The organism is Mucilaginibacter sp., assembly GCF_025362475.1.
Classification (GTDB): domain Bacteria; phylum Bacteroidota; class Bacteroidia; order Sphingobacteriales; family Sphingobacteriaceae; genus Mucilaginibacter.
In genome coordinates this window covers 1-57,671 of the sequence record NZ_JANYGH010000051.1, presented here as the reverse complement: position 1 = coordinate 57,671, position 57,671 = coordinate 1, and the positions used below count along the sequence as shown (strand labels likewise).

The following is a 57,671-nucleotide window of genomic DNA, read 5'->3' as shown; positions in this document are numbered from 1 at the left end:
CCTAATTTATTTTCGGTTAAAAACTCAATACGCTTTATCCATTTGGAGCCTTTCCAGGCATAAAGCTGTGGGGTGATCATGCGTACCGGGCCGCCGTGCTCTATTGGTAGTGGTTGGCCTTCAAAAGTATGCACCAATAATACGTCGGGCTTTAAAGCTTCCTCCAGCGATATATTGGTGGTGTAAGTATCATATCCATAACACATCACGTGGGTAGCATTTTCATGAGGATGTACCAGGGCGGCAAGATCAAGCAGGCTTACACCCTTCCAGGGCATATTAAGTTTTGACCATGTGGTAACACAATGAAAATCGGAGGTGTCTTTTGTTTGTGGCAGATCCATAAACTGTTTCCAGGAGAGTTTTACCGGGTTTTCAACAGCGCCATCAATAGTTAGTCGCCAGCGATCAATAGGTATATTGGGCTGATAGCCCAGATCAAGCACCGGCCATTTTACAGTTATAGTTTGCCCTATTGGCACAGACGGCATACCATGCCGGTTTATTCCGCCCGATCCGCGTGGCGCATCATCCGCAACAGAAGGCGTAAGCTTCATCTTTTCCTCAAACCGGGCCTTCAACTTCATACGGGCCTCAATAATACGATTCAGTTTTTCTGGCTCTTCCATAGTATTAAAGTTACGAAAAAGCTTAAAGCTCAAAGCGGAAGGCCGAAAGCTTTTTTTGGGGAAAAGAAAAGGCTTCGAGCATTATGCTAAAAGCCTTTAATATAAATACGAAAAAGCTTAAGGCAGAAGGCTTAGAGCGGAAGGCTGAAAGCTTTTTTTGGGAAAAGGAAAAGGCTTAAAGCATAATGCTAAAAGCCTTTAATGTAAATTTTCAATGAAAAGCTTTCGGCCTTTAGCTTTAAGCTTTTTGCTCTCTTAAGCTACAGTTCCTTCTTTAAGTTTTTCGGCATTTTCTGCAAACTGTAAGGCTTCCATTATCTCCTGCAAGTCGCCGTTTAATACACCGGGCAGGTTGTATATGGTAAGGCCAATACGGTGCTCTGTTAAGCGGCCTTGTGGGTAGTTATAGGTACGCACCTTGGCCGATCTGTCACCGGTTGAAACCATGGTTTTACGCTTTTTAGAGGTTATTTCCAGGTGCTTTTGAAGCTCCATTTCATAAACCCTTGAGCGAAGTACCTGTAATGCTTTATCGTAATTTTTTAACTGCGATTTTTGATCCTGGCATTGTGCCACAATACCCGTAGGAATGTGGGTTAACCTTACGGCCGAATAAGTGGTATTCACTGACTGTCCGCCCGGGCCAGATGCGCAGAAAAGGTCCTTACGGATATCGCTCACCTGCAAATCAATATCAAACTCATCTACCTCTGGCAATACCACAACCGATGCAGCCGATGTATGCACGCGGCCCTGTGTTTCAGTATCCGGTACCCGTTGCACGCGGTGCACGCCCGATTCATATTTTAATGTACCGTAAGCATCCTCGGCATTTACGTTGAATACAATTTCTTTGTAGCCACCACTGGTACCTTCGGTATAATCAACCAATTCGGTTTTCCAGCCGCGTTTTTCGCAATAGCGCATATACATGCGGTAAAGATCGCCGGCAAACAAAGCAGCTTCATCGCCACCAGTTCCGCCACGGATCTCCACAAGCGCATTTTTAGAATCCTCGGGATCTTTAGGGATCAGCATCAAACGGATCTGCTCTTCTTTTTCTTCCTGTTGAGTTAACAGCTCGTCCAATTCGGATTTGGCCATATCGCGAAACTCTTCGTCCTTTTCAGTAGCCAGAATTTCCTTATTGCTGTCAATATTGCTCATGATGTTGCGGTAAATGTTATACTCGTCAACAATCTTGGCCAGGTCTTTATATTCTTTATTCAGCTGGGCATAGCGTTTCATGTCCTGCATTACTTCAGGATTGCTCAGTTCGCCTTCAACGTTTTTCCAGCGTTGATATATCAGTTCTAATTTCTCTAACATAATCTGTTTTCAATAGCTATTTGAAGCCGCTATATGGATGATGGTCCGGCTAAGAAATGCGTTACGTTTCGGTCGGTTTACAGGCTTGCTTCAAAAAACGCACAAAAATACGCATTTTAGTGCATATATTTTTTCAGGCGATTGTAAGTTCTGCTGAAATAGTAAGGCTATAGCAAATGCCCGGCTTTATATGGCCAATTGCTCCAGAAATCTACCGATTTTGGCCCTCAGACACAGGTTTTTCAAAATATTCCAGCTTTAACTCATGCCCGTCAAATACGGCATAGGTATAATAATTTACCCATTCGCCCAGGTTAATGTAGCGGCTATCGGCGTTAAGCGGTATATCCAGGGGTAAATGGCGGTGACCGAAAATGAGAAAATCGTAATAGTTGGTTTTTAGTTCTTCCCGGCAAAAGCTAACCAGCCATTCCTGTTCACCAGGTTTGGGTATTTCTTTTTTCTGATTACTTAAGCGGCTATTGGTTGACCAGTAATTGGCTATGCCCACGCCTAAATTAGGGTGCACCCTGGCAAATAGCCATTGGCAAAACCCGCTGCGAAAAAAGTTTTTTAACAGTTTATAAAAGTTGTCGCCCGGCCCAAGGCCATCGCCATGATGAAGGAAAAGCTTTTTGCCATGCCGCTCAATTGTTAATTCATCGCTGATTATAGTTGCGCCAAGTTCATTTTTAAAATAATCAAACATCCACATATCGTGGTTGCCCTTAAATAAATAAAGCTTTACACCGGCATCGGTAAGCTCGGCCAGCTTGCCCAAAAAACGAATGTATCCTTTGGGTACTACCGCTTTATATTCATACCAGAAATCAAAAACATCGCCCATCAAAAAAAGTTCGGCGGCATCGGCTTTTATGCTGTCAAGCCAGCGTACTATCCTGTCTTCGCGTTCGCGGCTGGCAGCGTATCCGCCGGTGCCTAAATGAAAATCAGAAGCAAAATAAAGTTTGTTACGGGTTGGCATACCTGGCAAAAATACATTTAAAGGCTGAAAGGAAAAAATGAGTATTTCCCCTGGAAACGCGCTGCTTTTGTGAAGAATATAGATGCATATATGCAAACAACAGGTTATCTTTAGGGTTATAAAAGATATATTAAAACAATAGAAATTATGCCACTTCCAGAAAATCCAAATCTTGACGATAACCAGGATGAAAAAGATACCGGTAATGATTATGAACAGAATGAAGGCCAGGACACCGGTAACCAACGGCTGGATAATGATGTAGCCGATACTGCCGGCATTGAAGCCGCTACCCGTGCCTCGGAGGCTGCCTTTACATTAAACCTTGATGATGACATCCCCCCGGTTCAGGACGATAAAAACGAGAAAAAAAAGTAAACATGAATATTTGCGGGTTTGCCGCAATTGAATTTAATAACACTAATTTTTAATGGATAAATTAAACTTATCCATTAAAAATTAGTGTTACTCGCAGTTTTTCGTGTAATTAATACTCCTTATGAAAAAACTCATACTGCTTTCTTTTTTGGTAGTTGCTGTTGCAGGCACAGCCCGTGCTCAAAATAAGTTTAACACGGCTGATTTTAAAGCCAAGCTGGGTAAAACCGGCACCTTGTGCGATACTGTTTACTCCTTAAAAATAGTAAGCGATACGCTTACCCTGCTTAATATGGGTGCCGCTTATCCCCGCCAAAAATATACTGTTGCAGTAAAAGGCAATAAAGTAACGCTCGATTTGGCAAATATTAAAGGTAAAGCCATGTGCGTTACAGGCGTTTTGAGCTTTTTAAAGATCAACCCGAGGTAGTGGTCAGTCGGCCAGATCAATTTGAAATGCATTAAAATAAAAAAAGGCAACCCGTTAGCAGGTTGCCTTTTCCATGTTTATATAGGTAGATTAAAATTCTTTGTACAAGCCAAATAATAATTGACCTTCTGTAATTGCCTGGTTAGCAACAGTACGGCCAACCACAAGCGTACGAGCGGTATAAGTAATTTTGGGCCCTGTTGAGTTAACGTAATTGCCTTTAAGAAATAAACCCCAACCTGCACCTGTATTTAAACGGATAGCAGCGCTGCCGCCATAGGCAAAGGCAAATTTATTGGAGCTTTGCTGAATAAACTCCCCGGTTTGCGCATCTACGCCTTGTATCTGCACGGCAACCTGTGGCGTTGCAAAGCTTTTTATCGCTCCGGCTGATGCCCTGAAATCAAAAGCGAATGAATGCCATACCAAAGTGTACTGTGGCCCTAATAAAATGTTAAGGCTTTTGTAGCGTTTGTTGGCTGTAACTACTGATCCATCGGCTTTGTAGTCATCAGTATAACCCTGTGAAAGTTTCAGGTCATCATCATAGGTTAAGTTACCTTGATCCTGGTAGCTTACGGTGTAACCTAAAGCGGCACGTTTGAAAAAATAATGTGCACCATCAATAGAATAAACGATGCCCTTTTTTGCAAAACCAGCTTTAGGGTTGCTGTAATCAGCTACTTTAAATGCGCCAAATGGTTTTGATATACCTGCACCTAAACTTATGTAGCTTTTTGATTTTTCGGGGGCCGCGTCATCATCCTCTTTAACATCCTGAGCTTTTGAGTTAAGCGCAATCAGCATACAAAAAGCTGCAGCAAAAAGTGTAAAAGTTTGTTTCATGTTGTAATAGTCCTAATAATAAATAAGGCTTGCTTTTACCCTTCTTATTTGGTTTAGCAAACGTGTAAAAAAATGCATTATTATCATTAACCATACTGATCATCAAAAAATCAGTTGCCGGTAAATAATAATGTATGCCCAAACGGCAAAAGCATCAGCAGATGCCCCATTTTAATTACGGCTGCTAATATAGCTTGCCCTGCTCAATTAAATGGCAGCAAAGGCCAAAATTAACAACTTTTAACCTTTATTAGCCCACTCTTTTGCGGGCATCTGGCTCAAATCCCTATCTTTAGTTCCCTGTAATTTAATTTGAGATGAAAAAAACAACCTGTTTATTTGCATTAGCTGTTTTATTTTGCAGCTACACCTACGCGCAACAAATGAATAATAAAGCACTCCAATACCCCCAAACGAAAAAGGTTGATACCGTTGATACTTACTTTGGCACCCAGGTGCCCGATCCTTACCGCTGGCTGGAGAACGACCAGGCCACTGATACCAAGGCATGGGTTAAGGAAGAAAACAAAGTAACCCAAAGCTACCTTAAACAGATTCCTTATCGTGAAGAGATGCGCAAGCGGCTTGAACTTTTGTGGAATTATGAAAAGTACAGCGCCCCGTTTAAAGAGGGCAAATACACTTATTTTTATAAAAATGATGGACTGCAAAGCCAGGCAGTATTATACCGCCAGGTAGGTGATAACGGGACACCCGAAATGTTTTTAGATCCTAACCACTTCTCGGCCGAGGGTACCACTTCACTACAGGGGATTGATTTTACAAAAAACGGAGATCTGGCGGCATATCAGATCTCGGAGGGCGGATCTGACTGGCGCAAGGTGATCGTCATAAAAACAAGTGATAAAAGTGTTGTAGGCGATACGCTTATTGATGTAAAATTTAGCGGACTGGCCTGGAAGGGTACCGACGGATTTTACTACAGCAGTTATGATAAGCCAAAGGCCGGCAGCCAGCTTTCGGGATTAACGCAGTATCATAAACTATTTTACCATAAACTGGGCACGCCGCAAAGCACCGATAAGCTTATTTTTGGTGGCGATAAAACCCCGCGACGTTATATTGGCGCGTACCTTACCGAGGATGAACGCTTTTTGGTGATCACCGCGGCCACATCAACCACAGGCAACGAACTCTATATTCAGGATTTGAGTAAACCCGGCAGCCAGATTGTGAACGTGGTTGATAATTTTGATAACCAGCATTCTGTATTGGATAATGTGGGTAGTAAGCTTTACATTATCACCAATATATATTCGCCAAACTTTAAAATTGTAACGGTTGATGCTGAAAAACCAACCATTACTCATTGGAAAAACCTGATCGCCGAGACTAAAAATGTACTGAGCGCCAGCACAGCCGGCGGAAAAATTTTTGCGGAATACTTAAAAGATGCCACCTCGTTTGTACAGCAATATGATATGAGCGGAAAGCTGGAGCGCACCATAACCCTGCCGTCGGTAGGTACTGCCACAGGTTTTGGCGCTAAAAAAGAAGAGAAGGAAACCTACTATACTTTTACCAGCTACGTGTACCCATCAACTATTTTTAAGCTGGATATAGCAAGCGGACAATCAACGGTATATAAAAAATCGGGGGTTAAGTTTGATCCCGAACTGTATGAATCCAAACAGGTGTTTTATACATCGAAGGATAAAACCAAGATACCGATGATCATCACCTATAAAAAGGGCACTGTACTTAACGGCGAAAATCCATTGATGCTTTATGCTTATGGTGGCTTTGGGGTGAGTTTAACCCCGGCATTCAGTACATCAAATATTATCCTGCTGGAGCATGGCGGTATTTACGCTGTGCCCAACTTACGCGGCGGTGGCGAGTATGGCGAAACCTGGCACCGCAAGGGCATTAAAATGAAAAAACAAAACGTGTTTGATGATTTTATTGCCGCTGCCGAATATCTTATCAAAAACAAATACACCTCAAAAGAGCACCTGGCAGTTTCGGGAGGATCAAACGGCGGATTATTGATTGGCGCCATGCTTACCCAGCGCCCAGATCTTTTTAAGGTGGCCTTCCCGGCAGTAGGTGTTATGGATATGCTGCGCTATAACAAGTTTACCGCGGGTGCAGGATGGAGCTATGATTATGGCACAGCCGAGGATTCAAAAGAAATGTTTGAATATCTGTATAAATATTCGCCATACCACGCGCTAAAACCACTGGAATACCCGGCAACAATGGTTACCACTGCCGATCATGACGACCGTGTGGTGCCTGCACACTCCTTTAAGTTTGGCTCACGCCTGCAGGAGTATCAAAAGGGAACAGAGCCGGTATTAATCCGTATTGAAACAAATGCCGGGCACGGTGCAGGCCAGTCAACCGCGCAGGTAATAAGCGGTCAGGTTGATAAATGGGCCTTTATGTTTTGGAATATGGGCATGAAGTGGTAGTGGGGTTAAAAAGGTGATGGAGTTGCGATTCTGTATGTCCGCAAGTTGGTTAGCATGACTTTGATTTGGCTAAAGCCCCTTGGTTCTTAATTCATTGCCGTTGGTTTTAACCAACGGATAGAAAGTATATACAAGGATGGCTTTAGCCTAAATATATAGAATGACGGATGGAGACTGTTACAGCGAAGAACACACCCCTGCTGTCACACTACCCAACGCGATTTATGTTATTATGGGCTACCAATCTGCACGAGCCTAAGCTGATAGTATCACTACCTTTTCCCTTTCGCCTTTATCCTTTCACCTGCTATCTCCCTTCCCTCAATTGTTAACAATCTTTTTTTGAATTGTAAAGGCATTCTTCTCAACTTCGCAGTCCGAAATTTGATGTATGATATCTCATTCTAAAAAAATAGCTGCAGAGCTTTCTATTTCAGAAAAACAAGTAAGCGCAACATTAGCGTTGCTTGATGAAGGCGCAACCGTTCCGTTTATTTCCCGGTACCGTAAAGAGGTTACCGGTACGCTTGATGAAGTACAGGTTGCGGAGATCCGTGACCGTGCACAGCAACTGCGCGATCTGGACAAACGCCGCGAGGCCATCCTGAAATCGCTTACCGATATGGGCAAATTAACGCCCGAGCTGGAAAAACAGATCAACGAAGCCGAAACTATGGTTACGCTGGAGGATATTTACCTGCCTTATCGCCCTAAGCGGAAAACCCGCGCTACCGCCGCCCGCGAGAAAGGTCTGCAACCATTGGCCGACCTGCTGCTGGACCAACGGAAAGCCGACCTGCAAACCGAAGCCGCAACTTTTATTGATGCCGAAAAAGGGGTTAATAGTATCGAAGAAGCATTGGCAGGGGCAAGGGATATTATTGCCGAAACAGTAAGTGAAAATGCCGAAGTGCGTACCCGTATCCGTGAACTGTTTGTTGAGAAAGGAACTTTTCAGTCAAAAGTTATTGACGGCAAGGAGCAGGAGGGCATTAAATATAAAGACTATTTTGATTGGACCGAGCCTGTAAAATCGGCCCCATCGCATCGCATCCTTGCTATGCGCCGTGGTGAAAAGGAGGAAATTCTTTGGCTGGATATAAAACCTGCCGAAGAAGAAGCCATTGCAGCATTGGAGGACAGCTTTGTTAAAGCTAACAATCCATCGGCCGATCAGGTAAAACAAGCCATTGCCGATGGCTATAAACGCCTGTTGAAACCATCTATGGAAACAGAGGTGCGCCTGCTTACCAAAAAGAAAGCAGATGAAGAAGCCATCCGTGTGTTTGCCGAAAACGCCCGTCAGCTTTTGTTGGGTGCGCCGCTTGGTCAAAAACGGGTAATGGCTATTGACCCCGGCTTCCGTACCGGCTGTAAGCTGGTTTGTTTGGATGAACAGGGTAAGTTGTTGGAGAATACAGCCATCTATCCGCATACCGGCGCAGGACAGGCAAGGGAAGCCGAAAAAACAGTGCAACACCTTTTTGAAAAATATAACATCGAAGCTATTGCTATAGGTAATGGTACGGCCGGTCGCGAAACAGAATTGTTTGTGCGCAACCTTAACTTGCCGGGTGTAGCTATTGTAATGGTGAATGAAAGCGGGGCATCTATCTATTCCGCATCGGATGTGGCAAGAGAGGAGTTTCCGGATAAGGATATTACGGTGAGAGGCGCGGTTTCTATCGGCAGAAGGCTGATGGATCCATTGGCCGAACTGGTGAAGATTGATCCAAAATCTATCGGCGTGGGCCAGTACCAGCACGATGTGGATCAAAATAAACTGCAGACTTCACTGGATGATACTGTAATGAGCTGCGTAAATGCCGTTGGTGTTGAGCTGAATACGGCATCTAAGCAAATTTTAGCCTATGTATCGGGACTTGGTCCGCAACTGGCGCAAAATATTGTGGAGTACCGCGATCAGAACGGGGCATTTAAACAAAGATCTCAGCTTAAAAAAGTTCCCCGCCTTGGCGAAAAAGCTTTTGAACAGGCAGCAGGTTTCCTGCGTATTCATCATGCAGAAAATCCGCTTGATTCCAGTGCGGTACACCCTGAGCGGTATAGTTTGTTGGAGCAGATAGCGAAAGACATGAAATGCACGGTGAAAGACCTGATGGGTGATGCAACCTTACGCAGAAGTATTCCCTTGCAAAAATACACCTCCGAAACGGTGGGTTTACCTACCCTGAACGATATCATGGCCGAGCTTGCCAAACCAGGCCGCGACCCTCGTGAGCAGTTCGAAGCTTTCAGTTTTACTGATGGCGTAAACGCCATTGGCGATTTAAAGGTGGGCATGAAACTACCGGGTATAGTAACCAACATTACCAATTTTGGTGCTTTTGTTGATATCGGTGTACACCAGGATGGGCTGGTACATTTAAGCCAGATCACCAATCGTTTTATCAAAGATCCTAACGAGGTGCTTAAGGTTCATCAAAAGGTGGAGGTTACTGTTACCGAGGTTGATGTAAACCGCAAGCGTATCGCGCTATCCATGAAAGAAAATGATAAAAGCAATCCATCCGAAAGAAGAAATGAAGATAGGAGACCTGCAGGGAATAAACCACAATTTAATAAAAGACCTGAGCCTGCACCGGAAACGGATATTGCCATAAAATTGGCGGCTTTGAAGAATAAATTTAAATAGGGGGAGGGCTACTCTCTATGATGTTTTTTGAAAAAAAAACTTTTTTGTCATCCTGAACGATAGTGAAGGATCTATTCGCAGATTTACAGGGCGAAGAAGCATGGCGGATAATAGATCCTTCACTATCGTTCAGGATGACAAATTTTTTAAATCGTTTTTCCCCCTTAGTATTGGCGAAAGTTTATTAGGAACAATTACGTTTTTTATATCGGATCACTTCCCCTCAATATGCTGCAATGCAAAATTGATGAAATTGCTTGTTAACCCATAATCTTCTGTACCCTTACGGCGGATGAAGAAGAAATCGCGGGTGATCTTGAGGCCCTCTACAGGCACTTCCACCAGGTCGCCTTCGGCAAGCTGGCGTATAATAGAGGGGCGGGGCATAAAGCCCAGGCACTGATCGGCCAGCAGGAAATTTTTCAATGCTTCGGTACCGCCAAGGCGGATCTTTACCGATAGATCGGCCGGTTTTATATGTAATGCGGATAGCGATTTCAATACCGCGTTCAATGTGCCGGAGCCGCGTTCCCTTACGGCCAACGGCGTTTTCACAAACTGCTTTAAGGTTAATGATTTACCCGCCAGCGGACTTTTAGCCGAGCATACCGGGATCACCTCGTCGCTCATGAATGGTTTGTAAGATACCGTGGTGAGTTTATTGTCCACTTCGATCATGCCAATATCCACCTCATGATTAAGCAGCGCGTTCAGGATATATTCGGAATTGCGGTTAACCAGCTGTACATCCACATTGGCGTACTCCCGCTGAAAGCCGGATAATATCGACGGTAAAATATAAAGTGCGATAGTGGTACTGGCCCCTAAGCGCAAATGCCCGGCCGCTTGCGACAGGTTACTCAATACAGATAGGTCATATTCTATTTTACGCTCAATCTCGGTAGCTTGCTGCAGATATTCGTTGAGTTTGTTACCGGCTTCGGTAAGCAGGATGCTATTGCCCTTGCGCTCGAAAAGAGGTACTTTATATTGATCTTCCAGCGCTTTAATGTGCTTGCTGATGGCTGGCTGGGTCACAAACAGTACTTGTGCTGCTTTTGAGAAACTCAAATTGGCGGCAACTTCCATAAAAACCCGGTGAGCGAAAGAGATCATGGGCGAAGTTAACTTTTTACTTTCTCAAAAAACCTACCCGTAAATTTATAGGTAATCAGTTTATGGGTCATTTTTCCACTATAATCAACTAATGGGGTATGAATAGTTTTGGTGCCATTATCAAAATAGATACTTGGGAAGGCTTTCCAGTCGGCTACCGAAAGCAGGCTGTATTCATAATATAGCCTGCTCAATACAGCGGTGGGCGTTTTTACCATGGGCACACGGCCATTCAATACGCCTTTTTCAATGGCATAGGCCCTGATGCCCTGCCCTGCTTTATTGGCCGACATTACAGAATTGTACACTGCTAAATAAATGGTTTTGTTGTTGGCCATAAAGGTGTAAATCTTCGGGAACCAATAGGCCTCTTTTCCGGGTTGGTCCATTTTTAATAATGATAGCGTTTGCCCGTCAACCCTGTATTGCAGTATATTGTTAAAATCGTATCCTACAGTGCCTAATTTGGTATCCCAGGAATAGGCGCGGAACATGCCATCTGCAGAAGTTGCGATAACCAGGCGTTCCTTTACCAACGAGGTAAATTTAAAGCCAATAGTAAATGGATATTTGGAGGTATAGTACTTAAGTTTATATGCAAAAATACTATTCATTTTTTTGAGCGAATCAATAGCTTTCCACTCTTTTTTGTGCGCCCCGTAATAATTTATCCTTTGAAAAATGCGCAGCAGGTCGTTCTCAATATCCTGCGGGTTACTGCCTGTTTGCGCAAAAGAATTTGCAGAGATGGTGCAGCAACAGAAAACAACAAATAGCTTAAAGGCTTTCATTGGGAAACAAGTTAGCAAAAAATGGCGATATTGATAAGCAATAGTTATAATTAATAACTATTACTTGCTTTTTTATTGCGCTAATAAGTGTGGAATGAAATAAAACAGCAATAAAAGGAAAGGATTCAGCAGGCTTCCATCACAAATATTTATAAAAACAGAATAGGGATAATCGTTTGATCATCCCTATTCTGTTTTTAGGTTTTTGATTGATTAAGTTAACAGCTGTTAAAACCAATTAACCATTCACCTAATCAACCATTCACGTAAATAGCTTACGCTTCAACCGGCTGGCCGATCAAATGTTTGGCGGCCAAATATTCTGCAATTTGTACAGCATTGGTAGCCGCGCCTTTACGCAGGTTATCAGATACTATCCAGCAGTTTAAAGTATTGTCCTGGCTCTCATCACGACGCAAACGGCCAACAAAAACCTCGTCTTTATCATGCGCGTCAAGCGGCATTGGGTATTTGAGGTTTGCAGGATCATCAACTACGATGATGCCCGGCGAATTAGCCAGTAATTCCCGTACTTCACCCAAATCGAAATCATTTTCAAACTCAATATTCACCGACTCTGAGTGACCACCCATAACCGGGATACGAACGGTAGTAGCAGTTACTTTAATGCTGTCATCGCCCATGATCTTTTTGGTTTCCAGGATCATTTTCATTTCCTCTTTGGTGTAACCATTTTCGGTGAAAACATCAATCTGCGGAATAACATTCAGATCGATAGTGTAAGGATATACCTTTGGCCCATCAACACCATTACGTTCGTTAAATAACTGATCAACAGCTTTTACGCCGGTACCGGTTACCGATTGGTAGGTTGAAACAACCACCCTTTTTATTTTATATTTATCGTGCAGTGGCTTTAAGGTGACTACCATTTGTATGGTTGAGCAATTGGGGTTGGCGATGATCTTATCGTCAGCGGTCAATACATCAGCATTAACTTCGGGCACAACCAGTTTTTTGGTTGGGTCCATACGCCAGGCCGATGAGTTATCAATAACGGTTGTACCAGCCGCCGCAAATAACGGAGCCTGCTGTAATGAAGTGCTTCCGCCGGCGCTGAAAATAGCTACATCCGGCTTCATCTTAATCGCATCCTCAACAGAAACCACCTTAAACTGCTTACCCTTAAAAGTAATTTCTTTACCAATACTTTTCTCTGAAGCTACGGGAATTAATTCTGTAACGGGGAAGTTGCGTTCTGCAAGAACCTGCAACATTTTGGTGCCTACTAATCCTGTAGCACCTACTACTGCGACTTTCATTGTGTTAATTTGTTTTTAAATGTAATGAAGCTCCCTTCTGGGGTTCATTGATTGTTAATTTGTTATATAATAAAACATTAAACTTCAAAGATGCATAATTTTTTGGATAATCTACTTAGTTGGTAGTTAATTAGTGAATAGTTAGTGGTTGATATTGAATTAGGTTGGTTATAAATATACACACTTGATTGGCAATATGGGGTTTCCCACACCGTCAACATTTCACCCAAATTCCTACCTTTGCCTAAACTCAAAAACTGAATGAGCGAAAAGATTTTAGTGATCGGGGCCAATGGCCAGATAGGAACCGAACTGGTAATGGCTTTGCGAGGTATTCACGGAGCAGAAAACGTAATAGCATCTGATATTAATGATCCAACCTACGCTATACGCAACAGCGGACCCTATGAAATTGTAAATGTGCTGGACAAAGATAACCTGCACCATATTTTTGATAAACATCGCCCAACCCAGGTTTATCTGCTGGCAGCCATACTATCTGCAGTAGGCGAGCAGAAGCCTAAAATGGCCTGGGATCTGAATATGACCGGTCTGCTGCATGTACTTGATTTTGCTGTTGAGTTTAAAACAGGCAAGGTTTTCTGGCCAAGTTCTATAGCTGTTTTTGGTCCGCATTCGCCGCAGTTTAATACGCCGCAGTATTGTGTAATGGACCCCAATACCGTATATGGTTTTAGCAAACTGGCCGGCGAACGCTGGTGCGAATATTATTATACCAAATACGGTGTTGATGTGCGCAGCATCCGTTATCCTGGCTTAATTGGCTGGAAGGCATCACCCGGTGGCGGTACTACCGATTACGCCGTACATATATTTCATGAGGCATTAAAAAAAGGCAAGTATGAGAGTTTTCTTTCTGCGGATACCGCGCTGCCAATGATGTATATGGAAGATGCCATACGGGCAACCATCAGTTTGATGGATGCACCGGCAGAAGACGTTAAGATAAGGTCATCATACAACCTGGCGGGTATAAGCTTTACCCCGGCGCAACTGGCCGACGAGATCAAAAAACATATTCCTGCCTTTGAGATGGGTTATGTAGAAAGCGACCCACGCCAGGCCATTGCCGATAGCTGGCCAAAATCAATTGATGATATCAGCGCGCAGCAGGACTGGGGCTGGAAACTGGAATACGATCTGGGAAAAATGACGGCTGATATGCTGGAGAATTTAAAAAGGGTTATATAGTTATATATAGAGGCAAAAGTATAAAGGCGAAAGGATAAAGGTTTTACCTTTGTTGTTTTACAAAATTTATATAAAAACAAATTATATTCGCTGAGTTTATGGTCTGTAGAACATAGATGATGGATAAATAAAAAGTTATGGGAAGAGCATTTGAATTCCGCAAAGAGAGAAAGTTTAAGCGCTGGGCTAAAATGGCAGTGCAGTTTACCCGTTTAGGTAAAGAAATTGTAATGGCTGTGAAAGCCGGTGGTGGTGATATTAATACCAACTCGCGTTTAAGAACTGCTGTTCAAAACTCCAAGGCTGTTAACATGCCCAAAGATAGGGTTGAAGCCGCTATAAAAAGGGCGACCAGCCGCGATGAAAAGGATTACGAAGAACTGGTTTATGAGGGATATGCGCCCTACGGCGTGGCCGTTTTAGTAGAAACCGCTACAGATAATACCAACCGTACCGTTGCAAATGTGCGTAGCTACTTTACAAAATATGGAGGCTCGTTGGGTAAAACGGGATCGCTTGATTTTATTTTCACCCGTAAATCTGTTTTTACTTTTGAACCCGGCGACCGCGACCTGGAAGAACTGGAATTTGAACTGATTGATGCCGGACTGGAAGATTTGTTTGTGGAAGCAGATGAAGAAGGTAACGATATTGGCGTTATACATACAGCCTTTGAAGATTTTGGAAAAATGCAAAAAGCACTTGAAGAGTTAGGTGTTGAAGTAAAATCGGCCAAGCTGGAGCGTGTTCCTCAATCATTCCATGAAGTAACCGAAGAACAGGTTACCGATATTATGAAATTGATTGACCGCTTAGAGGAAGACGACGATGTGCAGGCGGTGTACCATAATATGGCAGAGTAAACGGATTTCGAATTTCTTCACCACTCGTCATTGCGAGGAACGAAGCAATCCCCGATCGGCAGGTCAGCTGTTCAAGTTCGCTCTGTATATTAGGGATTGCTTCGTGCCTCGCAATGACGGTTTTATAGATATATAATATGCCACTATTCAGCTCACGTAAGGAAGAAAAGAAAGTTAAGGTAACCTTTGCTAACGGCTTGCTTTTTGTCGAAAAAGCTGATGGCAAGCAGCAGGCTTTCCCGCTGGAGTGGTTTCCCAAGCTGATGAACGCTACCGACGAGGAGCGGAACGACTGGAAACAAACCGATAAGGGCATCCATTTTAATCAGTTGGATGTGGACGTGAATTTCAATTGATTTGAAAATTTGAATATGTGCCAATTTGAAAATTAAAAAGGTATTTTCAAATATTCAAATTACCAAATCTTCAAATTAATCAAATGGTTTTCGAAGAGTTTTTTAAAAAGAAAAAGATTGACCTGGCAGCTTTGCAAGCCGCGGAGGGATCGCTGTTTTCTGAATTTAAAGAGCACTTTGAACAAATGGGCGAAAAGAGTTTCGATCATACCAAAAAATATTGGTTCAATAAGCTCAGGCGCAGGTTTCCTGCTCCACAGGAAATAAAAACGGAGAAGTTTAACACACCAAATCCTATTGCCGAGCAAACTATAGTAGAAAGCTTGACGGAACCTGTAACGCCTTCGCCTAAAATTGGTTTTACACCCAAATTCAGGGCAGCTGTTACACCCAAACCTGTGGAAGAAAAGCAGGAGGAAGTTAAGTCTGCAGAGGAAACAACACCAGCTGAAAGCGGCGCCGCAAAACCTGCCTTCAAACCCCGTTTTAACCCGGGGATGGTGAAGCCTAAACCTATAGAAAGCACGGATATTAATGAGGAAAAGCCGGAAGTAAAGGAAGAGCCGGTTGCTCCACAGGCAGAAGCACCCACAGCCAAACCTGGCTTTAAACCACGCTTTAACGCAGGGATGGTGAAATCCAAACCTGTGGAAAGTGCGGAAAAGCCGGAAGTAAAAGAAGAGCCGGTTGCCCCGCAAGCGGAAACACCCACTGCCAAGCCTGGCTTTAAACCACGCTTTAACGCGGCGATGATGAAACCAAAGCCAGTTGTTGAGGAAGCAGCTACAGAAGAAAAACAGGACCCGACTCCTGAGCAGGCAACCGATAAAACCGAAGAGAACCCAGCCCCCAAGCCTGCTTTTAAACCGCGCTTTAATGCCGCGATGATGAAGCCCAAAACTGTTGAGACAGAGGAAAAGCCAGCGGAAAAAGAAGAAACAGCTTCACCGTCGGTTGATGGGGATGAAACAAAGCCTGCCGAGGAAGCTCCAGCCGCCAAACCGGCTTACAAGCCAAAGTTTAATATGAAAACCCTGCCTAAAAAACCGGAGCAGGAATAGCATGTAATCAAAAAGGCCACGATTTCGTGGCCTTTTTGATTACATAAATCTATGCCATTGCACACTTCGGGATTGTAAATGAAGTATTTGCAAAAAAAACTTTGTCATCCTGAACGCAGTGAAGGATCTACTCTCCACCATGCTTCTTCACCCAGTAAGGTTTGCGAATAGATCCTTCGTTCCTCAGGATGACAAACCTTTTAAAACATCATTTTTCACCTTCAACGTTTTGAAAAATTTTATCACTCGGCGATAGCATGACTCATTTTATTTCTTTGCAATTGCCGGGCTTTCAAAGCCAAGCTTAATCAAGCCGTGCTGCACTTCGGGGCTGCTCATGAAAAGTTTCCAGAGCAGGCCGGTGCGGTAATTTTCTATCATCACTACAATTGGACCCTGATCAATGGCCAGGTATGATTTTGCATACCAGTTATGCGATTCGCTGAAGGCATCGGTGAAGCCATATTCGCCCCAGATTTTATCGCCCAGGTCATAATAAAAATGGCGTAGTGCTTTCATGGATTGCTCCGGTGTGTACGGAAATGCAGAGAGGGCGGCCGTTGGCGTTATTACCCCCAGATCATTAGTGGGAGAGTGCGCATTGTAGCCCTCAAAGTTATCACTTGCAGTAAGGCCCCAGCAGTTTTCGCCGTAACCTTTAAATTTTTTAGGATTATCTACACAGTAAGCATAGTTAATGAGGCTATGGTTTTTATTCTGTTCCCAATAATCGGCATACTGATCTTTTAACCCTGTCGGATTTAGACCCATAAACGAGTATTGCGAAAAGAAGAGCGGTCCGCCAAAATCAAAGCCTAAAGGCAGTTTATAACCATAAAAGGTTTTGCCATTTTTAAAGAAATCGCTTTGCGCCCAGCCTCTGTGGTAAACATCGGCACTTACAGGGTATCTATCTGCGGATGCAGCCAGTACATACGTTATAAGGCACTCATTAAAGCCGTGGATAGGGAAATTCATAGCCCAGCCGTTATTGGGGCTCCAGTGCCAGTAAAGGGCATCCCTGCCATCGCGGGTGTACCAGCTCCACTCCATTTCGCCCCACATCCAGCTGATTACGTCGCGGATGCGTTGTTCTTTGGGATTGTCGGCTGTAAAATATTGTTTAGCGCATAAAAGCCCCTGGAATAAATAGGCCGACTCCACAATATCGCCACCATCATCCTTGCGGCCAAATGGAATTATCTTGCCTGTTTCGCCATTCATCCAGTGCGGGAATGCACCATGGAAGGAGTTGGCTTTAAATAAAAAGTTAACCATTTTTACCATCCTGTCAACAGCCTGTTCATGGCTTACCCATTTGCGGCTATCAGCCACAATAAGGGCCATGATGCCAAAGCCAGATCCCCCGGTGGTTACTACCTCATCGCCATAATCAAATGACTTATTGCTGCGCTCGCGGGCAAGACCGCTTACAGGGTGCCCAAAATCCCAAAAATAACGGAACGTTTGGCGTTGTACCACATCAAGCAAAGCGCTATCAGTAAGGTTTTTTATAATGCCTACTGGTTTAATGCCATCCGCTGTTGTGGTTTTTGACTGCTTTTGTGCAAAGCAACATAGGGCAAGCATCAGCAAAAAAGGGGTAATTATAATTTTTTTCATGTAAAATATCGTTATTAAGATTTTATAGATTAGGACTACTGAATCCTAAGTTTTTCATGCCTGTTTTTACTTCAGGAGCACTCATAAATAAGTTCCAGAGCAAGCCGCTGCGGTAGTTCTCTATCATCACAATAATAGGTCCCTGATCAATAGCCAGGTATGAATCTGCAAACCAGGGGTTGGTTAAATTAAAGGCATCATAAAAGCCATACTGTCCCCACAGTTTATCGCCAAGTGTATAGTAAAAGAACCTTAAGGCCGCCATAGATTGTGTTGGCGTATAAGGCAAAGATGCTATGGCCGCGGTTGGCGCAATTACTCCAACATCATTGGTTGGTGAGCTTGCAGTGTAGCCTCCTTCAATATCACTTGCGGTAAGCCCCCAGCAGTTGGCACTGTAGCCGCTGTTGCCTTGTGGGTTGGCAACGCAGTAATTATAATTGATGGTGGCATGCGCCTTGTTCTGTGTTTCATAATTGGCATAGGCGTCGTTTAAGCCTTTTGGGTTGATGCCTAAGAACGAGTAATGCGCAAAAAACATTGGGCCACCCTGAGCCGGACCGAGTGGCAAGGTAACACCGTAATAGTTATTGCCATTTTTAATGCCCCCATTATTGGCCCATCCCTGATCATACACAGTTTTGGGGATAGTATGGGTTGTTGATGATGCCCCTAAAACATAAACGATTAAAGCCTCGTTCCAGCCGGTAATTTTCATATTGATGGCCCAGCCCTGATCCGGGCTCCAGTGCCAGTATAAAACATTTTGACTGTTTTGGCGAAACCAGTCCCATTCTACACCGTTCCATAAAGTGTTAATATCGGTACGCAGTTGTGCTTCAGCTATGCCGGCGCCATTGAAATACTGGCGTGCGGTTATCAGGCCTTGCATCAGGTAGGCGGTCTCTACCAGGTCGGCACCATTATCCTGTGCGCTAAAAGGCACAACAGCCCCGGTATTGCCATTCATCCAATGCGGAAACGCGCCATGAAATTTTTGAGCTTTGGTATTTAAAAAACCAACTATCTTTTGCATCCTGGTTAACCCATCGGCATGCGAGATAAAGCCACGGTTAATACCTGCAACGATAGCCATAATGCCAAAACCCGAGCCGCCGGTAGTTACTACATCGCCCGATGAATTGCGCTCGCGTGCCAGGCCGCTGGCAGGATGACCAAATTCATAAAAGTATTTTAGGGTTTGTTTCTCCACCAGGTCCAAAAGCTGATCATCAGTTATGGTGCTGAATTTTTTTGTACTATCGATAGCCGTAGTAAGCTGCACAGCCAATGCTGATTGCAGGTTGCCATTCTTTGCAGATTTTAGCGCTGTAGTAACATTTAGGGTATACTGCGTAATAGGCGATAAGCCCGTGGGAGTTATCAGAACTGTACTATCGCTGTTTTGGTAAGTAGTGCTAAAGGTAACAGTTGCACCGGCTTTACTGGTTATAATAATGCTGCCTGCTACTGATGACTGGTTAAGCGGGGTTGAAAATGTAATGGCAATTGCCGGTTTGGCATTAACATTTACATATTTAAACCCGTTGTTTTTTCCGTTCACTTTTAAAGCATTAAAGCTGAATGACGTAACCGGCGGGATAACAGGAGTTGGGGTAGGTTTTGACCCTTTGCCACAGGCAAAAAGTATTAAAAACATGCCCATTCCAACAAAAAACTTTAAATTCTTCATGTTTTTAACGCAATTGTCCTATGCAAAAGTTAGTCACGATGTTCAGCAAATAAAAAAGGGTTACCCAGCTTGCGCAGGGCAACCCAAATCAATCAACCGTTATTTTCCTCTTCCTTCAAGTTTTACTATAGCATTCACTTCAGCATCTGTAAGCGCTTTGTTGTATATTCTTACTTCATCAAGCTGGCCGATTAAATAGCTGGCCCAATCTTGTTTGCTGGTGGATGATGTTTGGCTTGGCGTAGTCTGGAACTGCACACAGCCAAATACCATTTTGCCCGCATTTGTAAAATTTGCCGGACCGGTTAGCCCGGGTACTGTGCCGCTATTAACTTTTGAACCATTTACATATAGTTTGCAGGTATTTGTTGTTGCATCATATGATACACCCAAATTTGTCCAGTTATTAAACAAATTGGCTACCCCATCTACAGAATATGTTCTGTCGTTATTACCCTGGGCAATATGGACTCTCACTTTGCCATTATCGGCAGTACTTCCATTTTCAAAAAAGATTTCCAGATTGCCCCAGAAGCCATCTGTTTTTGCTAATGTGAAAACACCTACTATACCTGTTGATGGTGGAGGTGTGTTTATCCACTCAGTAATAGTAAAGCTTTGGATAGCAGTAACGCCCGGACCGGGAGTTGTCAAAACGTAGCTGTTTAAGGCACCCTGTAGGGCCTGGCCTTTTACCCCTTTACCAAACTTGGTACCCGTTGCAACGCCTACAGAATTAGAGATACTATCCTTTAAATTTCCGTTAAAGCCCCAATAGCCTACTAAGCTTCCTTTAGCCACATCATTTGAACTGGTAAAGCCTCCAATATCCAGTTTAGGGGCATAGCTGGCAGGATCATAACTTTTTTGACATGATGATAATCCTAAGCCCGCAATAGCGGCAATTACCATACTTATATATTTTCTTTTCATGAGAATCATTGTTTAATTAATTATACCCTTTGTTTTGTGTTAATACACCTGCACTTAGATCGATCTCATTTTGTGGGATTGGCCAAACCTCATTGATGCCTGCCTTAAAGCCCTTAGGACCAAAAACTGTTGCGGCACGGCCCTGGCGGATTACATCGAAATAGCGATCAAATTCCATGGCCAGTTCAACCTGGCGTTCATGCCATATAGCATTGCGCAGCGCGGCTTGGTCTGTTGTGGTCACTTTTGGTAAAATGGCATTGTTGCCGGCTCTCGCTCTTGCACGTACCAGTTCCAAATCTGTTAATGCTTTTGCGGCATCGCCGGTTTCGTTGGCTGCTTCGGCATTCATTAACAACACATCGGCATAACGGATTACACGGACGTTCTGATCCTCGCCCTGGTTTGATACCCATGGCACATTGAATGGCACGTACGATTTTTGATTATAACGTGGATTTGCTCCTGTTAATGAAATTGCATCACCTTCTGGTGTAGTTTCTCCCCTGAAAATGATAGTTGCATCCATACGTGGATCGCCTGGTTCAAAGGCATCAACCAACGCTTGTGTTGGCACGTTAAAGCCCCATCCACCATTTGGTTCGCCTGCTACACCCTGTATTTGAGAGTATTGGCTGGTTGATGCACCGGAAATGCTTGGTAAGCTTTGACATTGTATTTCGAAAACCGATTCAGAAGAATTTTCATTAGCTATTCTAAACAGTTTTTCGAAGTTGGGGAATAATGAATAGCCCAAGCCCATAACCTGGTTAGTGTAGTTTAAAACATCGGCCCATTTCTTTTGGTACATGGCAACTTTGGCATGTAAAGCTAATGCAGCGCCTTTGGTTGCACGGCCAATATCTGCAGCGCCGTATGATTGTGGCAATACAGCAGCAGCATCGGTTAAGTCTTGTTCAATAGCGGCATAAACAGTAGCTTTCGCGGTGCGTGGCAGGTTATACTCGCTGGCATCCTTTGCAATGTGCTGCCTTAAAACCACGTCGCCAAATGCACGTACCAACCTAAAGTAGTTGTAAGCACGTACAAATTTAGCTTCGGCAAGGTAGCGGGTCTTCAGGTTGTCATCCATGCTGATTTTTGGTAAGTTATCAAGCACCTGATTACAAAGATTAATGCTTTGATATTGCCCGTTCCAAAAATCCTGAAGCTGGCCATCGGTAGCAGTAACCGTAAAATTATCATAGGTATTCATGAAACTGGCATCACTTGGTGTGCTGCCTTTTTCTGTTTCATCAGAACCTAAGCTTTCAACGGCCATTGGTGCAAAAGCTGTTTCTTTCCACTCTCTTAAATTAGCGTATATAGAGTTTACGGCTTTGGTAGCGTCATCCTGTGTCTTAAAAAATTCGGCACTGGCTTGCTTACCTTGCGGCGGCACATCTAAAAAGCTTTTTTTGCACCCCTGCATAATTATCATTATTGCAAGTGCACCAATACTTAGTGCATTTACATAATTGTTTTTATTGCGAAACATATCTTAAAATATTTTAATTGTTAAAATGTAGCGTTGATACCAAAATTGTAAGTGGCATATAATGGGTAGGCACCGTTATCGATACCAGCATTAATACCAGGCTGATCGCCCTGTCCACCTATTTCTGGGTTGAAACCTTTGTACTTAAAGAAGTTTAAGGCGTTTTGAGCATTGGCATACAACCTAAGCCTTTTCAGGAATATTTTTGAAGCAATGGCCGATGGTAAAGTATATCCAAGCTGCATATTACGTACCCTGAAATAGCTGCCGCTTTCAACAAAAAATGTATTTGGTTTATAGTTGTTACCACCGCCTATGTTTGCAGATGGGTAGGTAGTTGAAGTACCATCGCCATGCCAGCGATGGTCATAAAAATCTTGCGTAAAGTTTTCAGAACCGTAACGCAGGCCTTTATTTGCGTTATAAACATCAACACCGGCTACTCCCTGGAAATCAAGGCTTAGATCAAATGCCTTGTAATTAAATGTTGTGTTAAAACCATATAAATATTTAGGATTTGGGTTGCCTATAATTGTACGGTCTTTAGCATCAATAACTTTATCGCCGTTCAGGTCTTTAAACCTAAAATCGCCTGGTTTGGCATCCTTTTGAAGCGAATTGGCAATTTCTGTAGTATTTTGGAAAACCCCATCAACCACTAAGCCATAAAATTCGCCAATTGGCTGGCCTAAAATGGTACGGGTACTATACTGCCCGCCAGTGGCTGCAGCGCCTCCTGCATAAATCGGGTTTGCACCTGTTTGGGTAGATAATACCTTGTTATTATTGATACTAAGGTTACCGTTAAGACTGTAAGAGAAATCTTTGCTTATATTATCCCTCCAGCCTAAAGTAAACTCAAAACCGCGGTTTTGGAAGCTGGCCTGGTTGCCAATGATGGTTCCGCCATCAGTGCCTAATGAACCTAATACCGGGATAGAAAATATGGCTTGCTCTGTTTTCTTGTTGTAAAAATCAGCCTCAAATGTTAACCGGCTTTTCATGAAACTCATTTCTAAACCTACGTCGGTACCAACACCACGTTCCCAATAAGTAGTTGGAGGTACAATTGCTGTAATGTTTGCACCTGTAGCCGGTTGGCCGTTGTAAATTGCTGTGAAAGCTGCGGAGTTATTTACTGTTAAGGTTGATAAGTTGGCTGGTACTGATGCATTACCAATTTTACCCCAGCTGCCCCTCAATTTCAGGTTATCAAAAATCTGCTGGTTTTTCATAAATTCCTCATTGCTGATAACCCAGCCGGCTCCTACCGAAGGAAAATAACCCCAGCGTTGGTTGCCAATAAATTTTGAAGATCCATCTCCACGTATGGAAGCATTTAGTAAATACCTGTTTTTAAATGAATAGTTAACACGGCCAAAATATGACTGGTAAGTAGCCAAATCGCCACTGTCATTAACTGTTCTGGTATCATTTGATCCCAAACTTAAGTAAAGGTCGCCAGAGCTTGTATACGGTACATTTTGTGCAGTTGCATTAATGTTGTATGATTTATAACGCTGCGCAGACTGACCTACCAAAACGGTTAGGTGATGATCCTTAGCTATGGTTTTATCATATGTCAATGTGTTTTCCCAGATCCAATTGCGCACTTCGGCCCTTGAAACATTAAGATCACTGATGGCATTGAACTGAACGGAGTTGGCTTTGTAAACCGGGTTGTAACCTAAAACTTCGGCCTGGCCAAACTCGCCACCAAAGCTGGTGTGGAATGTTAATTCTTTAAGAATTTTAACATCGGCAAACATATTACCAGTTACGCGGTAACCTTTTGATTTCTGGTTGAAAAAATCGATTTGTGCCTGGGGATTGTTGGTAGCGTTACCGATAGGGAAATCGCCCGGATCGCCATACGTTCCATCATTATAAAATACGGGCACAATAGGTGCCGCTGTAAAGGCCTTATAGATAACTGCACCCGGTGCATCTTTTGAATTGTTGCCTTGTAAAACTGCATTGTAGCCCAGTTTAAGGAAATTTGTTGCCTGCACATCTTGTTGCATGTGTAAGGTTATCCTGTCATAATCATTTCCCTTAACAACACCTTGCTGTTTTAAGTAGCCGGCAGAAAAAGTATAAGTTGATTTTTCTGTACTGCCACTAACAGTTAAGTCATGCTTCATGGTGAAAGCATTGCGTAAAATATCATTAAGCCAGTTGGTGCCTTGGCCAAATTTGGATGGATCGGCAAATGTAATAGGATCTGTTGGCTGGTTTATGGTATTAAGCTCGTTAATCAGCGTAGCATATTCAGCCCCGGTAGCCAGTTTTGGCTGATTAGTAACTCTTTGCCAGCCTGCGTAAGCGCTATAGTTGATGCTTGGAGCACCTTTGCCCTTTTTGGTGGTGATTAAAACTACACCATTGGCAGCGCGCACACCATATATTGATTCGCTTGATGCATCCTTAAGGATACTCATGTTCTCGATATCATTGGAGTTTAAAAAGCTGATATCATCAAACCAAACACCGTCAACTACGTAAAGCGGGTTTGCGTTTCCATACACGGTACCTAAACCACGGATACGGATCTGCGGCGATGCGCCCGGACCGCCCGCATTGGTAATTTGAACGCCCGCAACTTTACCTTGTAAAGAGCTGACAACGTTTGTTGATGCTTGCTTGGATATTTCCTCGCCTTTAACTGATGCCACCGAACCGGTAACATCAAGCTTGCGTTGCGTACCGTAACCAACCACAACAACCTGCTGTAACTCGTTAGTTTGTGGTTGCAGGCGAACGTCAATAGCGGTTTGGCCGTTTACTGGCACTTCTTTAGATGCGTACCCTATATAGGCGAATGTTAAGGTAGCTGTACTGGCAGCATTAATGGTGAACGCGCCATTAACATCTGTTTGGGTGCCTGTAGTTGTTCCTTTAACTAAAACAGAGACGCCTATTAGGGCTTCACCTGTACTAGCATCTGCTACTTTACCTTTCACTGTTATGTTTTGTGCAAACGCAGCAGTAACGGAAAATAAGAACAATAACATCACCCCTGAAATAGTAAAAATTCTTTTCATAGTGGTTAATTAATAAAAACGGGTTAGAAATAATTGGTTTATTAGTCTACAAAGCTGTGTAGATAATGCAGTTAAATCAAAAAAATTAACTCAACATTAATACATCAACCATAACAAGCTTTCTCACGATGTGTTTTTTATTTTCTTAACTATTTGATAACCTGAAATTTAGATTGTGATAGTGTACGGCTTACATACTACAACAGTAAGGGCCGCTACACTATGTTTACTTATGGTTATGAGAGGTAATGATGTAGTATTATAACTCGATGAGAAACTCAACAAGGTTTTTATCGTGGTCGAGGTTGAGCTTTTTACGCAGGCGATAGCGCCTTATTTCAACACCGCGCAGGGAGATGTTTAAAAGCGATGCCATCTCTTTACTGCTCATGTTCATGCGCAGGTAGGCACATAGCTTAAGGTCATTTGGTACAAGGTCGGGGTGGCCTGATTTTAGTTTTTTGAAGAAGTTTTCATGCGCCTCGTTAAAACTCTTTTCAAATATATTCCAGTCGCGCTCATCATTCATGCCCTCGTCTATAACTTTCTGGATGCGTCGCATCTGATCATCGGCTAATTTTTTGCCGGTGCTATCTTTTAGATGTGCTATTTCTTCACTTATCTTTTGCAGTAATTCGTTCTTGTAAACCAAATTCATGGCCGAGTTAGCCAGCTCGCGGCTTTTACCTGCAAGATCGGCCTGTAACTGCTCGTTTTTTATATTGATGATGTGCTGTTCATTGGCAAAAGCCTCCTGCTTTAAAAACTCCTCCTTTTCGTGCTGTAGCTTTTCATGAATACGGTGCTGATGACGCTTTAATTTAAGGCGATAATAATACCTTACCACGTAGTAGGAGAGTACCAGCAACAACGCGTAAAATGCCATAGCCAGGTTACCCGCATACCATGGAGGTAAAATAACAAAGGTTAACGTAGTAATTTGTGATACGTTTTGATCATTGATTTTGGCGCGCACCTTAAAGTGATAAGTGCCCTGGTCAAGATTGGTAAATTCTTTCTGGCTTTGTTGCGTCCAATCGCTCCATTGGCGGGAGTAACCTTTTAAATAATACTGGAACTTTATTTTTGCCTGTTTATAATAAGGCAGCGAATAGGAGATGCGGATGTTGTTTTGAGTATAAGGGATCTCGGTGGCATTAAGGTTGTGGCTGTTTTCGCTGATGGCAAAAACTTTATCGGTAATGTTCTCCAGTTGACGGATCAAAACCCGGGGGATATCGATCTTATTGGGTAAAAGCGCGTCCTCATCATTCAGGATCACAAAACCATCATCAATACTGATGAGGTAGGTAGCGTTATTGATGCGGTTTATAGTTTCGTAATGCTGCACCATTTGCCCGTTAAGTATGCTGAAACGGTTGGTATCGATACTTAACCTGCCAGGCATAGAAAAATCGGCCAGGGCCACCCGCCCCTGGTTAATGAACCAGTATTTTTTGCCGATGGCCTTTATGATTTTACTGGATGTGGCAAAGGTGCCCAGCTTTTTGTTAAGCTGGGTGTATTTAAAAAAGCGATCGGTAATGTCATCATAAATATAAAAGCCCGAATCTGATGAAAACACAACGCGGTTATCAAGATCAAACACGTTTACGTTGAAACTGCCCGGCAAACCATATTTGCTATCGTAATATACTTTTGAGGTTACCTTTTTCAGATCGGCACTCAGGGTTACTTTATAAATGCCTTTATAGGCATGACTTACCCATATTTGCCCTTTGTTATCTTGCTCCACATAGCGGGATGGCTCGCCAAAGCCTTCAATTTTATGATCAAAGACCCAGTTGCCGGCAACATCTTTTTTGAAAATGACCAGGCCAGTATAAGTCCCCTGGATGAGTTTGTCTTCGCTTAATTTTTTAGTGGTCCAGCCGCCGGTTATGGTAGATATTTTGGTGATGGTATTGCCATTTACCTGGTAGGTGCCATCATTATGGCCACACAGTAAGCGTCCATCCTGTAGGGAAAGTTCCCATACCTGCCCCTGTGAGCCGGGGATAAGTTTAAAATCAAACGACTGGAAAAGTTTGCTGTTATTATCGGCAATCCAGTCGCTGTAAAATAAGCCCTGGTTGGTGCCAAGGTATATTTTTTTATCAAATATGATACTGGAATATACGGTACCGAACTTGCCGGTTTTATCGAAATAAAAATATAATGGGGAGTTTACCTCAATCCGGTCGATGCCGTTATCCAAACCGGCCCAAAGATTTTGTTCACTATCGGTATACAAGCTTAAAACAGTGTTGTTCTGTAGTCCGCTTGATTTATTGATGTGTTGCACTACATTGCCCGCGGTATCAACCACCACAATCCCGTTTAAAATAGTACCATAAGCAAAATACTTGTCGGCTATTTTAGCCCCGTTATTGAGTTGGTATGTTTTTAAAAAGTCGTTTGCCTGGTTTGCCCATGGTTTTATGGTTTGGCCATCATAAATAAACAACCCGTTTTGGGCGGTGCCTATAATATACTTTCCTTTTTGAAACGGCAGCATGGAAAGTACACCGCTGGGCCCCAATATATTGCTACCCTCAACATACAATAAGCGATTGTTTATAAGCTCAAACAGGCCGGTTGATACCTGCTCAATAAAAAAGCGTTTACCAGCTTTAAACATAAAAAGGTATGGGCTTGGTGCCTTGATAACCTCTATCTTCCCCTTTGAGTAAATGTAGATACATCCAAACGATTGGAAGATCACCCTATCGCCATCAACATATATTTTCCAGATCTCCTCGTTTATGGGCAGGAATTTTTTGGGTACCAGGCCAACAAGCGAATTGTATTTTAAAAAGCCTTTGTTGTCATCGGCCCAATAACCAAATTCGCCATAAGCACCTACGTAAATTTTCCCCCTGCCATCGGTAGATACTGAACGAACGATAAGGGAATTTGGCATATGGTGCTGCTGCCAGTATTTGCCATCAAAAGAAAGTAAGCCTTCGGCATTGCCAAAATACATAACACCATGCTCATCGCGCGTTACACTCCAGTTTTGATTGCCCGACTGGTACATGGCCTTTGTGTAATTTTGAACATAGGGTACACCTATGCTTTTTATATCAACCCCACTGGCATTTAGGGTAGTAATGCAAAATAGTGATATAAAAATGAGCAAGGATCTACGCATAGCATGGTATTAGCCTGTAAAGCAAACCAATTTTACGAAATTAAGCTTTGGATTGGATAAAATAAAAAATTAGTGTTGAGGGGGGAGGGTGTGCAGGTGCGAAGCCCTGTTATGAAAAAAACTTTTGTCATCCTGAACGCAGTGAAGGATCTATTATTCGCCATACTTTTTCGCCCTGTACAGTCTGCTAATAGATCCTTCGTTCCTCAGGATGACAAATCTTTTACACCTCGCAATAACCATTATACAGACACTTCTTCTGCGTTTTTTCTTTTTGCCGTATTTACAGGTTGCGGAACTTTTACATAATAACCGGTACCATCATAAACCCTTTTGCGGGGATGGCTTTGGCAGGCATCGCTGCAGCAGCCTTCCATTTGGGTGCCGCACTCATCGCACTGTGTAAAATGCTCGTTGCACTCGGGGTTGGCGCAATTGATCATTTTAGGTGTGGTTTTGCCGCAATTACGGCAGGTGGAGATCACCACAGGATTTACGCTATTTACATCTACAGAAAGGCGGTTATCAAACACATAACATTTTCCTTCAAAATCTTCGCCGCCTGCTTCTTTACCATATTTAATGATACCGCCATGTAGTTGATATACTTCGGGGAAACCTTCGTGCAACAGCAGGGCCGATGCTTTTTCGCATTTAATGCCGCCGGTGCAGTAGGTTAATATCTTTTTATCCTTGTATTTAGCCAACTCGTTGATCATCGCCGGGAAATCCCTGAAATTTTCAATGTCAAGCGTTATCGCGTTTTTAAACTTGCCTAACGAGTGCTCATAGTTTGAGCGTACGTCCAAAACAACCACATCGTCGCGGTCTTTCATGGCCATAAATTCTTTTGGTTCCAGGTGCTTGCCGGTTTTTTGCTGCGGATTTATCACACCCGGGTCGCGCAGACCTGAGTACACGATCTCGGCCTTGTAACGCACATGCATTTTTACAAATGAAGGTTCTGCAACTTCATCAATTTTAAAGTCGATGCCAGCAAAACGTTCGTCGGCATGTATGGTATCCATATAGGCTTTACAAGCTTCAGCAGTACCGGATACGGTACCGTTAAGACCCTCGGTAGCTACAATAATGCGACCGGTTAGTCCTAAATCTTTACAAAATTTTAAATGATCGGCAGCAAATTGCTCCGCATCGGCTATTGTTGAATAACAATAGTACAGTAGTGTATTATATATTGCCATAAACCATTGATACTGCTGTAAACAGTGTTAAATGAGGTGCAAAGATAAGGATTTTGGTGAATAGTTGATTAAGTGAGTGGTTGATTAAGTTGGATAGTGGCGAGCATTTTGGTAAATAGTTGATTAAGTTGAGTGGTTGATTAAGTTGGATAGTGGCGAGCAACTACTCACCCAATCAACTCAATCAACAACTCACCACCTTACCTTATCCCGTAAAAGATTCTGAATCCCTGCAGGTATTTTTTATTGCCCGCGTAAGACACACCATAATCAACCCTGAAAATAAGGCGTTGCACGCCCACATAAAATTCGCGGTAATTGGGGTTGTTTTTGGTGGTGAGGTAATTAGCCCCGATCACCTCTTCCAGCTTGGCCTTCCTCAGGAGGGGAATCTTGTTAAATATTGATCCGGCAAAATTGTGCTGAAAATGGGCTTCGAGAAATGCGCCGTTTGTGCTGTATGTATAAAATGGTAAAAAGTGAAAACTACCCACATAGGTAGGGTCAAAGGTGGTACCCTGGTTACCTAAAAAGTGATTATAATCCATATAATACAGGGTTTTATCATTAAAGAAATCCCCCGCGGTTAATTTGAATGAGGAAAAACCGGTTAGCCCCACCCTGATGTTATATTGAGAAACATCTACAGATGTAAAATCATAATTCACATCTGAACCCAATACTCCTTTAATTCCTTTTCGATAATTTAAAGTTAAGGTTGGGTATTTTGATGGCAGGTTTACCTTACCGGTTGGCCGTGTAACATATTGCTGATCGAACGTAAATGCTGCCGAGGTGGTAAAGGTTAATGCCTGGTTGTCGGGGAATAAAAAGGAATGGTCATCTGCTGGTGCACCCGGCGGGGCCAGCGGATTGTTTGAGGTATAATCCCTGTTTTTAACATCTTTTATGTGTGCGTATGAGGTATTGTAAAGCTGGCTCCGGCTGGCATAGGTTAAATTTCCGCTCAGTAATACGCCGTTGGTCACCTCTCGCTGGTACCCAAATTGACCGTAGCGGGTACGGTAATATTTAACATAGTTATTTTCGCTTAAAAGGGTACTCAGCGTGTTGAAATATAACGATCTGGTACCTACGTTGTTTAAATCAAGTATATCGCTGCCAAAGCCCATAAAAAACTTAGCATTATGGAAGGGATCATTTTTATATTCGGAGTAAGTATTGGCGCTTAGCGTTTTATTTATAAATCCGTAACGTAAGTTGGGCGTTATACTTAGCGAGTGGAAATCATCGAGCTTCCGGGTGTATCTTACCTTGGCGTTGATGCCAAAACCCTCAACTGTGTTGTAATAAAAGGTTTGTAAAAAAGGGTAAACGTAAAGCGAATCCTTTTCACTGCGGTCACTGGCGTAGTAGCCAAATATTAAATATCCCGGATAGTTGATGTGGTTTTTGGTATGCTGAATAGAATCCAGGTAACGGTCTGTTAATTTATAAGCTGCAATGCTATCTTTCTTTTGGTAATCGCGGGTTTCCCTCGCGGTTAAGGGAACAGGGCGAACGGGTGCCCAGTAATCTTCTTTTTTTGAATTTGCGGCAGTATCAATCTTTAAAACCTCGCCGGTAAAAAAGTGCTCCGGGAAGGGGGGATTAATCTTGTAGTTGTTATAAATAATATCGTAATACCCGCCAAATTTAAAACCAAGCACAGCGCCCTTAAAGTTATATTGTACTGCCGATGGCATCCATACGCTATCGGTTATAGCCACATATTGCTGGGTGATGTGTAAAGTATCTATCAGGTTGAGGCTGTTTATGCCATTAGCCAGGTACAAGTCGGCACTGTACAGTCGCCAGTCGCCATCTACAATATAAATATCTCCCTGAAAATACTGTCCGTGACTGCGGCGGGGTATTACCTGTATCTTATCTATAACGCGACCATTTTCATTTGATACCCCCAATAATTTGTACCTGTAAAATGTTAAAGCATTTGATGCCAGGGGAGATACAAAGCCACGGGTGCTTAAACCATTTATGGTAAATACGTTGTTATAAAAATTCACCTGCAGATCAGATGCCTTGTTATAGCTGAATGCCGTATTTATACCTGCTGTTCTGTTAGCAATAGTGACTTCTTTTGTTTTATGGGGCCGTTGAAAATTATAATCAGATAATGATTCCTGCTGATAAAGAATCCCTCGGCCCATTGAATCAAGGTCAAGCGTACGAATAACCTCTTTTGATAACAGCGATTTTGGGGCACTTAGTAGTTTTTGCACCCCTTTAACGTAAACAGCGCAGGAATAGGAGGTGGCTTCATCCAGGTAATATTTCCTTTTTTTTATCACCTGTTTCATGATGGTATCAGCAGCATCGCGGTTTTTACGATAAATGGCAGCTACTCTTTCCGTCCCAAATATTTCGTCATCCATCTGCACATTCAGCGTTTCGTCATGATCTGTTATGGTTACTTTAAACTCTCTTTCGTTAAAGCCAACAAAACGATAGGTAAGATTATAATTACCCGGCGAAAGCTTGAACTGGTACAATCCATTTTCGTTGGCTGTGGTGCCATATGTTGAGTTGCGGATATATACCGAAGTAAAGGGAATTACATTGTTTTTTTGATCGGTTATCCGGCCGGATAGCAGGTATTGCTGCCCAAAGGCATTGAGTGTGCATAAAATAGTGACAATCAGGAGTAAGTTTCTTTTCATAGTCTTTAATAAGAATACTTTTTCCCGGTAAAATGTTTTATTTAAACATCTATTAAATATTTAGGACCTAATTAAGCATTCCAAATGCCCGTGAATGTTTAATTTTGCCACCTTTAAATACCATATACTATGTATAATACACTAAAGCCGGTTTTACAGCAAGAACTTGAAGCCATTGAAAATGCGGGATTATATAAAAAAGAACGCATTATTATATCACCACAGGGTGCGGATATTACTGTACAGGGAGGCAATGAGGTAATTAACTTTTGCGCTAATAATTACCTTGGCTTATCTGCCAACCCTAAAGTGATACAGGCAGCTAAGGATGCAATGGATACACATGGCTATGGTTTATCATCTGTACGTTTCATCTGCGGAACACAGGATATACATAAGGAACTTGAAAAAAAGATTGCCGAATTTTTAGGCACCGAAGATACTATACTTTACGCCGCGGCTTTTGATGCCAATGGCGGTGTGTTTGAGCCACTGTTTAATGAGCAGGATGCCATCATATCTGATGAGTTGAACCATGCTTCTATTATAGATGGCGTTCGCCTTTGTAAGGCCCAGCGCCAGCGCTACAAACACGATGATATGGCCGATCTGGAAGAAAAATTGAAAGCGACCGAAAGCTGCCGTCACCGTATCATTGTTACCGATGGCGCATTCAGCATGGATGGCACCATAGCACAGCTTGATAAAATTTGCGCTTTGGCAGAGCAATACAATGCCTTGGTAATGATTGACGAGAGTCATTGCAGCGGCTTTATGGGCAAAACTGGGAGAGGTACGCATGAGCACCATAACGTGATGGGTAAAATTGATATTATTACCGGCACATTAGGTAAAGCCTTGGGTGGTGCATCGGGCGGGTTTACATCTGGCCGCAAAGAAATTATTGATATGCTGCGCCAGCGTTCGCGCCCGTACCTGTTCTCTAATACGCTTGCGCCGTCTATTACCGGTGCTTCTATAGCTGTGTTGGATATGCTGAGCGAGACTACCGAACTGCGCGATAAACTGGAAACCAACACCCAATACTTTCGCCAAAAAATGACCGAAGCTGGGTTTGATATAAAACCGGGCGTACATCCCATTGTACCAGTTATGCTTTATGAGGCAAAACTGGCCCAGGAGTTTGCAGCTAAAATGTTGGAGGAAGGTATTTATGTAATAGGCTTTTACTACCCGGTAGTTCCGCAGGGTAAGGCCCGTATCCGTGTGCAGATCTCTGCCGCTCATGATATGCATCATTTAGATAAAGCCATTGCCGCGTTTACCAAAGTGGGTAAGGAATTAGGAGTGATTAAATAATTTTATATTTGTATCTTATTGTAAGCATGATTTATTCATGCTTACCTGTTTTTAATAATAGTTAAGGGAAATAATGCAAGCTCAAATAGACCAATATACTGCCGAGATCAATGCCTTTTCGCCGGCTAATGCTGATGAACTGGAAGCGTTCCGTATAAAATTTTTAGGTACCAAAGGAATTATCAAAGACCTGTTTGAGCAGTTCAAAAGCGTAGGTGCCGAAGAAAAACGGATTTTTGGTAAGGTACTTAACCAGTTTAAACAAACGGCAGAGGCAAAGTATGCTGAGTTGAAGGATGGGCTTGATGCTGGTCCGCAGGCTAAGGATCTGGATATTGATTTAACTTTGCCGGGGGATGGCTTTACTGTTGGCTCGCGCCACCCACTATCTTTGGTACGTACCGAGATCATAGATATATTTAAACGCCTGGGGTTTGTGGTTGCAGAAGGACCGGAGATTGAAGACGACTGGCATAACTTTTCTGCGCTGAACTTTCCTGAAGAACACCCGGCCCGCGATATGCAGGATACGTTTTTCATTAAAAAGAACCATGGTAAGGATGATATTGCTTTACGTACCCACACATCGTCGGTACAGGTAAGGATGATGGAGCAGGGTAAACCGCCGTTCAGGGCTATTATGCCTGGTCGCGTTTACCGTAACGAGGCCATATCTGCACGTGCGCATTGCTTTTTTCACCAGGTTGAAGGTTTATATGTTGATGAAAATGTTTCCTTTGCCGATTTGAAACAAACGCTTTACCACTTTGTGCAGGAACTTTATGGGGAAGGTACCCGGGTACGTTTCCGCCCTTCGTACTTCCCGTTCACAGAGCCCTCTGCCGAGATGGATATTTCCTGTACCATTTGTGGAGGCTCTGGCTGTAACATGTGTAAATACAGCGGCTGGGTTGAAATATTGGGCTGTGGTATGGTTGATCCTAATGTTTTGGAAAACTGCGGTATTGATAGTAAGAAATTTACTGGTTTTGCGTTTGGTATGGGTATGGAACGCATAGCGAATTTAAAATATGTTATTCGTGATCTTCGCTTATTTTCAGAGAACGATGTGCGTTTCCTGAAGCAGTTTACTACAGAGATGCTATGAGGAAAGCTATAATTTTAATTGTAGTTTGCATTAGTTTATTTTCTTGTGGAAAGGGAGGGAGTCCTGTTCCAAGTGTTCCTGTCAATTATAGTGGGGAAATATTTTCGCCTCCATTAAATAAGCTTAGTAATGGTGGCCCCCCCGTTTTTATTAATGGATACGGTGTTGCCGGTATCATCATTTATAAAACGTTCCAGGGAAATTATGTAGCTTATGACAGGTGCAGCAGTTATCAACCCGAAAAAAAATGCGCCGTAAACCTTGATGATTCAGGTGTTACACTTGTCGATCCATGCAGTGGTTCGAAATTTTCCTTAGAGGATGGCACCCCGGTTAAAGCACCTGCGGTTAAAGCGCTTAGGGTTTACCAGGTAATAATAGGCCAATACACACTTCAAGTAGTTAATTGATGGAAGCCGATAAAATAAAAGACAGTATAAAGCGGGCGGCGCAGGACCTATTCCGCAAATTCGGTTACCATAAAACCAGTGTTAACGAGATTGCCAAAAAAGCAAAAATAGCAAAGGCCACTATCTATAAATATTTTGATAGTAAAGAGGCAGTACTCCATATTTTGCTAATGGATTATATTAAAGCCAGTGTTGATGATTTGGTTCAAAGCAATACACCCGATATGGATGAAGAGGCTCACCTTAACAACCTGATCATGAAAACCTGCAGGCTGTCGTACACCGTGTGTAATGAGTTTATCGGGTGGGATTTCATTCGCGAATCAACCAACTCACAGGATTTTTTAAAGAACCTATCCAACGAGCTGGAAGAAATGCTGATGGCCTCATTCATTCAGCTGCCCGGTATCCGTAAGCACGAAACCTATCACCAGCGTTTGCGGTTTTTAATTAAATGCAGCAAAAGTATTGTGTTCAGCTTCGCGTTTACTTCGGTAAGTGATTCGGATGTGCGTAAGAACTTTGTTTCATTTCAAAAAGAGATTTTGCCGTATTTGGTGAAGGCGGCTATCGCGGTTTAAGGGTTTTCATTCTATTTTAAAACTTATCGTGCCGCTTTCCTCTACATCCCAAATGGTTGAGGCTTCTATATTAATTGAATTTAAATTCAAAAAGGTATCCGCCTGCTCCAGGTAATCGCCTTCGATATCACCAAGCCGGGGAACGCCAATTATTGTGTTATCAATATTGACTCTCCTTATTCTGTCTGTAAGCAAGGCTAAGGTTTTTTGTGAATAGCTGGTGACTACATCGCTGGCTATCTCGCCATTTTTGTCAAATAAAAAGTAATCAGTCATTAAAATCGAAAAAAACTGATTGTCGCGTCTATCATAATAAAATATCTCCGAAAATCTCGTCGGTGATTGTTGGAGGCCGGCTATTAACCAATTATATATTTGTTCCTGTGTGGTCATTTATAAAGATAGAGAACATTACGGGTGATATTTGAATCATTAATTTTATTTCTTTAGTAACTTTGAAATGCAAAGTTCTTTTATTTAATTTGTATCTCAGAAAGCGGGCCATCAATGGCCATTATTTTTATATCTTAACTTTGAAATGCAAAGTACTTTACACTAAATCAAATGATAGAAGAACAACCACAACCACGCACAATAATGGATTGGCTCAAGGAGTCGGTAACCGTTAAATTACTTTTTATTGGGGTATTAATAATTGTATTGCTTATTCCATCATCGCTGATCAATGACCTGATCAACGAACGGGCAGGGCGCCAGAATGAAATGATCAAAGATGTATCAGATAAATGGTCGGGTGAGCAATTAGTGATGGGGCCGGTGCTGGTTATTCCCTATAAAAAACATGTGCAAAAAATTGACACCGCAAATAAGGTAACTACCCGCGATGTCATCGAAAACCTGTACGTGCTGCCCAATAATTTGAATATTAAAGCAAGCCTTAATACGCAAATATTGCACCGCGGAATTTTTGATGTCGCGGTTTATAATTCGTTAGTTAAAGTATCAGGTAATTTTTCCAAAGCCGATTTGGGTAGCCTTTCTTTAACTGCCGACCAGCTTTTGTTGGATAAGGCGCACCTTGTGTTCAGTATTTCCGATTTAAAGGGGCTGAAAAACAATCCGGTTGTTAAAGCCGGTGGACAAACTTTAACTGCCGAACCCGTATTTGGCAATACCTTATTAATGGGCGATGGTTTGCAGGCTGCCATAAACCTATCGGGAATAAAGGATGGCGAATTTACTTTTGATTATAACCTGGATATGAAAGGCAGCCAGGAACTAAGTTTTTTACATTTGGGTAAAACTACCGATGTACAGGCAAGCGGCACGTGGACGAGCCCCAGTTTCGATGGCCGTTCGCTGCCCGATGAGCGCAAGGTTGACGCAAATGGTTTTAGGGCAAGCTGGAAAATGCTGTATTATAACAGGCCGTTTCCACAACAATGGGTAGATGATAATAGATTGCTAAGTAACGCTAAGAAACTAACTGATGCCAGCTTTGGAATTAAACTTCGCTTACCCATAGATCAGTATCAGAAAACTACCCGTACAAGTAAATACGCCATACTAATTATACTGCTCACTTTTATATCCCTGTTTTTAACTGAAGTGATCAGGAAGCAAAGTGTTCATATATTCAATTTTGTACTTATTGCTGCCGCTATGATCATTTATTATTTGCTGCTATTGTCATTCTCCGAGCAGATAGGTTATAACTGGGCTTACCTGGTGGCGTCGGTTTCAACCATCATATTGACAGCAACATTCATTGCTTCAATTTTAAAAAATAAGATGGCGGCAATACTGTTTGCATTTATCCTTGCTGTACTTTACACATTCATCTTCGTGATTATTCAGCTTGAGGATTTAGCGCTTATGGTAGGTAGTATCGCCTTGTTTATTATTGTTGGTATACTGATGTTTTTTTTGCGGAAGATTAATTGGGATAGGCATTGATGTTTAAGATAAGCATACCTCTAAGTATATATGTTACGGGCTATTGAAAAAAAAATTATCTAATAAAATACCATATACCGTTTTGGTATATGGTATTTTATTTACTATGTTTGCATAGTAAACTTAAAAGCCATGAGCCCGGAACTAACAGATTTTTCTAACCAGATAGACGAGCAGTTCGAGATTGAGGATGTATCAACAATTGGTATCATAAGCTTCCTGTTGAGCTTGTTGGCTTAACAGTATTAGCATGCCGCCTTTTGTATGTTACACCCTGATTCTTGTATCGTACTTCATGATTATGCTTTTTTGCATAACTTTGCAGCCTGATGAATAAAGTTGCGAAACAGAAGTTTTTTGAAGACGTTCGGATAATTGATATTGCCGAAGAAGGTAAAGGGGTAGGTAAGGCAGATGAGTTTGTGCTTTTTGTTGATAAAGCCATCCCCGGCGATATAGTAGATGTACAGGTTTACAAAAGCAAAAAGAATTTTGGTGAGGCAAAGATCACCGAGCTAAAACAAGCTTCAGAATATCGTACCGATCCTTTCTGTGAACATTTTGGAACTTGTGGGGGCTGTAAATGGCAGCATATGACCTATGAGGCACAGTTAAAGTTCAAACAAAAATCTGTTGCCGATGCGCTTGGCCGCATTGCTAAAATTGATGTTGACGGCATCATGGATATTATCCCTTCACCCGCCGATCGCTATTACCGTAACAAGCTGGAGTATACCTTTAGCAACAAACGCTGGTTGTATGATGGCGAGAACAAGGAGGATGAAACGCTTAACATGAACGCGCTGGGCTTCCATATTCCCGGTCGCTTTGATAAAATATTGGATGTAAAGCACTGCTATCTGCAGGCCGAACCATCAAACAGCTTGCGTAACAGCATTCGCGATTTTGTGATTGAGCAAGGTTATTCTTTTTATAACCTGCGCGGCCACGAGGGTTCATTACGTAACCTCATCATCCGCACCTCTTCTACCGGCGAGATCATGGTGATTGTAGTTTTTGCTTACGTAAGCGAAGAGGAAGTGAATAAGCTCATGGGCTTTATTGATGCCGGTTTCCCGGAGATTACCTCATTATTGTATATCATCAACCATAAAAAAAACGATACCATTTTTGATCAGGATGTAGTGGCTTTTAAAGGCCCCGAATATATCCATGAGGAAATGAACGGAATAAAATTCCGTATTGGTCCAAAATCATTTTACCAAACCAACAGCATCCAGGCCCTCCGCCTGTATGAAATAACCCGCGATTTTGCAGGTTTTACCGGAAACGAATTGGTTTATGATTTATATACCGGCGCCGGTACCATTGCTAATTTTATTGCCGGCAGTGTAAAGGAAGTAATAGGGGTAGAGTATGTACCAACAGCCATTGAAGATGCCAAGGTGAACTCGGCCATTAATAACATCACCAATACAAAATTTTATGCCGGTGATATGAAAGATGTGCTGGTAGCAGATTTTGTGGCCGAACATGGCAAACCGGATGTGATCATTACCGATCCACCGCGTGCCGGTATGCACCCGGATGTAGTTGCCCGCCTGATGGAAATTGAAGCTCCTAAAATTGTTTATGTAAGCTGCAATGCCGCCACCCAGGCCCGCGATTTGCTGGTACTGAAAGAAAAATACGATACTGTAAAAATACAACCTGTTGATATGTTTCCGCATACACAACATGTGGAGAATGTAGTATTGTTGGTATTAAGAGGTTGATTTGGAGCAACCCCACACGTCATTGCGAGTGATTAAATCCGGAGAACACTGAAGGGGAAATGACGTTAAAAAGGTTTGTCATCCTGAGGAACGAAGGATCTATTCGTAAACTGTACAGGGCGAAGAAGCATGGTGTAGAGTAGATCCTTCGTTCCTCAGGATGACAAAAGGGGCTTTAGCAAGTTCCTCGCAATGACGGCCTGTTTTTAATTTTTAAATAGCCACTTAGAATTTTAACTTATGCAACCCGAAGACTTATTAAACGAAGGTAATAAAGAAAGCCAGGAGGCGGCCAAGAATAGTCCGCTGTTGAGTTTGGAGCGCGATCTTAAATTTTTTAAAGATTCTATCCACGAGGTGGCTGTCGAGATCATGATGGAGGGGCTTTCATCTTATCCTATCTTTATCGCACATCAGCATGAACTTAAATTAGGTGAGTTGATATTGGACAGGCATGATTTAAATTCCGACTGGAGTATCCACGCTTCAACGCTCGAAGAATTTACCGAACGCGGTATAATTAAGGCCGAGCTAAAAGACCGCTTCATTAATAGCTACAAAAACCCTAACGAATATATGTGCGTGTTTGTGGTAGTACCCGAAGGGGCAAACTTTGCGTACGTTCCGTATAAGAAGTAAACATTGAAGCCATTGCAGGAAAGTAAATTTTATATATTTACCACAGTATTTCTATAGTTAGTAACCATGTCTGAAAAAAAACTCCTGATATTAAACCAGCAGCAGATACAGCAAAAGCTGGACCGTATAGCATACCAGATCCTGGAAGATAATTTCGACGAAGAAGAAATACTTATTGCGGGCATTTTGCCCCGTGGCGACAATATTGCTAACCGACTTAAGACAATCCTTGATGGAATAGCCCCCTTTAGTACCCGGTTGCTAACCATTGAACTGGATAAACAAAGCAGCAGCCTACAGGCTAAAATTAATTTTAATGTGGCCGATTGCAGCGGTAAGGTAGTGATCCTGGTAGATGATGTGCTGAACAGTGGCAAAACCCTTGCGTATGGCTTCGGGGTTTTCATTGATGTACCACTTAAAAAATTGCGTACCGCAGTATTGATTGATCGTAACCACAAAAGTTTCCCCATAACTACTGATTTTGCAGGAGTAGCCCTATCCACCGTAATTAAAGAACACGTTGATGTGGTGTTGAATGAAGAAGGCGAAGAGGATGCGGTTTATTTGAGATAAGCAAAAGGCTAAAAGCAGAATGCTTAAAGCTAATATATTACGCAGGTTAACGTTCTTTTGCTAATGATTCCTGTGCTAAGGCGTTCCCGGTTACAGTTGCTGCAATTTCTCCTTCATCAGAAATAGTTAAACCGCTCCCCGGAAAATCTGATTCAGTAAGCGTCCTGATCTTTATCGCTGCCCTGTTCAGTGTATCTCTGACTAATCCTTTATCATGCGCTTGCCTGAAAGATAGAATACGTCCGCTTAAAAACTCGCCCTTTTTATTTACATACACTTTTAACATGGGGGCCAAACCACAAATGCCGGCCACGCTTACACAGCGATAGGTGCAAAAATTACCCAGGCTGTAAGCAATCAGCCGGTTGTTGTATAGTTCCATGGCGCGGTTAACATGTGGGCCATTGCCAAAAATAAGGTCGGCGCCGGCATCAATTGCATTATGGGCAAAGGCATGTACATCACCTCGTTTTTCATTAATGTAGGTTTCCATTTCACAGGGCACATGCTCATAATCCACGCCCTCGCCGCCACCGTGAAAAGATACAATAACCACATCGCAACGTTGTTTCAGCTCGCTGATAATACGCGCGGCACCTTTCAGGTCAAGTATCGATACCGTATTGGCGTTTGGGGCAAATGAACAAAAACCATATTTAACACCATTCAATTCAAAAACGGTTGAAGGTTTTACTTGTAGGCCCGCATAGTTAATGCCCAGGCTATCCAGTGTTTTGGTTGTGCTTTTACGGCCCTTTACATCAAAGTCGCTAATATGGTTGTTGGCCAGGCTAAGTACATTAAAGCCCGCGTCTTTTAAAATGGAGGCATATTTAACAGGCATCCTAAACAGGAAAGCTTTACTTTTTTGATGAAGTTTATAATGAGCCGGATCGCCGGTATCAAGCAGTGATCCTTCCAGGTTGCCAAATATTACATCTGCATCTTTCAATTCGGGCTTTACGGCTTTAAAGCTATGGATGGCACTATCTGGGGGCAGGGTTGTACTATCCGGGTATGATGTGCCCAGCATAATATCACCTACCGCGGCAATACATAAGGAATTACGAAGAACGGGAGCGACCTTTACCGGCTGGATAGCTGCCGGCGGGTTATGTTTCGCCAGGCGATGCTTAATAAGCACAGGGTTTTCGCAGGATTGTAAAAGCAAAATAAAGCAAAAGGCTATAGGCAATAAAAAAAAGCGTACAGCAAAAAAAAGTCCCTTCATATTCATGAAAGGACTAATTTAGGTATTTAATTGAATTTCTTTTAATTATTATCCTCTTCCCCGTTGGTCGCAGGGGTGCTGCTGCTTAGCTCATCTTTAAATGAAGCCATCAGGCGGCCGCCTCTGTAAAAATAACGACTGTAGTAATTATCATCAAGGCTGCTAATAGCTACACCCCTTGATGATGCATGAGCAAATCGGCCACCGCCAAGGTAAATACCTACGTGCGATATCCTGCGACTATGTATCTTAAAGAAAACCAAATCGCCTTCCTTCAGCTCATCTTTGGCAACAGGGTTAACCATGCTGAAAATATCGCGCGAATTTCTTTTAATATCAAGGTTAAATACTTCGCTGTATAATTCTTTGGTAAATGCAGAGCAATCGATACCTTTTCTTGAGCTGCCGCCAAAGTGGTAAGGGGTACCAATCCAATCGTAAACAAAGTGAAAAAGTTTCATGTTGGAAGTTGCAGATAATGCAACACCCATAATTTGAGATAAATATGTTTTTGCTAAGCCGTCTTGTTCGTCAGTTTTATCTTCGGTAATACTTGCAACACTTTTTGTTTGAGCCTGTGAAGCTAAAACAGTGAAAGTTAGGGCAATAGCCAGGGCAAATTTCTTCATTTAATCAGTTGAAATTGTTGATAGGGTCAACAAGTTGTTCGTTAAATTAGACACTTTGTCTATCGTTGAATACAAAACTATCCATATTTTTTAAATTTGCAAATAAAAGGGGCTTTTTTTTCAAAAAATATAAATAAATCGGGCAAACAATAAATCTTATTAATTTATTGCTGTTCCTATTACGAGCAGTCATTATCGAATGTTTTGGAATCTCCTGTCTGATTTAATATTTATTCCAAATTAGCATAAAAAAAGTCTCAAATTCAGGACAATTGGGCTTTTTTAGGGGTTCAAACACAGAATGTTAACAAGAAAACTTTTGCGAAACCTTTAAATGGCCTTATAATGTTTGGTTAAACCAACAAAACAGGGCTATAATGCTTACCAAATGTCATCTACATAAAATAAAAAATAAATCTGCATAACAAATTGGTTGCAGTTTCGATAATTTAAAGGATATAATTAGATTTGCGCTTTACTCCAAGAAATAGATTGTTTAATTACATGAGTTCAATCGAAATAACAAAGGACACTTACCTGATGTGGTACGAACAAATGCTGTTGATGCGTAAGTTCGAGGAAAAGGCAGGACAACTATACGGACAACAGAAGATCAGGGGCTTTTGCCACCTGTATATTGGGCAAGAGGCTGTACTGGCCGGAGCTATGTCTGTAATGAAACAGGAAGACAGTATGATCACAGCTTATCGCGATCACGCTCATGCTTTAGCAAAAGGTGTAACACCAAATGCTATCATGGCTGAATTGTATGGTAAAGCAACCGGATGCTCAAAAGGCAAAGGTGGATCAATGCACATGTTTGATAAAGAAAAGCACTTTTATGGTGGCCACGGTATCGTAGGCGGACAAGTACCTATGGGTGCAGGTATCGCTTTTGCCGAGCAATATAAAGGGACCGAATTTGTGAACATAGCCTACATGGGCGATGGTGCTGTGCGCCAGGGTGCACTTACCGAAACCTTTAATATGGCTGCGCTTTGGAAATTACCTGTAATTTTTGTTTGCGAAAACAATGGTTACGCCATGGGTACTTCTGTAGCACGTACTACCATTCAAACTGATATTTATAAATTAGGCTTGCCATATGGTATCCCGTCATCTGCTGTAGATGGTATGGATCCTGCTGCGGTACACGTAGCAATGGATGAGGCTATTTCACGTGCACGTGCCGGTGAAGGACCAACCTTCCTGGAAATGCGCACTTACCGTTATAAAGGTCACTCCATGTCCGATCCTCAAAAGTATCGTACTAAAGAAGAGTTGGAAAGCTACAAAGCAAAAGATCCTATTGAAATCACCCGTCAAACTATTGTTGAAAAGGCTTATGCTGATGATAAATGGTTTGAAGAGATTGATGCCAAGATAAAAGTTTTGGTTGATGAATCGGTTAAGTTTGCCGAAGAGTCACCATGGCCGGAGGCTTCTGAATTATATACCGACGTTTACGTTCAAAGCGATTACCCTTATATTAGGGACTAAGCGCTATATTTATACCAAATTTTTTATAACACATATAAATAGTATATGGCCGAAGTAGTTAGAATGCCTAAAATGAGCGATACCATGACCGAAGGGGTATTGGCGAAATGGCATAAGAAAGTTGGCGATAAAGTAAAATCCGGCGATGTATTGGCCGAGATTGAAACTGATAAAGCTACCATGGATTTTGAATCGTACCAGGATGGCACCTTGTTATTTATAGGTGTTGAAGAAGGTAGCGCTGTTCCGGTTGATGCCGTTATAGCCGTTTTAGGTAAAGATGGCGAAGATTATAAAGCCGCCCTTGCCGATGGTGGTGGCCAGGCTGCTGCGCCAGCACAAGAAGCTGCGCCCGTTGCTGATAAAAAACCTGCCGCAGTTGCTGCACCAAAGGTTGATCTGTCAAGCATACCAGCTACTGTAATACGGATGCCTGCCCTTAGCGATACCATGACCGAGGGAGTTATCAATAAATGGAACTTTAAAGTTGGTGATAAAGTAAAATCTGACGATTCATTGGCTGATGTAGAAACCGATAAGGCTACTATGGAAGTTGTGGGTTATGAAGCAGGTACACTTTTATACATCGGCCCTAAAGAAGGCGAAGCCGCTCCTGTAAATGGTATCATAGCCATTGTAGGTAAAGAAGGTACAGATATTACGCCACTATTGCAAGATACAGGCGATGCTCCTGCTGCCGCACCTGCACAAGAAGCCGCAACGGAAGCTGCTGCAGCCACCGCTGATGCAGAGCCTGCTGGTTCATCATCTGCAGATGACAGCCGTGTTAAAGCATCACCGCTTGCCCGTAAAATTGCTAAAGATAAAGGCATTAACCTTAATGATGTAAAAGGTAGCGCAGAAGGCGGCCGTATCATTAAAAAGGATATTGAAGAATATACACCAAGTGCTAAACCAGCTCCAGAAGCTGCTCCTGCACCTGCTGCAGCCGCTTCTGCACCAGCACCTGCTGCAAAAGCTCCAGTAGTATTGCCAACTTATACCGGCGAAGAAAAATTCAGCGAAAGAGCGGTTACCCAGATGCGTAAAGCAATCAGTCGTCGTTTAAGCGAAAGCTTATTTACCGCGCCGCATTTTTACGTAACCATGAGCATTGATATGGACCAGGCTATTGCAGCCCGTACCCGCATCAATGATGTTGCCCCGGTTAAAATATCGTTTAATGATTTTGTATTAAAAGCATGTGCCGTTGCCTTAAAACAACACCCAGCTATTAATTCGGCATTCATGGGCGATAAGATCCGTACCAACGAGCATATCCACATTGGTGTTGCCGTTGCGGTTGACGAAGGTTTACTGGTACCGGTTATTAAATTTGCCGATGGTAAATCATTAAGTCATATCTCTGTTGAAGTAAAAGAGTTTGCCGGTAAAGCAAAAGCTAAAAAATTACAGCCAGCAGAAATGGAAGGTTCTACATTCACCATATCAAACTTAGGTATGTTTGGTGTTGATGAGTTTACCGCTATTATTAATACACCTAATGCCTGTATCCTTGCAGTAAGCGGTATACAAGCTGTACCGGTTGTTAAAAATGGCGCCGTAGTACCAGGCAATGTAATGAAGGTTACTTTAAGTGCAGATCACCGTGTAGTTGATGGCGCAACAGCTGCAGCCTTCCTTCAAACACTAAAATCTTTATTAGAAGAACCTGTAAGGTTGTTAATATAAGTTTTTGGATTTTCGGACAAAGGACGGAAAAACAAAGGATAAAATACAAAGAGCGATGGGTTTATACTCATCGCTCTTTTTGGTTGTATCAAACAATCCTCTTATCGTGCTGCTCCACCGTGTACAAGCCAATAAGGAGGTAGTCTGCACCGTAAGGTGCTACCTGTTTGTAGAAAAAACGTAAGGGATTTACACCTTTGCCTCGTAGACGCTACCCTTCAATAGCAAAGTTATTTACCTTGTTAATTGGGGTTGCACCTACGGCGCAAAACTTGTTTTTTGTTTGTAATGGCTACAAACAGGTAGCTCCTAACGGAGCATCTCTACTTGAGTAAACCTGGCTGGTGTCCTCACTGTCTGCTACGCCATCAAAGATACTTCTTGATTCCATTTAACTGGTGCGCATGTCTTTGTGTATGGTAAATGGCTACGGTTAGCCACTCCAGCCGAGTGAGGTAGCCTATGCCGGTGAATTCAGCTGCAGCGCAAGTATCGGTCAAATCCTTGGTTTGGATATTTTCCTGTAGCTCTTTGAAAACAGCGGTTAGCTCTGCAGTTAAAAATTCCTTGTCGTAGTGTTTATCCGCAGGGACCAACATGGGTGCGGTTGGATATTTGGCATCAAAATCTAAAAACAAATCCTTTATTGCCTGAGCAAACTTGTCCGGGCTTCTTTCTGTTATTTTAACTGGGGCATTTATTACAGCTATTGTACTTAAAACAGAAAGCCGCACATGTTCTATCACCTGTCCGGCCGACCAGCTTCCTTCAAACGGGATAAGGTTAATCTCACCCTGTTTAACCGACTTAATGGTCTGCATAAATTCATTAGCTGTAGATTCAAACAGAACAGCTAAAGGTTGTGGCAATGTGCTTGTTTGTGATTGATCTTTCATATCGTTGGTTTTACTGATACTCAAATATCGGCACAAGTACTTATTTAGCGCGGTGGCAATAAAGACATTTTTGGGGCTATTTACGACAATCGGATTTTTGACTACAGCTCCTTCCGCATCACAAAATCATTCATCCAGTATGGCCCAATAGGAATATCCTCCTCATAAGCAATTGCAAATCCCATCTTTTCATAAAAACTCAGGGCTTTATTAAATCTGTTTACATTAAGCTCCAAAATGTGTTTGCCTGCATCTTTGGTTTTTTGAGCTACTGCATTGATTAATATTTTGCCGTAGCCTTTGCCCTGGGTTTGTGGCAGGCAATATAGTTTGTGAAGCTTAAATATATCTGCATTTTCCTCGCGCGGCGAATAGGATGCAAAGGCAACAGGCGTACCTTGTTCTTCTAACAGCAGGTAAGTCTGCAGGTTTTCCGTCACCTGTTTGCCAATTTTATCTGCCGAATAAATTTCATTCAGCATAAAGGTTATTTGCTCTTTCTCCAATATGGGCGAATAGGCTACCCACCAGGTGGTATCAGCAATGCTTAATATGGTATCCACGTCGTTTACAGTGGCTGTTCTTATCGTATACATTTTTAAACTTTTTATAGACTAATGAGTTTTAAGCTTTTTCTTCCCAGATCATGCAAAGATGCAGTATGGTTTCCACAGCCTTTTGCATATCCTGTACCGATACCCATTCCTGCTTACTATGAAAGGCATGCTCGCCAGCAAATATATTGGGGCATGGTAAACCCATGAATGATAACCTTGAACCATCTGTACCCCCGCGAATGCTGCATAGTTTGGCAGTTAGGCCCGTTCTATTAATGGCTTCCATCGCGTTTTCAACTATGCCGGGATGTTGTTCCAGTACATTTTTCATGTTACGGTACTGCAGGCTGGTGGTTAAAGTATAGGTAGAGTTTGGATAGCGTTTCAATACTTCATTCGCTGTTTTACGAATCACATCTGCATGAGCCTTCAAATTATCCTCCTCAAAATCGCGGATGATAAAATCAATGCTTGCTGTTTCTACATGTCCCGCTATACCTACCGGGTGCACAAAGCCCTGCATTTCTTCGGTATGTTCCGGCGATAGGCTATCCGGCAAAGCCGCGATGATCTCTCCTGCAATTTTTATGGCGCTTTCCATTTTGCCCTTTGCAAAACCCGGGTGTGCGCTCACACCTTGTATATTCAGTTTTGCACCATCGGCAGAGAATGTTTCATTTTCCATATTTCCGGCGCTTTCACCATCAATGGTATATCCCGCGTAGGCCCCCAGTTTGGCAATGTCCACATGATCAACTCCACGGCCTACTTCTTCATCAGGAGTAAACAGTATCCTGATGTCGCCATGTTTTATTTCGGGATGATTGATGAGCTGGTAGCAGGCATCCATAATTTCGGCTACGCCGGCTTTGTTGTCGGCCCCTAATAAAGTAAGGCCACTGGCGGTGATCACATCGTGCCCTATTTGATTTTTAAGGTCGGGGTGCTCTGCCAGTTTAATCACCTGGGTATTATCATCCGGCAAAACAATATCCTGCCCCTGGTAATTTTGATGAACAATAGGTTTTACATTTGCTCCGCTGCTATCGGGGGCTGTATCCACATGTGAGCAAAAACAAATTACGGGTACCTGCTTATCAGTATTGGACGGAATGGTAGCATACACATATCCAAATTCATCTAAATGAGCGTCGGTAACACCTATAGCCTGTAATTCATCAACTAACAGCCTGCTCAGGTTTTTTTGCTTTTCTGTTGAGGGAAATGAAACAGAATCGGGGTCTGATTGCGTATCAATGGTAACATAGCGCAAAAAGCGTTCTGTCACGGTGAAATTTAGTGATGAATTAAAACTCATAAGCTATATTAGTAAAATTTTTGTGACCGGGTTTAAACCGGCTGGTTGCCATTTGTAAATATTGATTAAAATTTAACATTGAAAAAATATATTCTGTTTTTTGTCCTTTTTTTTGCGCTTGTAACGGTTAAAGCGCAAAGCGGGTTTAACTATTATGAATATGGTGTTGGCGTAGGTGGAAGCTACGGCAAGGCAGAGGCCGACCTAAAGAAACAGGATTATCACCCGGCTTTTAATTTAAACCTGGTTTACAATTACAGTCCATATTTGCCAATTACTGCCGAACTGCAAAAAGGAACTTTTTCTGGTGGGGGAGCTTTAAAAAGTCAGGATGCATATGGCAGGTACTTTAGCAATTCCTACTTTTCTTTAAATATACATGCAGATTTACAAGCCGGCGAAATAATGGATTACGCGGATAGCTGGTTTTTGGACAGGATTAAAAATCTTTACGTTGGTACGGGTATTGGATTCATATACAATAAAATGACCAGCATTCAACGCTATAACCGTTTTCCTGAAAATGGTGCCGTTTTTCCGGATCCTTTATCTGCGGAGGGTTTCCGGGGAGCCGACAAAGGGATTAACCTGTTTTTCCCGTTAAGGCTTGGCTATGAGTTTAAAATTTATGACGATTATGACCAGCCCAGGTATGGTATAGATATAGGCATACAGCATTATTATACGTTTGGCGAAGGGCTTGACGGCTATAACGACCCGCCTGCCAAATATAAGAACAACGCCCCCGATCAATATACCTTTGTATCGCTTGGTTTTAAGTATAACTTTGGTAATACAACATCATACAATAAACTTATCAAGAAGTTTCAATATTGAACATAGAAGAGTTACGTGATTATTGCCTGCAAAAGCCAGGAGTTACAGAGGGCTTTCCCTTTGGAGAGGATACCCTGGTTTTTAAAATAGCCGAAAAGATATTCCTGCTGATTGGGCTTACAGAAGGTAACCGCTTCAATGTAAAGTGTGACCCTGAACTTGCCATTGACTTACGCGAGCGTTATACCGAAGTAATACCAGGCTACCATATGAATAAAAAGCTATGGAACACCGTTTACATGGATGGCTCGCTCACCCGTAAACAGCTTTGCGAAATGATAGACCATTCCTATGAGCAGGTGGTAATAAGCTTGCCAAAGAAAATTCAGGCCGAAATTGCCGCTTTAGAATAGAGAAGCAGGCAATTTGATCTTTGCCTCAACAAAGTCCATTTTTAGTAAAAATACACTTACACTCGCACCGCTTTTATACTTAACCCTATATTTGGGCAAACGCAAATCAATGAAATCCGTTCTATCTGCTATTCTTATATGTTTCATTTGTATATCGGCAAAGGCCCAGCTTACACCATTTGAGTTAAGTAAGGATAAAAACTATACGGCTACTTATGCCGAGGTAATTAGTTATTACCAAAAGTTAAACAAGCTGTATCCGCAGCAAATGAAAATGGTCAACTACGGTACTACCGATGTGGGCAAACCGCTTACGTTGATCATACTTTCCAGGGACGGTGTTTTTGATCCGGCATTGGTAAAGAAACAGGATAAGCGGGTATTGCTCATTAACAACGGGATACACCCCGGCGAACCGGAGGGGATTGATGCCAGTATGATGCTGGTGCGCGATCTGCTTAAAAAGAATGAGCTACCCAAAAACGTTGTGCTTTGCTTTATAGCGCTATATAATATTGATGGCAACCTTAACCGCGGCCAGAGCCGTGTGAGCCAGAACGGGCCGGTGGCCTATGGTTTTAGGGGTAATTACCGCAACCTGGACCTGAACCGCGATTTTATAAAAGCCGATAGCCGTAATGCGCTTGCTTTTACGCAAATACTGAACGCCTGGAAACCCGAGATCTTCCTGGATAACCATACCAGCGATGGTGCCGATTATCAGTATGTAATGACGCTGATTGAAACCCAAAAGGATAAACAGAACCCCATCCTGGCAGATTATACCTCCAAAACACTTACGCCTTATCTGTATAGCCATATGAAAAAAAGTGGCTACGAGATGATTCCCTATGGCGCGGGCGAAGAAGGTTTGCCAGACTCTGGTATTGTCAGTTTTTTAGAAACTCCGAGATTTGCTACCGGTTTTACCGCCCAGCATAACATCATCAGCTATATTACCGAAACGCATATGCTAAAGGCATTTGATAAAAGGGTATATGCTACTTATGATTTTATGCAGCACCTGATTGATATTAACCAGCGCGATGCTACGCTGATAGGCGCGTTAAAGCAAAAGGCCGATGCAGCGGTGATCAACCAAAAAACATTTGCCCTTAAATGGGAGGTGGATAAACAAAAGGTAGATACCATCACCTTTAAGGGATACGAAGCCGGGTACAAAACCAGCGATGTAAGCGGCCTGAAGCGTTTATATTATGACAGGGATAAACCCTACACCAGGACCATCAAATTTTATAATACCTATAAAGCTACGGCAACTGCCGATAAGCCGGTAGCGTACGTGATTCCGCAGGCCTGGGGTAAAGTAATTGATTTGTTTAAGCTAAACGGCGTAAAAATGCAGCAGTTGGCCCATGATACTACGCTTAGCCTGCAAATGTATTACTTTGGCGATATTAAAACACCGGCCCGGCCGTTTGAGGGGCACTACCTGCACAGTAACGTACAGCTAAACCCGGTTGATATGCCCGTGAAATTTTATGCCGGCGATTACGTTGTATATACCAATCAAGCTGTAAACAGATATATTGTGGAAACACTGGAGCCGCAGGGCGTAGATTCATTTTTTGCCTGGAACTTTTTTGATTCGATGCTGGGCGAAAAGGAGTACTTTTCTGACTACGTTTTTGAGGACAAAGCCGCCGATCTGCTAAAAAAAGACCCCGCGCTTAAACAAAAACTGGATGATGCCAAAGCCAAAGATCCGCAGCTGGCCAACAGTGCCCAGGCCCAACTTTTCTTTGTGTACCGTAATTCGCCATACTTCGAAAAAACATATATGCGCTACCCTGTAGGCCGCCTTTTAACCAATACCAAACTCGATCTTAAATAAATGGAATATCTAATGCTGGCCCCTGTGGCCTCAATTATATTTGTAATCACTGTTATCATCTCGTTAATCGCTTTCTCGAACGAAAACCTGTATGGCAAGCTGATGCTGCACCCTTACAACGTTTCGCGGGGGCGTTATATATACACCATCATCACCAGTGGGTTTATTCATAAAGACTGGATGCACTTGTTTTTTAACATGATGTCGTACTACTTTTTCGCATTCCAGCTGGAACCTGTTCTGGGGCATTGGCAGTTTGGGGTATTATATGTTTTAAGCCTGATATTAAGTGATATGCCATCGGTAGTAAAACACAAAGAAAATTACAGCTATTATAGCCTTGGCGCATCGGGCGCGGTAAGCGCCATTATTTTTAGCGCGATATTGTATAATCCGGTAGCTACCATGATGATATTACCTTTGCCAATACCAATTTACGCGGTTGTATTTGGTGTACTGTACCTGGTATACTGTAGCTATGCAACAAAATATTCCCGTGATAACATCAACCACGATGCCCACTTTTATGGCGCGCTTAGTGGGTTGATGATCACTATTCTATTTCATCCGGGTATATTGCCGGGCTTTTTTAGCCAGATTATTGAGAAAGTTCAATCGTTGATTCATTAGTAAAATCACCATCAGCATTAAATAAGAAACTCATGGGTTTCTCGGGGTTTTTGATGATCTCCAACAACAGGAAGCCCCAGTTTTTCCAGAAGTTTTCCAATACCTGGCCGTATATTTTATTTACCCAATCATCAAAAAGGGGTTTGCTGCTTGTACCACGCAGCGGCATCGCTTCAATGTAAATGGTATCACCAACCGGCATAATATTATACTCTGGCAGGCGGTTAAACAGGTAGGCCGAGTAAAAAAAACGACCGTTTACTTCTTCAAACTGGATAGGGTGTAGGGTATGACCCTTTACTTTTTCCAGCATTTCTTTATGGTAGCTGCTGTTGGCCCCGTTATCCTGCAGGCAAATGATCAATCCAAAATCCTTTATTCTTAAAGAAAATGTAAGGGTGTTGATCTCATCGCGGTAGCCAAAAACATCATCTGCATTATCCACCTTAAATAAATTGAGGCTGAAAGGCTTAAAACCATCCAGCTCGATAGGCAGGTTGAGGGTTTGCAGCATCAAATGCAGGTTGCTGAATTTATGGATAATGGACTGTGAGATATTAAACTCATCGCCCTGGGCATGCTGCTGCCGTATACCGGCCTGGATCTCGTTAAAAATGATACCATAAAGCAGTTTACCCGCCCATTGGAACAGTTGCAGCTCATCAAGTTCTTTCACGGCCTCATAGCCTGTATCAAAGGCGGCGGCTATTACGGCTTCAAGCGGTTCAAGGTATTGCTCATTAATGGCGGCGCTGCAAGGCAGTTTAAGGTCCTTATAGGTGGCCATACTTTCATCAAGCAGTTTAAAGGGCTGGTCTTCCAGCTTGTAGCGGCTCATGAGCCATTGCGGAAAAACCTGGATCTTTTCTTCTTCAGTATTTAAAGCCTCTCCAGTAAGGAAGCATTTGTTGTTGCTGAAATTAAAACTCTCGAACGGTGAATAAATTTGTGCCGACATGGCCGCAAAGATAAGCACGAAATTCGTTCTAAACTTTTAGCTTTGGTTTTTAACATGGAACTGACATATCAACCCTTCGAACTGCAATTAAAGCATGCTTTCACCATAGCTAAGTTTTCGCGCACCACAACCCCGGTTATGCTGGTGCAAATAAAACATGAAGGCTACACCGGTTACGGCGAGGCATCTATGGTGCCTTACATGGGCGAAAGCCATCAAAGCGCTACAGAATTTTTGAGTAAGGTTGATGTAAGTCAGTTAAGTTACCCATTTGATTTTGGCGCGATAATCAATTACCTTGATAGCCTTGCACCCGGTAACCCGGCTATAAAAGCAGCCATTGATATCGCCCTGCATGATCTGGAAGGCAAAATAAAACAACAGCCCTGCTGGGAGCTGATGGGCAGCAACCCGTCCTTGATGCCGGTTACCAGCTTTACCATTGGCATTGATACGCCCGAAATGATCATCAAAAAAGTTAAAGAAGCCGAAGGTTTTAAGGTAATAAAAGTAAAGCTTGGTCGCGATTCTGATAAAGAGCTCATTAATACCATTCGCTCGGTTACCGATGTGCCACTATACGTTGATGCCAACCAGGGCTGGACAGATTTGCAGCAAAGCCTGGATATGACTTACTGGCTGCATGAACAAGGCGTGCAGCTAATAGAGCAACCCATGCTTAAAACCGACCCCGACAGCAATGCCTGGCTCACCGAGCGCAGCCCAATCCCTATTATTGGCGATGAGGCCGTGCAGCGCTTTAATGACGTGGAAAAGGCAAACGACGTATACACCGGTATAAATATCAAGCTCATGAAATCGGCAGGTATGTATGAGGCCAAAAGAATGATTACCAAAGCGCGTGAACTTGGGCTGCAGATTATGATTGGTTGTATGACGGAAACCAGCTGCGCCGCTTTAGCCGGCCTGGCCCTCGCCCCGCAATGCGATTGGGTTGACCTGGATGGTCCGTTTTTGGTGAGCAATAACCCTTACCAGATGCCGGATTTTAAGGATGGCAGATATGTTTTAAATAACGATAATGGGCTGGGTATAAGATAATAAACACGAATTTCACAAACGGGGTGAGTTTTCACAAACCACGGTTTGCTGACTATAAAAAATCGTGAAATTTCCCCTATTTGTGTCCATAATCAATTCGTCAAATTCGACTTTATTAGTGAAATTCGTGTTTAGTTCTTATATGTGAAAGCTGTACCCAAATCTCTGATTATTGGTGCCGGTATCGCCGGTATTGCTACTGCCATCAGGCTGGCGGTGCAGGGGCATCATGTTGAAGTTTTTGAGGCGAACGCTTATCCTGGTGGCAAATTATCTGAGTTTGAGCAGGGTGGTTTTAGGTTTGATGCCGGGCCCAGCCTGTTCACCATGCCGGCCTATGTTGATGAACTGTTTGCCCTTGCCGGTAAAAAAACTGCCGACTTTTTTAGGTACCAGAAACTGGATAAAGTATGCCAGTACTTTTACGAAGACGGGACCCAGATAATGGCCTTTGCAAATACCAAACTGTTTGCCGAAGATGTGTATCTGAACACAGATGAATCTACAGAATCCATAAAAAAATACCTGGCCCGCAGTGCCGAAATTTACCGGATCACCAATCATGTTTTCCTGGAGAAATCGCTACATAGGCTTAAAACTTATTTAAACTGGGATACCATAAAGTCGGTCTTCAACTTTTCAAAGATCGACGCATTCCGTACCATGCATAAGGCCAATGAGACTTTTTTTAAGGATGATAGGCTTGTTCAGTTTTATGACCGCTATGCCACTTACAATGGTTCAAACCCGTATTCGGCACCGGCAACGCTTAATGTGATTCCGCATTTAGAGCAGCACTTTGGCGCCTACTTCCCCGAGGGGGGCATGTACAGCATTGTAACCAGTTTGGTAATGCTGGCAAAATCACTGGGGGTAAAATTTCATTACAACTCACCTGTTTCGCAGATAATTGTAAATAATAAAAAGCTGATTGGCCTAAACGTTAATGGCGGCATAGTAAGTGGCGACCTGGTGGTATCTAACATGGATGTTTGGTTTACCTACCATAAGCTATTAGAAGGACATGAGCATTTGTTCCCCAAAAAGGTGTTGAGCCAGGAACGGAGCAGTTCGGCATTGATATTTTACTGGGGCATTAGCAAGCAGTTTCCGGAGCTCGAACTGCATAATATATTTTTCAGTATTGATTACAAGGCTGAGTTTGATCATATCTGGATAGATAAGGATATTTTTTATGATCCTACTATCTACCTCAATATCAGTTCAAAATATAAACCGGATGATGCTCCGGAAGGCTGCGAAAACTGGTTCACCATGATTAATGTACCCGCCAATACCGGGCAGGACTGGGATAGCCTGATAGTCACCGCCCGCGAAAACATCCTGAAGAAGCTTACCCGTATTTTGGGCGATGATATCGGCGAGCTTATTGTATCAGAAAGTATCCTTGATCCGCGGAGTATCGAGAGTAGGACATCATCATACCAGGGCTCACTTTATGGCACCAGCTCCAACAGTCAGTTCGCGGCTTTTTTGCGGCATGCAAACCGGTCGTCAAAAATTAAAAACCTGTACTTCTGCGGAGGCAGCGTGCACCCCGGCGGCGGGATCCCACTTTGTTTACTCTCGGCCAAAATTGTAAGCGACTGGATTGCTGATGATTTTCCTAAAACTTCTTAAATGATGCTTTTTGAACAAAAAAACGCTAATTTACAGCTGAAAGGGGAAAATAAGAGGTAAAAAACCGCCTGTTAGTTGAAGGAGATGTACAAAAAATTACAAGTTTTCATAGCTTTAAAAAGCGACCGGGCTTTTTAAAAAATTACAATTAAAATTCCCCCTTGGGCGGGTCGGGGGGCTTATATTTGCACCATGAATCTTCAACTATTCGATAAGCAGGTTTATGCCGATAGGAGGCAAGTACTAAAAAATAGCATAGCCAATGATGGCCTTATCCTGCTCCTGGGCAACGAGGAAAGCAGCATGAACTACCGGGATAACCAATATCCCTTTAGGCAGGATAGCAGTTTTCTGTATTACTTTGGATTGGATGTGGCTGCAGTAGCCGCCATTATTGATACCGATACGGGCGAAGAAGTCATCTTCGGCAACGAGCTGAGCATTGATGACATCATCTGGACGGGCGTACTGCCTACTGTGAGCGAAATGGCCGCCATGGTTGGCGTATCTCAAACCAAACCTTACGACGAGGTAACACATTATATCCACAAAGCGCAAACATCGGGCAGGAAGGTGCATATTTTACCACCATACCGCCCCGAAAATAAAATTAAACTGGCCGCCTGGCTTAACACCAGTTTACAGGATGTGGCCGACCATGTTTCTGTAAAGCTCATTAAAGCGGTAATTGCCCAGCGGGTGATTAAAACCCCGCTCGAGGTTGTCGAAATGGAAAAGGCAGTATCCATTAGTGTGGATATGCAGCTGGCCGTTATTAAAAATACCTGCCCCGGCATTAAGGGCTATGAGCTGGTTGCCAAAGCCAACGAAGTTGCCATTGCGGCTAACTCGCATTTGGGCTATCCCGCTATTATCACCCCGCACGGGCAAACCCTGCATACACATGATTATAACCATACGTTACAGGATGGGCAGATGTTGTTATGCGATATTGGCGCCGAAAACCCGATGCATTACGGTGGCGATTTAACCCGCACCGTTCCCGTTGGTAGCAAATTTACCAGCAGGCAAAGTGAGTTGTATGAGGTGGTGTTAAACTCTATGGATCACGCCATTAGCATGCTAAAGCCTGGAGTACGCTACAAAGATATCCACCTTGCAGCCTGCCAGAAACTGGTTGAAGGCCTGGCGCAGGCCGGCATAATGAAAGGCGATGCGGAAGAGGCCGTTGCCGCCGGTGCGCATACCATGTTTTTTCAATGCGGCCTGGGCCACATGTTGGGCATGGATACACATGATATGGAAGACCTGGGCGAACCCTATGTTGGCTATACCGATACCCTAAAAAAAGAAACCGTATTCGGCCTTAAATCATTGCGCCTGGGCCGCGAACTGGAAGCAGGCTACGTGCTTACTATTGAACCCGGCATCTACATCATCCCGGAGCTGATTGACCGCTGGCAAGCCGAAAAGAAATATACCGAATTTATCAACTACGATGTACTGAACACCTACCGCGATTTCGGCGGCATCCGTGTGGAAGACAATTTTTTAATTACCGATACCGGCAGTCACCTGCTGGGCAAGTATTTACCGAAGAGTTTAAAGGAGATTGAGGGGCTGAAGTAGATGGGCAGATTTCAGATTCCAGATTTGAGATGTGCAGATGATGCGTTGGTTTTAGAATCCGAATAACCATGTCAATTGCGAGGTACGAAGCAATCCCAAACTATTTATGTGTTGCGCGGCAAGTTCCTTTAACTAAGAAGCTGTTTAAAATAGATCGTAATTGAGTGATTAAATTTCGGATGGAACTCTGAAGGATGAAATGACGTTCTAAAAAAGGCTGTCATGCTGAGCCTGTCGAAGCATGTGGGCAAAGGCACCGCTACCGCAAGGGTCTTCCCAATGCTATTAAGTTAGGAGAGTGATGGGTTGCTCCAGAGGAGCAAAAGCTTTGTAGAAAAACATAAATAAATTGTCTTTTGCGTGCCAGAGGTACGCTACCTAAGGTTCCGTACCTCTGGCACGGAGTTTCATTTTTGTTTTTTTGCTACAAA

General features: G+C 42.8%; 47 protein-coding genes (1 of these 47 running past the window's edge). 25 read left to right on the top strand and 22 right to left on the bottom strand.

Annotated elements, in window-relative coordinates:
* The 3 genes from Q0R88_RS16865 to Q0R88_RS16855 all read right to left on the bottom strand — a co-directional run.
* On the bottom strand, nt 1–629 hold the 5' portion of the coding sequence (locus Q0R88_RS16865; protein ID WP_295718249.1) for a molybdopterin-dependent oxidoreductase. Its footprint begins 67 nt before the window's first position; the window shows 629 of its 696 coding nt (coding positions 1–629); its start codon is at nt 627–629; its stop codon lies beyond the left edge, outside the window.
* Nucleotides 630–884: 255 nt separating this feature from the next.
* Nucleotides 885–1,958 (bottom strand): peptide chain release factor 1, encoded by a 1,074-nt coding sequence (prfA, locus tag Q0R88_RS16860; protein WP_295718247.1) that lies wholly within the window; start codon nt 1,956–1,958, stop codon nt 885–887.
* Between the two features lie 211 nt (nt 1,959–2,169).
* Nucleotides 2,170–2,943, bottom strand: a complete 774-nt coding sequence (locus Q0R88_RS16855; protein WP_295718244.1) for a UDP-2,3-diacylglucosamine diphosphatase — start codon at nt 2,941–2,943, stop codon at nt 2,170–2,172.
* Nucleotides 2,944–3,090: 147 nt separating this feature from the next.
* On the opposite strand from Q0R88_RS16855, the gene Q0R88_RS16850 reads away from it, so the two are divergent.
* The gene (locus Q0R88_RS16850; RefSeq protein WP_295718241.1) at nt 3,091–3,321 is read left to right on the top strand and encodes a hypothetical protein; all 231 of its coding nucleotides are present in this window, start codon (nt 3,091–3,093) and stop codon (nt 3,319–3,321) included.
* A 121-nt stretch (nt 3,322–3,442) separates the two neighbouring features.
* Nucleotides 3,443–3,751, top strand: coding sequence for a hypothetical protein (locus Q0R88_RS16845; protein ID WP_295718238.1), 309 nt, complete (start codon nt 3,443–3,445; stop codon nt 3,749–3,751).
* A gap of 90 nt (nt 3,752–3,841) precedes the next feature.
* Here the strand turns inward: Q0R88_RS16845 and Q0R88_RS16840 are convergent, their stop codons facing one another.
* Nucleotides 3,842–4,597 carry a hypothetical protein gene (locus Q0R88_RS16840; protein WP_295718236.1) on the bottom strand — a complete coding sequence of 252 codons (756 nt, stop codon included), beginning with the start codon at nt 4,595–4,597 and terminating at the stop codon, nt 3,842–3,844.
* 383 nt (nt 4,598–4,980) lie between these two features.
* Between Q0R88_RS16840 and Q0R88_RS16835 the strand changes: the two genes are divergently transcribed.
* Both Q0R88_RS16835 and Q0R88_RS16830 read left to right on the top strand, forming a co-directional pair.
* Complete coding sequence (locus tag Q0R88_RS16835) at nt 4,981–7,035, top strand: prolyl oligopeptidase family serine peptidase (RefSeq protein WP_295718301.1); 2,055 nt, start codon at nt 4,981–4,983, stop codon at nt 7,033–7,035.
* 391 nt (nt 7,036–7,426) lie between these two features.
* Nucleotides 7,427–9,691 (top strand): Tex family protein, encoded by a 2,265-nt coding sequence (locus tag Q0R88_RS16830; RefSeq protein ID WP_295718234.1) that lies wholly within the window; start codon nt 7,427–7,429, stop codon nt 9,689–9,691.
* Between the two features lie 213 nt (nt 9,692–9,904).
* Here Q0R88_RS16830 and Q0R88_RS16825 read toward each other — a convergent pair whose 3' ends face one another.
* From Q0R88_RS16825 to Q0R88_RS16815, 3 genes are all read right to left on the bottom strand, one after another.
* Nucleotides 9,905–10,807 (bottom strand): LysR family transcriptional regulator, encoded by a 903-nt coding sequence (locus tag Q0R88_RS16825; RefSeq protein ID WP_295718231.1) that lies wholly within the window; start codon nt 10,805–10,807, stop codon nt 9,905–9,907.
* An 8-nt stretch (nt 10,808–10,815) separates the two neighbouring features.
* Nucleotides 10,816–11,598 carry a hypothetical protein gene (locus Q0R88_RS16820; RefSeq protein ID WP_295718228.1) on the bottom strand — a complete coding sequence of 261 codons (783 nt, stop codon included), beginning with the start codon at nt 11,596–11,598 and terminating at the stop codon, nt 10,816–10,818.
* A 275-nt stretch (nt 11,599–11,873) separates the two neighbouring features.
* On the bottom strand, nt 11,874–12,881 hold the full coding sequence (locus Q0R88_RS16815) for an aspartate-semialdehyde dehydrogenase (protein WP_295718225.1): 1,008 nt from the start codon (nt 12,879–12,881) through the stop codon (nt 11,874–11,876).
* Between the two features lie 261 nt (nt 12,882–13,142).
* Here Q0R88_RS16815 and Q0R88_RS16810 point away from each other — a divergent pair, with 261 nt between their 5' ends.
* The 4 genes from Q0R88_RS16810 (at nt 13,143) to Q0R88_RS16795 (ending at nt 16,373) form a co-directional block, all read left to right on the top strand.
* Nucleotides 13,143–14,093, top strand: a complete 951-nt coding sequence (locus tag Q0R88_RS16810; RefSeq protein ID WP_295718223.1) for an NAD-dependent epimerase/dehydratase family protein — start codon at nt 13,143–13,145, stop codon at nt 14,091–14,093.
* 137 nt (nt 14,094–14,230) lie between these two features.
* Nucleotides 14,231–14,956 carry a YebC/PmpR family DNA-binding transcriptional regulator gene (locus Q0R88_RS16805; RefSeq protein WP_295718220.1) on the top strand — a complete coding sequence of 242 codons (726 nt, stop codon included), beginning with the start codon at nt 14,231–14,233 and terminating at the stop codon, nt 14,954–14,956.
* 137 nt (nt 14,957–15,093) lie between these two features.
* Nucleotides 15,094–15,312 (top strand): DUF2442 domain-containing protein, encoded by a 219-nt coding sequence (locus tag Q0R88_RS16800; RefSeq protein ID WP_295718217.1) that lies wholly within the window; start codon nt 15,094–15,096, stop codon nt 15,310–15,312.
* 83 nt (nt 15,313–15,395) lie between these two features.
* Entirely contained in the window at nt 15,396–16,373 is a 978-nt protein-coding gene (locus Q0R88_RS16795) for a hypothetical protein (RefSeq protein WP_295718215.1), read from the top strand.
* Between the two features lie 267 nt (nt 16,374–16,640).
* Here Q0R88_RS16795 and Q0R88_RS16790 read toward each other — a convergent pair whose 3' ends face one another.
* The 8 genes from Q0R88_RS16790 to Q0R88_RS16755 form a co-directional block, all read right to left on the bottom strand.
* Entirely contained in the window at nt 16,641–17,996 is a 1,356-nt protein-coding gene (locus tag Q0R88_RS16790; RefSeq protein WP_295718213.1) for a glucoamylase family protein, read from the bottom strand.
* 22 nt (nt 17,997–18,018) lie between these two features.
* Entirely contained in the window at nt 18,019–19,689 is a 1,671-nt protein-coding gene (locus Q0R88_RS16785) for a glucoamylase family protein (protein ID WP_295718210.1), read from the bottom strand.
* Nucleotides 19,690–19,788: 99 nt separating this feature from the next.
* Nucleotides 19,789–20,622: a LamG domain-containing protein gene (locus Q0R88_RS16780; protein ID WP_295718208.1), complete on the bottom strand. Its 834-nt coding sequence runs from the start codon at nt 20,620–20,622 to the stop codon at nt 19,789–19,791.
* Nucleotides 20,623–20,638: 16 nt separating this feature from the next.
* Entirely contained in the window at nt 20,639–22,120 is a 1,482-nt protein-coding gene (locus Q0R88_RS16775) for a RagB/SusD family nutrient uptake outer membrane protein (protein ID WP_295718206.1), read from the bottom strand.
* 20 nt (nt 22,121–22,140) lie between these two features.
* A complete protein-coding gene (locus tag Q0R88_RS16770; protein ID WP_295718205.1) occupies nt 22,141–25,164 on the bottom strand; it encodes a TonB-dependent receptor in 3,024 nt (1,007 codons plus the stop codon).
* 259 nt (nt 25,165–25,423) lie between these two features.
* Complete coding sequence (locus tag Q0R88_RS16765; RefSeq protein WP_295718204.1) at nt 25,424–28,318, bottom strand: triple tyrosine motif-containing protein; 2,895 nt, start codon at nt 28,316–28,318, stop codon at nt 25,424–25,426.
* 242 nt (nt 28,319–28,560) lie between these two features.
* Entirely contained in the window at nt 28,561–29,523 is a 963-nt protein-coding gene (locus Q0R88_RS16760; protein WP_295718202.1) for a rhodanese-related sulfurtransferase, read from the bottom strand.
* A gap of 200 nt (nt 29,524–29,723) precedes the next feature.
* Nucleotides 29,724–32,204 (bottom strand): DUF5686 family protein, encoded by a 2,481-nt coding sequence (locus Q0R88_RS16755; RefSeq protein ID WP_295718199.1) that lies wholly within the window; start codon nt 32,202–32,204, stop codon nt 29,724–29,726.
* Between the two features lie 129 nt (nt 32,205–32,333).
* Between Q0R88_RS16755 and kbl the strand changes: the two genes are divergently transcribed.
* The 4 genes from kbl (at nt 32,334) to Q0R88_RS16735 (ending at nt 35,623) form a co-directional block, all read left to right on the top strand.
* Nucleotides 32,334–33,524 (top strand): glycine C-acetyltransferase, encoded by a 1,191-nt coding sequence (gene kbl, locus Q0R88_RS16750; protein ID WP_295718197.1) that lies wholly within the window; start codon nt 32,334–32,336, stop codon nt 33,522–33,524.
* A 73-nt stretch (nt 33,525–33,597) separates the two neighbouring features.
* A complete protein-coding gene (gene pheS, locus Q0R88_RS16745; RefSeq protein WP_295718194.1) occupies nt 33,598–34,632 on the top strand; it encodes a phenylalanine--tRNA ligase subunit alpha in 1,035 nt (344 codons plus the stop codon).
* Nucleotides 34,629–35,042: a hypothetical protein gene (locus Q0R88_RS16740; RefSeq protein ID WP_295718192.1), complete on the top strand. Its 414-nt coding sequence runs from the start codon at nt 34,629–34,631 to the stop codon at nt 35,040–35,042. The genes pheS and Q0R88_RS16740 overlap by 4 nt, the downstream gene beginning before the upstream one ends.
* Entirely contained in the window at nt 35,042–35,623 is a 582-nt protein-coding gene (locus Q0R88_RS16735; protein ID WP_295718190.1) for a TetR/AcrR family transcriptional regulator, read from the top strand. The genes Q0R88_RS16740 and Q0R88_RS16735 overlap by 1 nt, the downstream gene beginning before the upstream one ends.
* A gap of 6 nt (nt 35,624–35,629) precedes the next feature.
* Here the strand turns inward: Q0R88_RS16735 and Q0R88_RS16730 are convergent, their stop codons facing one another.
* The gene (locus Q0R88_RS16730) at nt 35,630–35,899 is read right to left on the bottom strand and encodes a hypothetical protein (protein ID WP_295718188.1); all 270 of its coding nucleotides are present in this window, start codon (nt 35,897–35,899) and stop codon (nt 35,630–35,632) included.
* 288 nt (nt 35,900–36,187) lie between these two features.
* On the opposite strand from Q0R88_RS16730, the gene creD reads away from it, so the two are divergent.
* The 4 genes from creD (at nt 36,188) to Q0R88_RS16710 (ending at nt 40,491) form a co-directional block, all read left to right on the top strand.
* Nucleotides 36,188–37,540 carry a cell envelope integrity protein CreD gene (gene creD, locus Q0R88_RS16725; protein WP_295718185.1) on the top strand — a complete coding sequence of 451 codons (1,353 nt, stop codon included), beginning with the start codon at nt 36,188–36,190 and terminating at the stop codon, nt 37,538–37,540.
* Between the two features lie 329 nt (nt 37,541–37,869).
* Nucleotides 37,870–39,276 (top strand): 23S rRNA (uracil(1939)-C(5))-methyltransferase RlmD, encoded by a 1,407-nt coding sequence (gene rlmD, locus Q0R88_RS16720; RefSeq protein ID WP_295718184.1) that lies wholly within the window; start codon nt 37,870–37,872, stop codon nt 39,274–39,276.
* A 240-nt stretch (nt 39,277–39,516) separates the two neighbouring features.
* Nucleotides 39,517–39,915 carry a hypothetical protein gene (locus tag Q0R88_RS16715; protein WP_295718183.1) on the top strand — a complete coding sequence of 133 codons (399 nt, stop codon included), beginning with the start codon at nt 39,517–39,519 and terminating at the stop codon, nt 39,913–39,915.
* Nucleotides 39,916–39,981: 66 nt separating this feature from the next.
* The gene (locus Q0R88_RS16710; protein WP_295718182.1) at nt 39,982–40,491 is read left to right on the top strand and encodes a phosphoribosyltransferase family protein; all 510 of its coding nucleotides are present in this window, start codon (nt 39,982–39,984) and stop codon (nt 40,489–40,491) included.
* A gap of 46 nt (nt 40,492–40,537) precedes the next feature.
* Here Q0R88_RS16710 and Q0R88_RS16705 read toward each other — a convergent pair whose 3' ends face one another.
* Nucleotides 40,538–41,728 (bottom strand): CapA family protein, encoded by a 1,191-nt coding sequence (locus Q0R88_RS16705; RefSeq protein WP_295718180.1) that lies wholly within the window; start codon nt 41,726–41,728, stop codon nt 40,538–40,540.
* 35 nt (nt 41,729–41,763) lie between these two features.
* Complete coding sequence (locus Q0R88_RS16700; protein ID WP_295718178.1) at nt 41,764–42,351, bottom strand: C40 family peptidase; 588 nt, start codon at nt 42,349–42,351, stop codon at nt 41,764–41,766.
* Nucleotides 42,352–42,855: 504 nt separating this feature from the next.
* Between Q0R88_RS16700 and pdhA the strand changes: the two genes are divergently transcribed.
* Together pdhA and Q0R88_RS16690 are read left to right on the top strand one after the other, a co-directional pair.
* Entirely contained in the window at nt 42,856–43,851 is a 996-nt protein-coding gene (gene pdhA / locus Q0R88_RS16695) for a pyruvate dehydrogenase (acetyl-transferring) E1 component subunit alpha (RefSeq protein ID WP_295718177.1), read from the top strand.
* Nucleotides 43,852–43,896: 45 nt separating this feature from the next.
* Nucleotides 43,897–45,543 carry a pyruvate dehydrogenase complex dihydrolipoamide acetyltransferase gene (locus tag Q0R88_RS16690; RefSeq protein ID WP_295718174.1) on the top strand — a complete coding sequence of 549 codons (1,647 nt, stop codon included), beginning with the start codon at nt 43,897–43,899 and terminating at the stop codon, nt 45,541–45,543.
* A 368-nt stretch (nt 45,544–45,911) separates the two neighbouring features.
* Here Q0R88_RS16690 and Q0R88_RS16685 read toward each other — a convergent pair whose 3' ends face one another.
* The 3 genes from Q0R88_RS16685 to pepT all read right to left on the bottom strand — a co-directional run bounded on the left by Q0R88_RS16685 (nt 45,912) and on the right by pepT (nt 48,314).
* Nucleotides 45,912–46,439: a DinB family protein gene (locus Q0R88_RS16685; protein ID WP_295718172.1), complete on the bottom strand. Its 528-nt coding sequence runs from the start codon at nt 46,437–46,439 to the stop codon at nt 45,912–45,914.
* A 101-nt stretch (nt 46,440–46,540) separates the two neighbouring features.
* The gene (locus Q0R88_RS16680; RefSeq protein WP_295718170.1) at nt 46,541–47,035 is read right to left on the bottom strand and encodes a GNAT family N-acetyltransferase; all 495 of its coding nucleotides are present in this window, start codon (nt 47,033–47,035) and stop codon (nt 46,541–46,543) included.
* 28 nt (nt 47,036–47,063) lie between these two features.
* Nucleotides 47,064–48,314 (bottom strand): peptidase T, encoded by a 1,251-nt coding sequence (gene pepT, locus Q0R88_RS16675; RefSeq protein ID WP_295718167.1) that lies wholly within the window; start codon nt 48,312–48,314, stop codon nt 47,064–47,066.
* A gap of 78 nt (nt 48,315–48,392) precedes the next feature.
* On the opposite strand from pepT, the gene Q0R88_RS16670 reads away from it, so the two are divergent.
* The 4 genes from Q0R88_RS16670 (at nt 48,393) to Q0R88_RS16655 (ending at nt 51,989) form a co-directional block, all read left to right on the top strand.
* Nucleotides 48,393–49,151 (top strand): hypothetical protein, encoded by a 759-nt coding sequence (locus Q0R88_RS16670; RefSeq protein ID WP_295718165.1) that lies wholly within the window; start codon nt 48,393–48,395, stop codon nt 49,149–49,151.
* Nucleotides 49,148–49,504: an MmcQ/YjbR family DNA-binding protein gene (locus Q0R88_RS16665; RefSeq protein WP_295718163.1), complete on the top strand. Its 357-nt coding sequence runs from the start codon at nt 49,148–49,150 to the stop codon at nt 49,502–49,504. The genes Q0R88_RS16670 and Q0R88_RS16665 overlap by 4 nt, the downstream gene beginning before the upstream one ends.
* A gap of 109 nt (nt 49,505–49,613) precedes the next feature.
* Nucleotides 49,614–51,359, top strand: a complete 1,746-nt coding sequence (locus tag Q0R88_RS16660; protein WP_295718161.1) for a M14 family zinc carboxypeptidase — start codon at nt 49,614–49,616, stop codon at nt 51,357–51,359.
* Nucleotides 51,360–51,989, top strand: a complete 630-nt coding sequence (locus tag Q0R88_RS16655; RefSeq protein ID WP_295718160.1) for a rhomboid family intramembrane serine protease — start codon at nt 51,360–51,362, stop codon at nt 51,987–51,989. It begins immediately after the preceding gene.
* On the opposite strand, the gene Q0R88_RS16650 is transcribed toward Q0R88_RS16655, so the two are convergent.
* Nucleotides 51,958–52,947, bottom strand: coding sequence for a hypothetical protein (locus Q0R88_RS16650; protein ID WP_295718158.1), 990 nt, complete (start codon nt 52,945–52,947; stop codon nt 51,958–51,960). The two genes, Q0R88_RS16655 and Q0R88_RS16650, sit on opposite strands and share 32 nt — an antisense overlap.
* Before the next feature lie 54 nt (nt 52,948–53,001).
* Here Q0R88_RS16650 and Q0R88_RS16645 point away from each other — a divergent pair, with 54 nt between their 5' ends.
* The 3 genes from Q0R88_RS16645 (at nt 53,002) to Q0R88_RS16635 (ending at nt 57,240) form a co-directional block, all read left to right on the top strand.
* Entirely contained in the window at nt 53,002–54,009 is a 1,008-nt protein-coding gene (locus Q0R88_RS16645) for a dipeptide epimerase (protein WP_295718156.1), read from the top strand.
* A 144-nt stretch (nt 54,010–54,153) separates the two neighbouring features.
* On the top strand, nt 54,154–55,650 hold the full coding sequence (gene crtD / locus Q0R88_RS16640) for a 1-hydroxycarotenoid 3,4-desaturase CrtD (RefSeq protein ID WP_295718154.1): 1,497 nt from the start codon (nt 54,154–54,156) through the stop codon (nt 55,648–55,650).
* 192 nt (nt 55,651–55,842) lie between these two features.
* A complete protein-coding gene (locus Q0R88_RS16635; protein ID WP_295718153.1) occupies nt 55,843–57,240 on the top strand; it encodes an aminopeptidase P family protein in 1,398 nt (465 codons plus the stop codon).
* Nucleotides 57,241–57,671 lie beyond the last annotated feature (431 nt).

What these genes read in the sequence shown, in the direction of transcription:
- Q0R88_RS16760 (WP_295718202.1), bottom strand. Translation starts at nt 29,523, where the DNA reads ATGGCAATATATAATACACTACTGTACTATTGTTATTCAACAATAGCC.
- Q0R88_RS16835 (WP_295718301.1), top strand. Translation starts at nt 4,981, where the DNA reads ATGAATAATAAAGCACTCCAATACCCCCAAACGAAAAAGGTTGATACC.
- Q0R88_RS16700 (WP_295718178.1), bottom strand. Translation starts at nt 42,351, where the DNA reads ATGAAGAAATTTGCCCTGGCTATTGCCCTAACTTTCACTGTTTTAGCT.
- Q0R88_RS16825 (WP_295718231.1), bottom strand. Translation starts at nt 10,807, where the DNA reads ATGATCTCTTTCGCTCACCGGGTTTTTATGGAAGTTGCCGCCAATTTG.
- creD (WP_295718185.1), top strand. Translation starts at nt 36,188, where the DNA reads ATGATAGAAGAACAACCACAACCACGCACAATAATGGATTGGCTCAAG.
- Q0R88_RS16735 (WP_295718190.1), top strand. Translation starts at nt 35,042, where the DNA reads ATGGAAGCCGATAAAATAAAAGACAGTATAAAGCGGGCGGCGCAGGAC.
- Q0R88_RS16775 (WP_295718206.1), bottom strand. Translation starts at nt 22,120, where the DNA reads ATGTTTCGCAATAAAAACAATTATGTAAATGCACTAAGTATTGGTGCA.
- Q0R88_RS16770 (WP_295718205.1), bottom strand. Translation starts at nt 25,164, where the DNA reads ATGAAAAGAATTTTTACTATTTCAGGGGTGATGTTATTGTTCTTATTT.
- Q0R88_RS16680 (WP_295718170.1), bottom strand. Translation starts at nt 47,035, where the DNA reads ATGTATACGATAAGAACAGCCACTGTAAACGACGTGGATACCATATTA.
- pheS (WP_295718194.1), top strand. Translation starts at nt 33,598, where the DNA reads ATGCAAGCTCAAATAGACCAATATACTGCCGAGATCAATGCCTTTTCG.
- pdhA (WP_295718177.1), top strand. Translation starts at nt 42,856, where the DNA reads ATGAGTTCAATCGAAATAACAAAGGACACTTACCTGATGTGGTACGAA.
- Q0R88_RS16820 (WP_295718228.1), bottom strand. Translation starts at nt 11,598, where the DNA reads ATGAAAGCCTTTAAGCTATTTGTTGTTTTCTGTTGCTGCACCATCTCT.
- Q0R88_RS16840 (WP_295718236.1), bottom strand. Translation starts at nt 4,597, where the DNA reads ATGAAACAAACTTTTACACTTTTTGCTGCAGCTTTTTGTATGCTGATT.
- Q0R88_RS16765 (WP_295718204.1), bottom strand. Translation starts at nt 28,318, where the DNA reads ATGCGTAGATCCTTGCTCATTTTTATATCACTATTTTGCATTACTACC.
- Q0R88_RS16815 (WP_295718225.1), bottom strand. Translation starts at nt 12,881, where the DNA reads ATGAAAGTCGCAGTAGTAGGTGCTACAGGATTAGTAGGCACCAAAATG.
- Q0R88_RS16740 (WP_295718192.1), top strand. Translation starts at nt 34,629, where the DNA reads ATGAGGAAAGCTATAATTTTAATTGTAGTTTGCATTAGTTTATTTTCT.
- Q0R88_RS16845 (WP_295718238.1), top strand. Translation starts at nt 3,443, where the DNA reads ATGAAAAAACTCATACTGCTTTCTTTTTTGGTAGTTGCTGTTGCAGGC.
- Q0R88_RS16790 (WP_295718213.1), bottom strand. Translation starts at nt 17,996, where the DNA reads ATGAAAAAAATTATAATTACCCCTTTTTTGCTGATGCTTGCCCTATGT.
- Q0R88_RS16850 (WP_295718241.1), top strand. Translation starts at nt 3,091, where the DNA reads ATGCCACTTCCAGAAAATCCAAATCTTGACGATAACCAGGATGAAAAA.
- rlmD (WP_295718184.1), top strand. Translation starts at nt 37,870, where the DNA reads ATGAATAAAGTTGCGAAACAGAAGTTTTTTGAAGACGTTCGGATAATT.
- Q0R88_RS16705 (WP_295718180.1), bottom strand. Translation starts at nt 41,728, where the DNA reads ATGAATATGAAGGGACTTTTTTTTGCTGTACGCTTTTTTTTATTGCCT.
- Q0R88_RS16635 (WP_295718153.1), top strand. Translation starts at nt 55,843, where the DNA reads ATGAATCTTCAACTATTCGATAAGCAGGTTTATGCCGATAGGAGGCAA.
- Q0R88_RS16690 (WP_295718174.1), top strand. Translation starts at nt 43,897, where the DNA reads ATGGCCGAAGTAGTTAGAATGCCTAAAATGAGCGATACCATGACCGAA.
- Q0R88_RS16645 (WP_295718156.1), top strand. Translation starts at nt 53,002, where the DNA reads ATGGAACTGACATATCAACCCTTCGAACTGCAATTAAAGCATGCTTTC.
- Q0R88_RS16855 (WP_295718244.1), bottom strand. Translation starts at nt 2,943, where the DNA reads ATGCCAACCCGTAACAAACTTTATTTTGCTTCTGATTTTCATTTAGGC.
- kbl (WP_295718197.1), top strand. Translation starts at nt 32,334, where the DNA reads ATGTATAATACACTAAAGCCGGTTTTACAGCAAGAACTTGAAGCCATT.
- Q0R88_RS16730 (WP_295718188.1), bottom strand. Translation starts at nt 35,899, where the DNA reads ATGACTGATTACTTTTTATTTGACAAAAATGGCGAGATAGCCAGCGAT.
- Q0R88_RS16810 (WP_295718223.1), top strand. Translation starts at nt 13,143, where the DNA reads ATGAGCGAAAAGATTTTAGTGATCGGGGCCAATGGCCAGATAGGAACC.
- pepT (WP_295718167.1), bottom strand. Translation starts at nt 48,314, where the DNA reads ATGAGTTTTAATTCATCACTAAATTTCACCGTGACAGAACGCTTTTTG.
- Q0R88_RS16785 (WP_295718210.1), bottom strand. Translation starts at nt 19,689, where the DNA reads ATGAAGAATTTAAAGTTTTTTGTTGGAATGGGCATGTTTTTAATACTT.
- Q0R88_RS16780 (WP_295718208.1), bottom strand. Translation starts at nt 20,622, where the DNA reads ATGAAAAGAAAATATATAAGTATGGTAATTGCCGCTATTGCGGGCTTA.
- Q0R88_RS16685 (WP_295718172.1), bottom strand. Translation starts at nt 46,439, where the DNA reads ATGAAAGATCAATCACAAACAAGCACATTGCCACAACCTTTAGCTGTT.
- prfA (WP_295718247.1), bottom strand. Translation starts at nt 1,958, where the DNA reads ATGTTAGAGAAATTAGAACTGATATATCAACGCTGGAAAAACGTTGAA.
- Q0R88_RS16755 (WP_295718199.1), bottom strand. Translation starts at nt 32,204, where the DNA reads ATGAAAAGAAACTTACTCCTGATTGTCACTATTTTATGCACACTCAAT.
- Q0R88_RS16795 (WP_295718215.1), top strand. Translation starts at nt 15,396, where the DNA reads ATGGTTTTCGAAGAGTTTTTTAAAAAGAAAAAGATTGACCTGGCAGCT.
- Q0R88_RS16710 (WP_295718182.1), top strand. Translation starts at nt 39,982, where the DNA reads ATGTCTGAAAAAAAACTCCTGATATTAAACCAGCAGCAGATACAGCAA.
- Q0R88_RS16655 (WP_295718160.1), top strand. Translation starts at nt 51,360, where the DNA reads ATGGAATATCTAATGCTGGCCCCTGTGGCCTCAATTATATTTGTAATC.
- Q0R88_RS16715 (WP_295718183.1), top strand. Translation starts at nt 39,517, where the DNA reads ATGCAACCCGAAGACTTATTAAACGAAGGTAATAAAGAAAGCCAGGAG.
- Q0R88_RS16650 (WP_295718158.1), bottom strand. Translation starts at nt 52,947, where the DNA reads ATGTCGGCACAAATTTATTCACCGTTCGAGAGTTTTAATTTCAGCAAC.
- Q0R88_RS16800 (WP_295718217.1), top strand. Translation starts at nt 15,094, where the DNA reads ATGCCACTATTCAGCTCACGTAAGGAAGAAAAGAAAGTTAAGGTAACC.
- Q0R88_RS16805 (WP_295718220.1), top strand. Translation starts at nt 14,231, where the DNA reads ATGGGAAGAGCATTTGAATTCCGCAAAGAGAGAAAGTTTAAGCGCTGG.
- Q0R88_RS16660 (WP_295718161.1), top strand. Translation starts at nt 49,614, where the DNA reads ATGAAATCCGTTCTATCTGCTATTCTTATATGTTTCATTTGTATATCG.
- Q0R88_RS16830 (WP_295718234.1), top strand. Translation starts at nt 7,427, where the DNA reads ATGATATCTCATTCTAAAAAAATAGCTGCAGAGCTTTCTATTTCAGAA.